We start from the raw sequence: 57,293 nt of genomic DNA, 5'->3' as shown, positions 1-57,293 counted from the left end.
GATCGGTCCCACCGCCGCAGCGGGGCACCACGTAGCCAAGACCGCTACCGCCCCCTCGGCCGCCCGGAGGTCCTGCGCGTGCTCCAAAGCCAGGACATGCTGCCTGCTATTACTTTCATTTTCTCGCGTGCGGGCTGCGACGGAGCTTTGTACCAGTGTTTGCGTTCTCGTATGGTTCTGACGTCTCAAGAGGAATCTGAACTCATCAAGCAGATCATCGACGACGGCGTCGCCGGGATCCCCGAAGAAGACCTCGAGGTACTGAACTTCAAGCAGTGGCGCGAGGCACTCTCGCGGGGCTTCGCGGCACACCATGCAGGCATGCTGCCAGCATTTCGCCACATCGTCGAAGAACTTTTTGTCAAGGGTCTGGTTCGCGCAGTTTTTGCCACCGAGACCCTAGCGTTGGGCATCAACATGCCAGCGCGCACCGTCGTGCTGGAGAAGCTCGTCAAATTCAATGGCGAGGCCCACGTGGATTTGACGCCGGGGCAATACACCCAGTTAACCGGCCGCGCCGGTCGCCGAGGCATCGACACCATCGGCAATGCGGTGGTCCTGTGGGCACCGGCCATGAACCCCGCTGAGGTTGCGGGCCTCGCGTCCACCCGTACTTATCCACTTATTTCCACCTTCACGCCGGGATATAATATGGCCATTAACCTGCTGGGTATGCTGGGCTTCCAGCAGTCACTGCGGCTGTTGGAAAAATCCTTTGCGCAGTACCAAGCTGATGGCTCGGTGGTGGAAGAGACCCGGGAAATCGAGCGCGCGGAAGATCGCGTGGCGGCGCTGCGCGAACAGCTGGCTGACGCGATCGCGTCATTGGCGCCGCCTGCTATGGATGACGCCGAGCCCGTCGACTTACTGATGGATTACGTGGCACTCCGAGCGCGGCTCACGGACGAGGAACGGTCCGCCGAGAGAGCGAAGACAACGGAGCGAGCCAAAGAAGTTGTGGCCGTGTTGTCCAAGCTCCAGCTCGGCGACGTCATCGCGCTGCCGGGGCGCAAACGCCCGCAGCTCGCGGTCGTGGTAACTCCGGCGAATCAAGCACAAGACCCGCGCCCCTGGATCACCACGGAGGATGGCTGGTCTGGACGCATTGATGCCGCGGGCATCGCCATGCCACCTATCGTCACCGGGCACATGCGGATTCCGCGCGCAGTGGCGAAGATGCCACGGAAGCACGTCAAATACGTTAAAGACCAGTTCTCGCGTAATCACTACCCACGGCCAAAGCGCCTCAAGTCTGCGCCACGCGCGCGAACGACGGCACGGGTAGGGGAGCTCCGCGACGCCCTTCGGCAGCACCCAGTCCACCGCTGGCCAGCCACCGACAGGGAACAGTTGTCTAGGTTGGCGCAGAAACTCCATCGGCGCGAGGAAGATCTCAACAAGCTCGAAACGAAGGTCGCCAACGTTTCCGACACCTTGGGCCGAACCTTCGAGCGCATCGTGGCACTGCTCGAGGAGATGGACTACGTGGAATTCGTTGGAGAGGGTGATAATCGACGCCCCATCGTGACTGAGGAGGGCGAGCGCTTGGCGAAGATTCATAACGAATCCGACCTCTTGGTGGCCCAATGCCTCAAACGCGGGATCTGGAACGAACTCGACCCCGCGGAGCTCGCCGGCGTGGTGTCTTTGTGCACGTTTGAAAACCGCAAGACCACCGGCGGGAGCCCGGATGCGGCGACTGACCGGATGGCTGACGCGATGAATAGCACGTGGCGTATTTACACTGAGCTTGTCGCAGATGAGAAGCGACACAAGCTGCCACTGACGAGGGAGCCGGAGGCCGGTTTCGCTCTCGCCGTTCATCAGTGGGCCGCCGGCGCGCCGTTGGGCTACTGTATGAAGGCCGCCGCCGATTGTGGCGCGGAGCTCACTCCCGGCGACTTCGTGCGCTGGTGCCGCCAGGTCGTTGACCTGCTTCAGCAGGTGGCCAAAACGGGATACGAGGACGAAATCCGGGCCAACGCACGGCGCGCCATCGACGCGATCCAACGCGGGGTCGTCGCCATCGGCTCCTAGGACGCTTTGTTGCCGAATTGAGTTTCGAGCAGGACGCAGGCCTGCCGGATGCTCTCGTGGTACGGCGCAACAAGGCTCACCGTCGCGACATGAATATTGTGGCCAAAAGGCTCCGCGATAAGGGCCTGCGTTCCAACAATAGTTCCGCCCACCATGACCGGACCGCCGGAATCCCCGTACACTGCCGCGTTCCGGTTAAAGACAAGCCCGGCCTCCCGAATGCGCGTCGTGAAGTCACGGGTGAAGGCAAACGGTAGGGACGTGACGAAGTACCCTTCGCGCACCTGTGCGGAGCGTGCCTTCCCGCCGAATCCGAAGGTCCGAGTGTGCTCTCCCACTGGCGGAGCATTGTGGGCCAAACCTGCGACCACCATAGGGGAGGTTTCCCTTGCCAGATACACTACAGCGATGTCGGTGCCGTTGATGGCGCGCGCGGCGACCGCCGGAATGTGTGCTCCACGAACGCTGACCGTAAATCGCGATGCTTCGATCTCTTGGAAGTAGTGCGCGCAGGTCAGGACAAACCGCGTCGCTACTCCCTTCCCGGGCTGAAGGTCAGGAGCGATCAATGCGCCAGAACAGTATGCGCGAGGTCCGCGCAGAGCCACGGGAGTGACGACATGTGGAATCACGGGGGAGGCAGAAACGTTCATTCTGCTTAATTTACGCTACCTAGAGCAGGTCTGAATTGGCGTCGAAGATGAATCCCCGCGGAGCCAGAACGCGAAGGATAACGTCCGCATCAGCTTCCGGGAGATCGTGGATAAGGACGTCCCCGTGCGGGGTGACAGATGTTGGCAGCCCCACGACCCCCAAAAGTTCGGCGTGCTCCGCAGCCAGGATTCCGCGATGCACCCCTGCGCCAAGCGTGACCGTTCCCGGGCTATGGTGCTCCGCTATCCAGCCAATCGGGCGATCAGCTCCGATGGTAGTGGTCAGCGCTCGACCTGCGGGTTGCAGGGACCTGGCTGCCTCGACGGCGAGGTCGAGAGCGCTTTCGTCGTCGACGGCGGTGCCCGTCTCACGGTCGTCGACAAGCACCCTGGCTGTGGGTTGGGGACCGGAACAGTCCAGCACCACCGCGACGTCTACAGCGTCAGTGTCCATGCCCCGGGAGAACTCCGGGTTTGCAGGGAGTACGCCGAAAACGACGTCAGGAGCGACCAGGCCCTGCCCCGTAGACTCCAGACGGAGGGAAAGGCGGTGTGCCAACGATCGCGCAGGCTCGAAAAGCGGCGCCGCCAAAACCAGATGCTCACGAATAAGTTCCGTTTGACGGAACGTTGCTTCCACATCCTCCTCGCTGCCGGAAGCAATGCCGTGAATTTCCAGGCAGCTATGTCCAACGAGGTGTACGTCTCCATCGCCATACCGGCGGGCTACCTCCGACACGATGGACCAATCCTCGGGAGCCATGACACCGCCAGGGGCGTGGACGCACACGGAAATCTTGTCCGCTTCCTGAGCCGGAGACGACAGGCTGGTCACGGAGGAGCCCTCACCCGGCTGACGAATAAAAACAGGAGCCATAAACACCAAGTATAGAAACGGGGTTGCCCCGCAACCAAACCCCTCGTTAGGTAGCATGGGTTGCCATGCCAGCAGTACTGTTCTTCCTCTACCTCATTTGTGAGGCCCTCGCCTTCTGGCTCGTCTCCGCATGGATAGGGACTGGGTGGGCGCTCGTCGCGTTTTTCGCCACCATGTTTATGGGCATGGTGTGGGCCGGCTTTGAGATTCGCAGACTCATGTCCTCTCAGGTGGTCCGCGGCCCTTCCGGCCATCTCCAGGTGGCTCCGAACCATCCGGGCCGGACCGCTTCTAACCTTGGCCTCACTGTCGCCGGCGGCGCGTTAGTGTCGGCACCCGGTTTCGTCAGCTTCGTCCTGGGAGCATTGCTTATTTTCCCGCCAACCCGCGCGCTGATCCGTCGCGGCCTCGCACGTGGGATGTTTCGCTCTCTCGAGAACATGGGCGTGCGCCTCTACGAGGCCTCGCCAATGTCCCAGCACCACGACTTCTATGGCAGCTTCGCGGACGGCGAAGAACAAGCCCGTTCTCGCTCCGGAAACCCAGGGTGGCACCCTTCCCAAGCGCCCGTCCCACAGCCGGGCGAGCAGTCTAACGGCCGCCGGTTTGTTAAGGGTAACGGCGGGGTTGATGATGACCTCGTTATCGAGGAGGAAGAAATCCGAAAGTGGTCAGAAAACGCCCGGCCCGAAGATTTCGGCGATGATGGAAAGCGTGACAACAACTAGCACAGGGGACTTTTCATGAAAGAAGCTTTGCTGCGCATCCTCCTCGGTGCAGTTTCAGGCGCGGGCGTTTACGCATCCTTCCAGCCGCTCGGCCTGTGGTGGGCAGGGATTATCGGCATCGTCGGTCTCTATGTCGCGTTAAGTCCTTGGGCGCCCACTGAAGCGGATAGCCCCGCACCACGACGCCCGATCCCCATCGGTGTCGGCATGGCTGTGGCATGGATGCACACCATGACCGCCTACTTGCTGTTATTGCCATGGATCGGCGAGCTCGTCGGAACCTTCCCTTACGTGGCGTTGGCATTCACGCTGTCCTTGTGGTCCCTGCTATTGGGCTGGTGGGGCAGCCGCGTCGCCGTCTGGCGCTATGGTTTCGCCCTTTTTCCCTTCCTCTTCCTGCTTATCGAGTTTGCGCGATCAATGTGGCCGTTCGGCGGCTTCGCCTGGGTTCGTGTGGCCTGGGGACAGGTAGGGGGGCCTTTCGAAACCCTGGCGCGGCTCGGCGGCCCGGCGCTGGTGAGCTTCGCCGTCGTCTGTATAGCGTGCGGCTTCGTGGGGCTGTTCCACTCGCGCCGTCATGTGAAGTCTAACGTCGCAGCGATGGCAATGATCTCTGTACCCGCCGTGCTGTGCACCAGTGTGACTGGGCAGGAGGGACACGAACCAGCGTTTCAAGACACGGTGAAAGTCGCTGCGATCCAAGGCAACGTGCCGCGCTTGGGCCTGGACTTCAACGCCCAGCGTCGCGCTGTATTGTCCAACCACGTTAAACAAACCCACGCGGTCGTTACCCACAACCCCGACCTTGACCTGGTTATTTGGCCGGAGAATTCCTCTGACGTGAATCCCTTGACAGATTCCGCGGCGCGCGGACTCATCGACGGCGCGGTAACCGCGGCTGGGGTGCCCATCGTCGTTGGCACGATTACTAAAGATTCAGTGGGTGATCGCAATACCATGCAAGTTTTTGCCCCCGGCGGGGAAGTGGGGGAGCACCACCACAAGAAATTCCTTCAGCCTTTTGGCGAAACTATGCCGTTCCGAGATGTGCTGCGCCACGTTTCTGAGTATGTAGATCTTGCTGGTGACTTCAAACCAGGGACGGGCAACGGAGTGGTCCACGCGAACGGCATCGCGCTGGGCATCGCTACGTGCTACGAGGTGCAATACGACGCCGCCTACCGTGAAGCGGTTAAGGCCGGAGCACAGCTACTGGCCACGCCAACTAACAACGCCACCTTTGGCTTTTCTGACATGACCTACCAGCAGTTGGCGATGAGCCGGATGCGCGCGGTTGAGACCGACCGCGCCGTCGTCGTACCGGCTACCTCGGGGGTCTCCGCCATCATCGCCCCAGACGGGACTGTGGCACAGCGCACGGAAGTCTTTACGGCCGCAAGTCTCGTGGAGGACCTGCCGCTGCGGGACGGCCTTACCCCAGCGGTGCGATGGGGAACCTGGTTGGAATGGCTCCTCGCTGGCATCGGCGTTGGGGTGGCGTTGTGCGCCATGTTCCCGTCGCTGCGGCGTCGCTGTGCTTGGCGACGCCCCGTAGACAGCACTGCGGCGCAGCACAGCTCAGCACCCCTGACCGCCGCCGCGTCCGAGTAGGTGCAGAGAGTACAATGAATAGAGCTCAACAACTAAGGAGATATTAAATATGACGTCCACGCCGACCGCGTACGCCCCTTCGTCGAAGACATTGGTCATCATCCCGACATATAACGAGATCGAGAACCTGCCACTCATCACCAAGCGCGTGCGTGAGGCTATCCCGGCCGTAGACATTCTGGTCGTGGACGACAACTCCCCGGACGGCACTGGCGACGCCGCCGACAAGATGGCCGCAGAGGATTCCCAGATTTCGGTATTGCACCGCGAGGGCAAGGGGGGCTTGTGCGGTGCATACATGGCCGGTTTCGCGTGGGGCTTGGATAAGGGCTACGAGGTCCTCTGCGAAATGGATGCTGACGGCTCGCACGCTCCGGAGCAGTTGCACCGGCTGCTAGAAGAAGTGGACAAGGGCGGTGACCTCGTCATCGGATCCCGCTACATTCCGGGGGGCGAAGTGGTCAACTGGCCAGCGCAACGTGAATACCTGTCCCGCATGGGCAACCTGTACATTTCCCTCGCGCTGGGCACGGATATCAAGGACATGACCGCGGGCTACCGCGCGTTCCGCCGTGAAGTGCTCGAAGTCATGGATCTGGATGAGCTTTCGAACGCCGGCTACATCTTCCAGGTTGATTTAGCTTTCCGCGTTGACCAAGCGGGCTTCGACGTCCGGGAGGTCCCCATCACCTTCACCGAGCGCGAGCTCGGCGAGTCGAAGCTGGACGGCAGCTTTGTGAAGGATTCTCTGTTCGAAGTCACTAAGTGGGGCATCGCTCACCGCGCTGAACAGGCCCAAGAGCTCGGCGGCGTGATGGTAGGCATGGCAACGCGCGCCTTCCAGGAAACCAAAGAGGAATGGGCTAAAAAGCGCCGTTAAAGCCACGTCGGGAACCAATTGAGAACTTTGAGAAATTAGGTTCCCTGCACCATAACATAGCCAAAGGCCGGTCCGAGTAAAACCCCGGACCGGCCTTTGTGGTGCGTACACCGCAGCTTAATTAGTTGCTGTTGGCTTCCTGCTGCTCCTTAAGCAGGCGGGCGGCGGTGCGACGGCGCTTACGCAACGCGTCGATACGCTCCTCGAGCAGCTCATCCAATTCCTCGATGCTGCGACGCTCGCGCAGCATGTCCCAATGGGTACGCGGCGGCTTCTGCGGCTTGGACTCCACGCCTTCGCCTTCCATGAGCGTTCCCCACTGACCGTTCTTACACAGCCATTCCTCCGGGATTTCCGCGTCATCAGCGAAGGGGACCTCAAAAATCTCTCCGTCGGCGGTCTTGTACTTGACCATCTGGCGGGGAGCCAAGTCGTGGTCACGGTCAGTTTCGTAACTGACTGCTCCCATTCGGCTGCCTCGTAGCACGCGGTCTGCCATAGTAGACATCATCCTTTGGTTGGTTCATACGTTGTGTGTATTGCAGAGCAATCAGTATAACGTACGAGCAATCCCCCTTGTTCCCAGACCACCATCTTTCACTGCTCGCTTTTCGACGGCACTAACAGGCGCCCCAACAACGTAACCGCTGCGCGTCCCCTGAAGCGCGGTTTGACCCATGGACTAAGCTTTGAATGCGTGACGTCTCCAACTCCTTCTTCGCCGCGTTCTCAGTCCGTGGGCTCCTCGGGCCGGAACACTACTAGCCATTGCGAGTGGTGCGGCGTGGAAATCACGGTCAACAGGGGAAGGGGGCGCCGCAGGAAGTTCTGTTCACCCTCCTGCAAGCAACGGGCATACGAACAGCGACACAATGTCATGGGCACCGGCATTCCCGCCGACGCCGTCATTATGACGAAGGACAAAGTCACCCAGCTTCACGACGGCCTATTCGAGCTGCGCTGCGCCGCCGAGGACGTCGCCACAGCGTCCGCAGAAGGTGCGAACGCGAATGACCTGAAGGAGCTTTGCGCGGAATTGGTTGCACTGGCTCGCGATCTAGAGAAAATAAGGTAGATACCAATGCTGAAGAAGCTTTTTTACAACCGCAAGCTGATGATCACCGTGTTCGTGGTCCTCATCATTGCCAGTTCACTAGTCGCGTTGGGCCCAATGCTGTACTCCGCATACATGGGCCGTGGCGTAGCTACCAAGCCAGTGTCTGGCCAGGGGGCCGAAGCGGCGTCGACAGAACTGGCAGGGCAGTGGCAGGTCACCACGGGCAATGCCCGCAACTTTACGTCTGCCGGCTTTACCATCGACGAGGTTCTCCCGTCCGAGCGACGTTCAACGTCTGGCTCGACGAAGTCCGTCACGGGTGAGGCCACCGTAGAAGGAACCGAACTAAAAGATGCCCAGGTGGCAGTGGATATCACCACTCTCACCACGGATAATGATGTTCGTGACAATAATATGAAGACAAAGCTTTTTGAGGTGGAGAGACACCCGGAGGCGACGTTCTCACTGACTAAGCCTGCGGATGTTTCAACGGTGCCCGACAGCGGCACGAAGGCGACGATTACGGTCACGGGCGATCTCACGATCAAGGGCAAGACTAATGAAGTGACAGCGACCTTGGACGCGCTACGGGACGGAGACAAATTCATCGTTGGCGGAAACATCCCAGTCAACCGTCTAGATTATGACATTAAGTCGCCGGAGTTCATCGCTGCCAAGATCGCCGACGAAGGAACCATCGATCTACGCCTGACGTTTGAGAAGAAGTAGTCACGACGACGCACAAGGAGACTCGCCAATGCTGCAACAGCAACAGATTCCATTCCTGTGGCTCCGACTCTTAGCGATCATTGTCTTCTGCATCGCCATGTGGATCGTGGAGCCGCGCTGGATGGCGGGCCTGGGCGCGGTATTCGGTGTCATCACCGCCATTCAGCTTGTGACTGCATACCGTCAACGCCGGGATTAATCACGCCATTAACGTCACACTGACTTTAATAGCGCAGTCACGAGATGGCCTGCAACCATGGGCGCATGGCCTCCCACCTTCACAATTGTCCGATAATGTACATTATGTCAATTTAGATGGACGGGCTTCTACCCCACGCCACTGTGCAAAGACACGGTATCCAGCTTGCTATCGGCGCCCGCCGCGATTGCGATGCGTCGCGGTGAAATGCACGTAGTCCACCAGCCCCGCGGCCAGCAAGGCTTCACGGATAGCGAACTGGAATACCCACAGGCGTCGGAACACCGGATCGAAACCGGCTGCGGCAGCCTCCCGGAGCCTGCCCTCAAAGATCTCACGCTGCAGGCGCAGTGACGCCTGCGCGTGTGCGCCCAGATGCGCCTGGGCGATAATCCTCAGCCCGCTCGAGCGGTCGCAGACCTTGTGTACGTCCGTTGCCTCATCAAGGTGCAGCCCCGGCCAGACGTAGGCCCGCAACGCGGACAGGCTCGCGTCGGCAAGCTGCTTGCCCGTCGCGCCACCGGTCGCGGCCACCAGCCCAGACAGCACTGCACGCCCGCCGGGCATGAGGAGCCGGTCCAGTGCTGCAAAATAGTCGCGCCGCTGCCGTGGGCCCAACGTAGTGAGGAAATCGACGCTGACAATCGCCTCGTACCGCCCGCGCCAGTCCTTCGCATGCGGAATGGCCTCCGGGATATCTTGCACGTGAATCCCATCGTCCACCCCGGCGAGGACAAAGTACTCCCGCAATGCCTCTAATTGTGCGGTGTCCGCGCCGAGCACATCGATGATTCCACGGCGGCCCACGGCGTTGACGGCGGCACGCGCGCCAGAACCGGGATAGACAAGCACGTGGGTGCCGGCACCCACGTGTGCGGAGTCTAGCATCCAGTCCGCGTTGCGGCCCTGCGCATCCGGAAGGTCTTCCCGTTCGGTCACCGAGGGTTCGCTCACATAGGTTATGTCAACAAAGTGCTCCTTCGGCTCGCGCCCCCGGCCGGCGCCCGGGGCGAAACTGGAAACGGATTCCCGCACGGTCGTCGGCACGCCGGTGGCAAAAATCCCAGGCCCCGGGCTTATTCCGTCGCCGGAAAATAACGCCACCAGCTCAGGTGGCACTTCCCCGCCTTCATGCGGTTCCGCCGGGACCTTGGCGGATACCGGACTATAGCCGTGGCGCAGCAGCTTAGTCAGCACCTCCACCAGTTTGTCGGAAGACGGCGTTAACCACTCACCCGCCATGTACGCCTCCGCCATGCCGAGCCACCCCGAATCGGCAATGCGAGCAAACAGCGCGTCGTGCTCGACCAAGATATCCGGTCCGGACGCGGCCGTAATGTCTAGTTCCACCCCGGCGTCCTCGCAGGCCTTGGCAAACGCCTTCTCCGCGCGTTGCGCTTTGACGCTGACCCGAATGCCGCGCGGCACCTTCGCCACCCGCGGCCACGCAGCGGCATCGATGCTAGCCAAGTGTTCCATGAGTGGACATCGTAGCGCGCACGGAGTTGTCTCCCCTGCTGCCATGCCGAATTACGACCACACGACTCAGAAACTCGCAGGAACTACTACACTGGTTGCAGTATTTGGATTAACCGAATTTTTCTTAAGCAACCTAAGGAGCTCATTTCACAATGACCGCTACTCCGTACCGTCCGCAGGGCAATCGCCACCACGTCGTTGTTATCGGCGCCGGCCTGGGCGGCATCAAGGCAGTTCAGAAGCTGAAGAACGAAAACGTCGACGTCACCCTCATTGACCGCACCAACCACCACCTCTTCCAGCCACTGCTGTACCAGGTAGCTACCGGTATTCTGTCGACGGGTGAGGTCGCACCGTCCACTCGCCAGATCCTGCGCGGCCAGGACAACGCTTCCTTCTTCCAGGGCGACGTCACCGACATCAACTTGGAATCCCGGACCGTGTCTGCGGAGTTCGAAGGCGCGACCCGCGTCTTCGAGTACGATTCCCTCGTGGTTGCTGCGGGCGCCGGCCAGTCCTACTTCGGCAACGATCACTTTGCCAAGTTCGCACCGGGTATGAAGACGCTTGACGACGCCCTGGAGCTGCGTTCCCGCTTCCTTGGCGCCTTCGAGAAGGCCGCGATGACCGATGACGCCGAAGAGCGCAAACGTCTGCTCACCTTCGTTATTGTCGGAGCCGGCCCCACCGGTGTCGAGCTGGCCGGACAGGTTGCGGAGCTGGCAAAGCGCACCCTGGACAACGAGTTCACCACTATCAACCCAGCCGAGGCCACCATCTACCTGCTCGACGGCGCACCACAGGTACTGCCGCCGTTCGGCAAGCGCCTGGGCAAAAAGGCGCAGCGCGTTCTTGAAAAGGCCGGCGTCGACGTCCGTCTCAACGCCATGGTGACTAATGTTGATGAGGACGCCGTGACCTACAAGGACATGAAGACCGAGGAGGAGACCACCCTGGTTGCCGAGACCAAGATTTGGTCCGCAGGTGTGTCCGCTTCCCCGCTGGGCAAGATGGTCGCCGACCAGGCCGGCGTTGAAGTGGACCGCGCAGGTCGCGTCTCCGTCAACGCTGACCTGACCGTGGGCGAGTACACCAACGTCTACGTCATCGGCGACATGATCAACCTCAACAAGCTTCCGGGCGTGGCCCAGGTGGCAATGCAGGGCGGCACCCACGTGGGCAAGCTCATCGCTGCCAAGCTCGACGAGGAGTCCACCGCTAACGAGCGTGAGCCTTTCGATTACTTCGATAAGGGCTCCATGGCCATCGTCTCCCGCTTCAACGCTGTGGTGAAGATGGGTAAGAAGGTCGAGCTCTCTGGGTTTATCGGTTGGGCTGCATGGCTGTTCATCCACGTCCTGTACCTGGTGACCAACCGCAACCGCTTCATCACCTTGCTGAACTGGGGCCTGAACGTAGTGTCCGCAGACCGCGGCAACCTGGCGTTTACCCGTAACCAGCGCCACGCCCGCAACGCGATCGAGGACTAGGCTCCACGATGACGACCGCGCAGCCGCATACCACGCTGGGATCCATTCCGCGAGTGCTCAGCATCGCCGGAACGGATCCGACAGGCGGCGCGGGCGTCCAAGCCGACCTCAAGGCCATCCTGGCCGCCGACGGATTCGGTATGTCCGTGATCACTGCGCTGGTCGCGCAAAACACCCACGGCGTGCGGGAGATCCACACTCCTCCCCTAGAGTTTCTCGACGCCCAATTTCGTGCCGTCGCGGACGACGTAACGGTGGACGCTATCAAGATAGGCATGCTTGGCGACGCCCCTATCACCGACGCGGTCACCGCGTGGCTGCCACGGCTAGGCGCGCAGCATGTAGTGCTCGACCCAGTCATGGTGGCCACGAGCGGTCACCGCCTACTCACGGCTGATGCCGAAAACAAGGTCCGGGAGCTCGCGCGACTCGCGGACGTCATCACCCCCAACCTGCCGGAGCTCGCAGTACTCACCAATACTCCAGTGGCGGACACGTTGGAACAAGCTACCGAAACCGCAAAGCACTTTGTTGACGAGTACGGCACGGCCGTCGTCGTCAAGGGTGGACACCTGACTAGCCGCGACCACGCGGACAACGTCGCAGTCACCGCCACCCGCACCCACCGCGTCTCCACCCCACGCATCGACACGAAGAATACCCACGGGACGGGGTGTTCCCTATCGTCCGCACTTGCCACCCGCCTCGGCCACGGTGACAGCCTGCCAGAAGCGCTAGAGTGGTCCACCTCGTGGCTGCGCGAGGCCATCGCCGCGGCAGACGCGCTCAACATAGGCACGGGGCGAGGCCCCGTTGACCATGGGGCACGAGCGCGGCGCCTACTCCGGCTTAGCCAGGACGGCCACCAGGAATCCTGAGTCTTCCGCGAAGGGTTGGATATCCCACGCGGACGACAGGAACTGCTGGTCGAAGCCCACCTTCGCGGCGAGCTTAAGGAAGTCCGTAAAAGCCCAGCCGCGGCCCGCACCATAACCGACCACAAAGCGGCCGCCTGGGCGCAGGGATTCGAAGATGTGGCGCAGCGCCGGTTCCCGGCCCGCGGGATCCAAGAACCCCATCACGTTGCCCGCGGACACCGCGATATCAAAACCGCCGTGCGGAATGGGATCCGTGCTCAAATCACCGACCACCCAGGTGCTTTCCGGGAAATCGTGTTGGGCGTGCTCAATAAGGATGGGATCGATGTCAACGCCTACGACCTCGTGGCCGCGCGCGGCCAGTTCGCCGCCCACGCGCCCCGTGCCACAGCCGGCGTCGAGGATCTTGGCGCCGCGGGGCACCATGGCGTCGATAAGCCGGGCCTCGCCATCAATATCCTTGCCCTGGGACTGCATCATCTTCCAACGCTGGGCGTAATTGTGGGAGTGTTGGGGGTTCGCTGCTGTTACTTCTTTCCAGGTGGGCATGGTTTAGAGTATAACCATGGCTTCCATCCCGCAGAAGATTCTGGGGCGCAAGAACCCCAAGGACAACGGCGACAACGCCCCGCGGCTCCGCGTCCCCGCCGAGCGCGCAATCGACAACTGCCGGGTCTTCATTGATGGTGCTCCCCTTCCGGGCGAGTACACCCCGTCCGCTGCCATCAAGGCCGTCGCCGATCACGGTCGGGGCTTCGTGTGGGTTGGCCTCAACGAACCGGACGACCACCAAATGGAGAAGGTCTCTTCTGAGTTCGGGATCCACGAGCTGATCGTGGAAGACGCCGTCGTCGCCCACCAGCGCCCCAAACTCGAGCGCTATGACGACCAGCTGTTCGTCGTCGCCCGCTCGGTGAACTTTCGCGACCACGATGAGGTGACTGATACCCACGACGTTGTCTCCACAGGTGAGGTCCAGATGCTCATCGGCCACAACTTCATCATCACTGTGCGCCACCGCGCCAAGTACATCGACCTGCCCGCGCTCCTGCGTAACGAGCAGGAACTCTCCGAACTCGGCCCCATCGCGGCCGCATGGAAGGTGCTCGACGTTCTGGTAGACAGCTATTTCGACATCGCTCGTCTGCTCTCTGTTGAGGTGGACGAGGTCGAGGAAGAAGTCTTCACCCCGGACAATACTCTCAACATCGACCGAATCTACTTGTACAAGCGTGAGATCCTCGAGATGAAGCACGCCATCGATCCGTTGGCGCCTGCCTTGAAATCCATGGTCAGCGACAACAAGGACCTCATCCCGAAACAAATCCGTTCCTACCTGCGCGACGTCTACGACCACGAGATGACGGTGCGGGACCAGGTGTCGGCGTTCGACGAGCGCCTGACGTCGCTTATCGACGCCTCGGTGGCCAAGGTCACCATGCAGCAGAACTCGGATATGCGCACCATCTCCGCGGTCGTCGGCATGGCCGCCGTGCCCACGTTGGTCGCCGGTATCTACGGCATGAACTTCGACCATATGCCGGAGTTGCATGCCGAATTTGGCTACCCCATTGCCCTCCTCGCCATGGCGATCGCGGTGGGAGCCATGTGGTGGTGGTTCCGCCGAAACAATTGGCTGTAAACTCAGTGACTATGACCGAGAATTCTTCGCTTGCACAGATCGGTGTCGTCGGCCTGGCCGTCATGGGTTCCAACTTGGCCCGCAACTTCGCCCGCAACGGCAACACGGTTGCGGTGTACAACCGCAGCCCTGAGCGCACCCGCGCGCTCATCGCAGAGCACGGCGAGGAGGGCAACTTCATCCCGTCAGAGAGCATCGAAGAATTCGTCGCCAGCCTGGAGCGCCCCCGCAAGGCCATCATCATGGTGCAGGCGGGCAAGGCCACTGACGCCGTTATCGCGCAGCTTGCCGACGCCATGGAAGACGGCGACATCATTATCGACGGCGGCAACGCCCTCTACACCGACACCATCCGCCGCGAAAAGGAGATGGCCGAGCGCAACCGCCACTTCGTCGGCGCTGGCATCTCCGGCGGCGAGGAAGGCGCGCTTAACGGTCCGTCCATCATGCCGGGCGGTCCCGCTGAGTCCTGGGAGACCCTGGGCCCGCTGCTGGAATCCATCGCTGCTGAGGTCGATGGCGCTCCCTGCGTGACCCATATCGGCCCGGACGGCGCCGGCCATTTTGTCAAGATGGTGCACAACGGCATCGAATACGCCGACATGCAGGTCATTGGCGAGGCCTACCAGCTGCTCCGCTTTGGCGCGGGCATGGAGCCACAGGAGATCGCGGAAACCTTCAAGGAGTGGAACTCCGGCGACCTGGATTCCTACCTCATCGAAATCACCGCCGAGGTTCTCTCCCAGACCGATCCGGACACCGGCGCCCCGCTTATCGACGTCATCGTGGATGCCGCGGGCCAGAAGGGCACCGGCCGCTGGACCGCTAAGGCGGCTCTGGACCTGGGTACTCCGGTCACCGCCATCGGCGAGGCTGTGTTCGCCCGCGCATTGTCTTCTTCCCTGGACCAACGCGCCGCGGCGCAGGGCCAGCTACCCGCCGGTGAGATCGCCGACTTTTCCGCCCTGGGCGTCGATAAGCAAGACTTCATCGAGGACGTTCGCCGCGCACTGTATGCCTCCAAGCTCGTGGCCTACGCCCAGGGATTTGACGAGATCAAGGCCGGCTCCGCGGAATACGGTTGGGACATCGATCCCCGCGATTTGGCCACCATCTGGCGCGGCGGCTGCATCATTCGCGCGAAGTTCCTCGACCGCATCCGCGAGGCCTACGATGCCAACGCTCAGCTGCCGTCCCTGTTGTTGGACCCGTACTTCTCCGATGAGCTAACCACACTGATGGACTCCTGGCGCCGCGTGGTCATTTACGCCACCCAGCTGGGCCAGCCGGCCCCTGTCTTTGCGTCCTCGCTCTCCTACTACGACTCCCTGCGCGCCAAGCGCCTGCCCGCCGCCCTCATCCAGGGCCAGCGCGACTACTTCGGCGCCCACACCTACAAGCGCACCGACAAGGACGGCTCCTTCCACATTGAGTGGTCTGGCGACCGTTCCCAGACCGCGATGTAGCCGAAATGTAGGCGCAGTGCAGCTTCGTTCCGACCATACAAGAAAGACCCGCCACGGCGGGTCTTTTGCTATGTCAGTGCCTTACACCAGGCCCATCCACTTCCAGTAGGTCGCGGACAGCAGGAGGATGAGGAGGTAGCCCACGATGGTGAGCGGGATACCGGCCTTGAGGAACTGCTTGGTGGTGAAAGCTCCGGTGCCGTAGGCCAGCATGTTCTGCGGGGCGGAGACCGGGAGCAGGAAGCCGAAGCTGATGACGAACTGCTGAATGATCACAAATCCAATACCGCCGCCGGGCAGATCAAGGGTGGAGGCCAGCGCGATAAAGACGGGGATGAGCGCGGAGGCCAGCGACGTCGCCGAGGCGAAGCCCAGGTGGATGAGGATGTTGAACAGCGACACCAGCGCGATGGTGGCCAGGATCGGGAGCCCGCCAAGGCCGAGGACACCAAAGGTCTTTTCAGACAACCACTCCGCGGCACCGGTATCTAGCAGGAAACTGCCCAGGGAGATGCCCACGGCGAAGACAATAAGGGTTCCCCAGCTCACGAGTTTCTGCGCGGTCTTCCAGTCAAAGACGCCGATTCCCGGGAGCAACATGATGGCCACAGCTGCCAAGGTGATGGTGGCGGAGGAAATCGGGTGCAGGATGTCTTCCGTTGCCCAGAATCCCAGCAGCACGATAGAGATGGCCACGAGGCGCTTCTCTGCGCCGGACATCGGCCCCAGTTCAGCCAACTGTCGCTCGACCAGCTCCTTGCCTCCAGCAATGGAGTCTGCCTCTGGTTTGATGACCGCACGCATGATGAAATACAACGCGATGGACATCAGGACCGACCATGGAGCTGCCCACAGGAACCATTGTCCCCACGAGACCGACTGCTCCATCTGGGACTCGATGAAACCGATGGCCACGAGGTTCTGCGCCGCGGCGGTCTTGATACCGACGTTCCAAATCGACACTGCCTGAGCCGCCGTGATGACAAGGAGCGCACCGAGGCGAGATTCCTGCGCAAGGCCGAAGGCCGCGACCATACCCAGCAGGATGGGGACCACAGCACCGGCGCGGGCGGTGGCCGAGGGCACGAAGAACGCCAGGATGACCGCAATGACAATAGCACCGGCAACAATGTTGGAGGTCTTCTCCCCCGCCACTTTCAGCACCATCAGCGCGATACGCTTGTGCAGCCCGGTGGCCTGCATCGCGCCCGCCAAGATCAGTGCCGCAGCGACAAGAGCGACCGCCGAAGATGAGAAGCCGCTCAGCGCGACCTTGAGCGACGCGGAGGTACCGATGATTTCACCCGGCTTCTCCGGGTCGGGTGACACGCCGAGCAAGATGGCAATGAGGCTGGTGATAAGCAATGCACTCACCGGGTAGCTCACGGCTTCGGTGACCCACATGATGACGGCGAAGGCGAGCATCGCCAAGGCGATTTGCGCGTCCCAACCAATGGAATCGATGGGCAGCAGCAACACAACGATCAGCGCGGCAAAGGCGCCGAGGAAACCAGCAACGTCACTCCACGGGATACCACATGGTGCGGTATGGCCACTCTTGCCATCAGGGGCCGGGGTGGGTACAACGCTAGGGGCGGCGGAACGTGCCATGAGCACTCCTTAGAACATGAACGAAACATTTCATACAGTCGCGCCGAACGAAGCCTGTCGCGTGGGGCGCTCGGCGCCCAACGCCTCCCAGTCTAATCGTTATAACCAGTTGGCCCCACGTGATGTTGAGGTTATAACATGTGTGGTTCCACACATACTAGCTCCTGACCCACAAATGCCAGGAAATGGCACAGCTAAGGGTAGACTCGGTGGACAATGACTACTTTTGCCGATCTCGGCCTCCCCCGCCCCATCGTGAACACCCTGGCCCAGCAAGGCATTATCGAACCTTTTCCCATCCAAGCCGCAGCGCTTCCCGACGCCCTGGCGGGCAAGGACGTCCTGGGCCGCGGCCCCACTGGCTCTGGTAAGACTTTCACCTTCGGCCTGCCGATGCTCACCCGCCTTTCTGAATCCGGCGCCTCGAAGCCCGCGCGCCCGCGCGGTCTAGTGTTGGCTCCCACCCGCGAGCTTGCCACGCAAATCGCAGATCGCCTTGCCGACCCTGCCGCCGCGGTGGGGCTGCGGGTGCTGTCCGTTGTCGGCGGCGTCAACATCAACACTCAGATTCGCTCGCTGGCACGCCCAGTCGACGTCCTCATCGCTACCCCTGGCCGCGCGCAGGACCTGGTGAACCAGCGGAAGCTTCACCTCGACGACGTCGTCATCACCGCGTTGGACGAAGCCGACCACATGGCCGACATGGGCTTCTTGCCACAGGTAAAAAAGCTCTTGGACCTGACCCCCAAAGAAGGACAGCGCCTGCTGTTTTCCGCCACGCTGGACGGCGACATCCAAAAACTTGTCGATCGCTACATGGATTCCCCCGTCACGCATTCCACCGCCGCGGTGGAGGCCTCCGTGGACACCATGGCTCACTTCCTCGTACACGCGGGCTCGCGGGAAAACCGCAATGAGCTCGTTCCCTTCATCGCCGCGCGCGATGGCAAAACCATCATGTTCATGCGCACCAAACACGGCGTGGACCGCCAGACGAAGAAGCTGCGCCGCGTGGGCATTAACGCCGAGCCTCTGCACGGCGACAAGGGCCAAGGCGCCCGAACCCGCGCCCTCGAAGGCTTCTCCGACGGCAGCGTGCCAGTGTTAGTAGCCACGGACATCGCGGCCCGCGGCATCGACATTAACGACGTTTCCCTGGTCGTGCACGTGGATCCTCCCGCCGAACACAAGGCGTACCTGCACCGGGCCGGCCGCACAGCCCGCGCCGGCACCTCCGGAACTGTCGTCACGCTGGTCATGGACACCCAGACCGACGAAGTGACCAAACTCATGCGCAAGGCGAAGGTGGACGCCGAGGAAATCAGCGTCACAGACATCAACGATTCGCGTGCGATGAATCAGCTCGCGTCCATTACCGGCGGACGGACGCCTTCAGGCGCACCGCTTCCCCCACCCGGCGCACCGGCAGGTGGACAGCAGAAACCAGACACCGCTAAAAATAAGACCGTGGGCAAAGACAACAAGGGAGGAAAGCCACGTGGCGGAGGCAGAAGGCGCAGCTCCGGAAACAGCGGACGAGCAGAAGGCGGCCGAGCACAAGGCCGCGGCCGCTCTGGCGATAGCTCACGTAGCAGCAACCGCGGCGGAAGCACCCGGAGTGGCGGCAATCGCGGTGGGCGACGCTCCGGAAGCTAACCAGCTTCGCCCACAGACTCTGTCGGAACCGCGCTGGCGCGAGCTCCAGAAGGCTCATCTCACGCGGGCGGAAGATAGGCTTGCGCGCTTCCGCCATCCCGGTGACTATCACCCTGTGTACGACTTCCTTTTCGAGTACTACCCGGTCCGCCCGAGCCACCTCAAGCGTTGGCACCCCGGCCTTGGTGTTGCCTTGGCAGGGCAACCGCCCCACTCTGGGTACCGGGATTATCACGTCACGGACGCCGGCGTGACGCTGGACCTTCGTTCCTGGTGGGAGCGCCGAGGAAACTCCGCGCAGTTCATGGGCGATCTCATGTCCGCGACGCAGACGAACCCAGCACACTTTGATTGCTTCGGTTTACACGAATGGGCAATGGTGTATCGCACCAATAATCCCCGCCATGACCTGCCACTTCGACTGGGGCCTGACGGCACCAACGCGGTGGTTGATTCCCACCAGATTCGGTGCACTCACTACGACGCCTTCCGTTTCTTCACTGCGCCGGCTCGCCCGCTCAACCTGACGGTTCTGAGCAGAGAAACCCAGCCAGAAACAGACCAGCGCGGCTGCGTGCACGCCACGATGGATCTATATAAGTGGGCGTGGAAACTTGGGCCCTTGGTGCCCGGAGATCTCTTCCTGGACTGCCTCGACCTCGCCATTGAAGCTCGGACACTGGATATGGAGGCGTCTCCCTACGACTGCCGTAGCCTGGGGCTTGGTGTAGTCCCCATTGAGACCGCCGAGGGGAAAGCAGAGTACGTGGCGCGCCAACGAACTTTGGCTCACAAGGCAGAACCTTTGCGAACCCGGCTGGTGCAACTCGTTTCTCATGCCCAGGCCGCTATTATGTAGAGGCAGATTAAGAAGTTCTCATCACCGAAAGGGCGCGAAACCGTGGGTCGTCACTCTAGTCCTCGTTCCTCCTCTTCCAGCAACCTGGGCGTGTGGCTTATAGTCGCCGGCGCGGTCATTCTCGCAGCACTCGCGGCATACCTCTTCTGGCCGACCGGCGGAGATGATTCGGCACCCGCGGACGTATCCCAATCCGCATTCGGCAATACCGCGGCGCAGACCGCGTCCGAAAGCGCGAACGCAGCTCCCACCACGTCGGATGCTGCTACCGAGGCCACAGCCTCTTCGACATCTGCGACGTCGTCGGCCGCGGCGACCAGCAAATCCCGGTCGGCGACCACGTCGTCGCAACGCGCTGACACAGGTTCAGACAAGGCTGACAAGGCTGACAAGGCTGAGGTGAGCGCTGCCGATACCCTCCTGTTGATGGACACCTCGGATGCAGTGGGTCCCATTTTCGCTCCGGTTTCTCATTCTGTCGCTGATACCGCTCGCGCACTGGGCGCAGACGGGCACCAGGTGGCACTGTGGAACTTCTCGTCCCCGCTCACGCCTGGCGTGACCCAGGGCTGGCGCAGCAACACCGGCTTCGGCGGTGCAGAGGAGGCCGCCAACACGGCGGTAAGCTTCGGAACCGGCGGCGATCCGCAGTCACGCAGTGCGGTTCTCGCGGCGTCGCGGAGCGCGGCGGAGCAGGCCGCAACCTCCGGAGCCGCCCGCGTAGTGGTGGTGACCACAGGAACCGCAGCGGACATGGATGAGCAGCGCTTCAGCTCCCGGCTGAAAGAGCTGCAAGGAGACGCCACTTTGTCCGTCGTCCACGTTGGACAGGGCGAAGTTGACCCCGCGCTGAAGGAGGTCGCAGACTATCACACCGTGGTCAAGGACGGCACGGACGCCGAGGCCCTGAAGAAATCACTGGCTAAAGCTTCGGGGATGTAACTGTGGGTGTCCCGAAGGGCGCAGTCACCTATCGAGGAAACTTACCGCGTACCTGGTGAGAAAACAGGGTCCCGAGTTGCGGCGACACAGCTGCTAATACGGCTCCGACCGCCGCCAGCACACCTACGGCCAGGACGTAAGATCCCATTGAAGAGGACTGATGAGCCACCTTGGGTGAAGCTCCAGCGACATTTTTAATTCTGCCCGAATCGTAGGTCCGTCCCTCCGAGCACGCTTTCATGCCCTCGTTAAACTCAGTCCACGTATCTCGCCCTTGCTTGGCCAGCCGGTATTCTCTTGACCTCACTGGATGGGAATGCATCTTTTCTTCGAACTCGGCAATGATCATTGGATAATGGTCCACCACCTCGAAGGCCTCCTCAGGACTGATGGGATCTGATACCAGGTGATCGGCACCGAGGCTATCCCGCTCAGCCGGTGTAAGAGTGACGATGCACTGCTTGCTCGTAGTGGTGCTCACCGTCAACGCCTGTGACGGTACCTTAGTTCCAGAGATAACAAGAAGAGTTGCTAGGGAGACAACACTTAAGCGCTTGAACATGGAAATCCTCTCAGTGGTGTGCGCCATGGGTACAAAAATTTTCTCCACGATAAATCTCACCTCACCAGCTCCGTGAGCATGAGCCGGCGAGGTGAACTTTACTCAGTCTATTGCGTATGAGACGCGATGCCTCTTGCGCTAGGAAGTCTTGCGTCTGCGGAGGCGAGCAAGCTCGTCGATACCGACGACCTCGGCGTTGTCGTCCTGATCCACGCGCTCAGCGGGGAACGAGGCGATGGTGCCGGTGAGTTCCTTCATGATGCCGGGCACGGCGATACCGAAGACACCCTGGCCGCCACCAAGCAGGTCGATGACCTCATCGGCGGAACGGCATTCGTACACGGTCGTGCCGTCGGACACGAGGGTGATTTCCGCGATGTCGTTGACGCCGCGATCCCGAAGCGCCTCAACGGCCTGGCGGATGTTCTGGAGTGAGATGCCGGTATCAAGCAGACGCTTGACAATCTTCAGCACGAGGACGTCCTTGAAGGAGTACAGGCGCTGGGAACCAGAGCCGCGTGCGTTGCGGATGGACGGCTTGACCAGATCGGTGCGCGCCCAGTAGTCGAGCTGGCGGTACGAGATGCCAGCTACTTGGCAGGCAATGGGCACGCGGTAGCCCACTTCCTCGTCGGGACCGACGTCGAAGAGAGATTCCTGAACGTAGCCGTCCATGGGATCGGTGTCATTGTTGATGCTCACGTAATTACTCCGTTGATGTTTAGAAGAGTGCCTTAATAAGCCATTTAAAGCTAAGGATAACCGTGCGTCAAGCCCACCGTCGGGCAACACGCCGCAACTTAAGCCCCAACTTTACATTTAGACCTATTTTTCCCCATCTTCATCACGAGTAACATCAGCATCATCAACCCCTGTTTCCGAGCCGTCCACTACCTCGTGCGTCCCCGGAAAGAAGTCGGCCTCACTAACACCCAAACTATTCATAAACTGGGCAAACTCCACGTCTTTGGCGCGTGCATCCGCATCCAGTGAGACTGTCTGTTCGCCCTCGTCCGCTTCTGGTCCTTCTACACCAAAGTATTCGTGCATCGAATCAGGGGAGATAAAGACGGCGGCGCTCAACACGTCATCAGCGACGGTTACGGGGGTGTCGGTAAGTTCCGCGATCACAAGCGCGTCAGATAGCCGACAGTCCAACACGGTGCCCTGCCGGGTAAGCACGTCGGCCATAAATACGCCCTCGTGCTGCGCGACAATCTCCACGCTTTCCACGCCCCCCGCCAGCTCGAGCGCTTCGCACAAAATTTCGTGGGTATCAGGACGGGAGGTACTCAACCCATTCGCATGTCGCGACAATGCTTCTGCGGCCTCCCACCCCAGCCAGGCCACAAGGAAATGCTGGGAGCTATCAATACGCAGCAGCGCACACGGGAAGGACTCTGGGCCCACATCGTGCACGCCCCACAGGGTTACGGATGCCATCAGGGCCTAGGACGAATACTCGTTGCGCAGGTCATTCTTGACCAGCGTCGCGTGCAGGGACACCACGAGAGCGGTGAGCTGCTGAGACAGCTCCTCCGCCTGCTGCTTTGCGGTGTCTCCCTTGCCCTGTGCTACTGGCGCTGCTACCTGTGAGATGAGGTCTGCCTGGCGACGAGCGTTGTTACGCAGCGTCTTAAGCTTGGAAGCATCAAAGCCAAAGGCCTGCAATGCCGCAGCATTGCTCACGACGCGGACATCGTCATTCGTGAAGAAGCCCGAGGCATCCGGGGCAATAAGACCAGCCTGGACCATCTCCGCAACGAGTTCCATGGTGGTTCCGGACTGCTCGGCGAGATCCGCGTCCGTCAGTCGCGTCATCACCGGGGCGCGGAAGCTGTCAGGGCTGACAATCTGCTCGCTGGCCGCGGCGCCTACAATCGCAGAAACCTGACCAGAATCAAGGGCATCCAGCTGCTCCTTGATGACCTTGAGCGGCAGGTAATTATCTCGCTGCGCGGTGAGAATGTACCGCAGACGCTCGAGATCATCGGCAGAAAAACGGCGGTATCCAGACGCAGTGCGCTGCGGCGCCACCAGCCCCTCAGATTCCAGGAAGCGGATCTTCGACACGGTCACGTCAGGGAACTGTTGCTGGAGGGTCTTCAAAACGACGCCGATGGACATGCTCTTCGGCGTCTTCTTGCCCGTGCGTACAGCCTTGGCCGTGCTTTTTTGGATCGCGCTCACAGAAATCTTCTCACTACCACTCGAGAATTGGACTATTGACAGTTGCTACCGTGCGGTGGTCACGCCCGGCCCTTCATTAAACCATGCGAACCACCCGCGCCCCACCCGCGCATAGAGATAAGCGGTTTAGCGTCAGGTTATTAATCTACCGCTCGCCAGCAATGAACACCAAGCGGAACTTGCCAATCTGGATCTCATCTCCCACCGCAAGCACCTGGGCATTGCGGGGCTCCCGGTTGACGTACGTGCCGTTGAGCGAGCCAACGTCCACGACCTCAAACTCGCCCTCACTGTTCTTGCGGAACTCCGCGTGACGACGAGACACGGTGACGTCATCGAGGAAGATGTCGGCTTCCTGGTGGCGGCCCGCGGTGGTCGTGTCCTGGTCGAGCAAGAAGCGAGCGCCGGCATTGGGGCCCCGCTTCACCACAAGCAACGCCTGGCCTTCCGGCAGATTGTCAGCGGTGGGCGCGGACTCTCCGGAGGCCGCTGCGCCGGACTCCATTTCCTTCAAAAGGTCGGCGCGGAAGACCGAGGTGGTCTCGACCTGGGGGCCGTTGTTCGTGGTGTTGTCGCTCATGCTCGTACCTTTCGATATTCGGCAATGTCGCCCCACTAGTTTCGAGGGGCGACACTATTTAACTACTCCTCATAATAGCGAGTTTTCACTCAGGTGTGGGCAGAAAGCACCCCTGGATCGGCTTATCTAAAGATATTGCCTATCCCGCTGACTACCGAGTTGCCCTGGCCAGACAACGGATTATCGGAGACCATGTAGGTCCACGTAGCGGAAGGACGTGCCAGGCCCGCATCATCCATGTGGACGCCGTTAGCATCGATGAGCACTGAATTAAATGCCTCCAGCGACTCGTCGACCGCGCGTTGCGCCACATCTTTGAACTCCCGTACCGCGATCCGGTGGTATTCAGTCAGTGGAGTCTCACGCGCCACGGCGCGCAGGTGAATGGACTCCCTCACCTCATCCATGAGTTCCAGGTGATCAGCCCAACTCAGGTCAAGGTGGAAGAGCATAATGTCGCGCGCGGCCTGTTCCAGGACCCCTTGCGGTACCGCCGCCTCCTGGAGTTCCGCGGCCCTCTCCGGCGCACGAACCGACAGCTCCTTCCACGCCTTCGGGGTATCCAATAACTGTGCCCGCCGCTCGTCGATGATGGTGCGCTGGTCGGCGAGCAGCTTGTTGTACTTCCAGGTCTGGGCATGGATCTCAAGAAGTTGCCCCTCGGTGACGCGCTGGCAGTGCTGCACGAAATCGCGCACCTTCTTGGACGTGATGAGACCGTGCTCGTCCGCGGAGTACTCCAGGGGCTCCCCGGCGCCGCCTGTGGTCACGACGTCATCTTCTAAAGACACGAAAGTTAGACTGCGTCCCGGGTCGCCCTGGCGGCCCGCGCGGCCCCGCAACTGGTTATCGAGGCGAGACGTGCGGTGCAGCGACGTGCCGATAACAGCCAGTCCCCCGCATGCGACGACACGCTCGCGGTCCGCCTCGTCCACCCCGCCGAGCTTGATGTCCGTGCCGCGGCCGGCCATCTGGGTGGAGACGGTGACGCGGCCGTACTCGCCCGCCTCTGCCACGATGCGTGCCTCCTCCGCGTCATTCTTCGCGTTGAGGACGTTGGACTCCACGCCCTTAGCCTGCAGCGCCGCGGCGAGTGCCTCAGACTCCGCCACGTCATGCGTACCCACGAGGACGGGTTGGCCGGTGTGGTGAAGCTCCAGCACGGTGTCCACGATGGCGCGGTTCTTGCGCTCCGCAGTGTCGTAAATAAATTCGGGATCGTCTTCCCTGATGAGTGGCTTGTTCCGGTCGATGACCGAGACGTGCAGGTCATAGAACTGACGGAGCTGGTCGGTGGCCTCGACCGCCGTGCCGGTCATGCCGCAGACCTCTGGATAGCGCCGCATCAGTTCTTGCAGGGTAATAGTGTCCAGGATGCGCCCGCCCTCCGACACTTCGAGGCCTTCCTTGGCCTCCACTGCCGCCTGCAAACCATCTGGCCAGCGCTGGAGGTCCGCTACGCGGCCCTTCGCGGCGTCGATAAGCTGCAGTTCTCCATCGGTGACGATGTAGTGAATATCCCGTATGAGTAGAGCCTTGGCGTGCAGAGCTAGGTTCACCTTCACCAGCACCGTGCCGATGTTGTCGTCGCTGTAGAGTGAATCCAGCCCCAACGCCTCTTCGACGTAAGCCGCGCCTGCGTCGGTCAGGAAGGCGTTTCGCCGGTCGTCGTCGATGGTGTAGTGCTGGCCTTCCACCAAGCGAGACACGACGTCAGTAATCAGGCCTGTGGGTTCTTCGTCAACGCGGGTTCCGGCGAGCACGAGCGGCACCAAAGCCTCGTCTACCAGGACGGAATCCGCTTCGTCCACCAACGCGACGTCGGCAGGCGCCTGGACGGCGTCCTTCCGCGAGGTCACCTGATTGTCGCGCAGGACATCGAAACCTAGCTCGTTTACTGGGGCATAGACGATGTCGCCGGCGTATGCTTCTCGACGCTCGTGGGCCGTCATCTTTTCAGCCACGCTTGCGACCGAAAGACCAAAGAACTCCACCAGCGGACGCATCCATTCGGCGTCGCGGGCCGCAAGGTAGTTGTTGACTGTCACCACGTGGACACGTTTGCCGGCGAGCGCAAAACCAGTCGCGGCCATGGCACCGACGAGGGTCTTGCCTTCGCCTGTGGCCATCTGAATAACGTCGCCTTCCAACAACCGCAACACCGCTTGGGACTGAACCTTGAAGGGGTGCATCCCCAACCGGCGCTCACTGGCGACGGCGAGGGCGGCGACGAAGATGTGCTTGTCGACGATCGTGCCATCCCGCACTGCCCCACGAGCTGTCGCGGCCACCGCCGCGTCATCTGCGCCGGACAGCTCTTCGGCGCGGCTCATTGATTCCACCACGACCGCTTTGGACTTTTTATTGTTGCGCTCTGATTGCGCGCCCATCGCCTTCCAGAACCACTTAAATCCAGCCATGCGGACTAACAGTCAACTCCCTCGCGCCTCGCTGCGCCTTGTCGCCCCTCGGCCACGTTGGCGTCGGGTTTCCCGTCCACGCTACTGCTGCAGCGCTTCTGTACATCGTAGCGGCTTGGCAGTGTGGTTGACTACGAACTGCGTAGTGCCGTCAATATATGACCCTGTAGTCGCACCACCCTGCGGCCATCGTTACACTTTAAAACTATGCGGTCTGTAAAAGTGACTCTCCCCTCCAGCACGGGAACCACGATGGTTGGCACCATCGATTTCCCGGACTCTCCGCCCAAGGCCTTCGCAGTTTTCGCGCACTGCTTCGCGGGCTCTCACCACACCCCTGGCGCTGCCCGGACATGCAAGCAACTTACCGACTTTGGCATCGCGTCGTTGCGCTTCGATTTCCCTGGTCTGGGCCAGTCTGAGGGAGAGTTCGCGGATACAAGCTTTAGCCACAACGTTGCTGACCTTGTCGCCGCGGCGCAGTGGCTCGAGGAGAACTACAGCGCCCCACAGCTCATTATGGGCCACTCCCTCGGTGGCGCCGCTGCACTCGCGGCCGCGACCAAGATTGACTCCATCGCCGCAGTGGCGACTATCGGTGCACCCTTTGATCCGGCGCACTCGGTTCTCCACTACGCCGACAAGATCGACGACATCGATCAAAACGGCTTCGCCGCCGTCACTCTCGGCGGACGAGACCTCGTCATCTCCCGCGGGTTCCTGGAGGACCTGGCGGACACCAACCCTGAGGCGTACCTGTCCAAGTTGCGCAAGCCTCTCCTGCTGCTGCACTCGCCTATTGATCAGACGGTGGGCATCAACAACGCGCAGACCATCTTCTCGGCTACCCGCTACCCGAAGTCTCTCGTCTCCTTGGAGAAGGCGGACCACCTGCTTACTCGCCAAGGTACCGCGCAACGAGCCGCTAACCTTATTGGCGCGTGGGCGGACCAGTTCATCGAGCCGGAGAACGTCCCCGAGCCCGCCGCCCCCAATGAGGCAATTTCCCACCAAGCAGTCGGCACGAAGTTTGGTGTCGTGGTCCGGCACAACTCCCGCAGCGTGACCGCTGACCGTTCCAAGGCCCGTGGCGGCCGCGGCCAGGGTTTCTCCGCCTACGGTCTATTGATGTCTGCGCTTGCCACCAGTACTACCCAGGCGGCGCGCGCGAAAGTCAAGGACCTGTCCGCGGAGGTCGACGACATCCGGGTTCATATCACGCAGATTGACGACACAACCTTCGAGCGGCGCATCAGCTTCATTGGTGACCTCACCTCCGAAGATCGCGCCAAACTCTGGGCCGCTGCAAAGACTGGTGCTGTGCAAGAACTCATCGCCGGCGCCAACATCGTCGACATCCTCGACGAATGATGCGGTATGCACAACCCATTTCGTCCCTCTGTTACCCGGATAGCACCACATCGAAAGAACTGAAACCATGACGCAGCCCCAGGACAGTCAGCTCAGCGATCTCGCGGGTCGTCGCTGTCCGTGCGGCTCCGGCTTTAACTTCGCGGAATGCTGCGGGCAATACCATGCAGGCAAACCTGCGCCAACTGCTGAAAAACTAATGCGTTCACGCTTTAGCGCCTTCGCGCTAGGCGATAGCGACTACCTGCTACGGACGTGGGATCCCGAAACCCGGCCGGCGACACTGGTTTTGGATGTCGATCAAGCCGGTGTGCCAGCCATCCGCTTTTATCGCTTGGACATCATTGACACCTCCGCGGGCGGCCCGCTCGACGACACCGGAGTGGTCGAGTTTGAAGCGTTCTATAAAGGAGTTGCGGTCGGGTCACAGCGTGAGCGTTCAACGTTTGTGCGTCGCGATGGGCAGTGGCTCTACAGCACTGGAACCGAGGGGGCCTAACACGCAAAATTCACTAGTCTAGCTGCCAAGCTCACCTCTAGCTTGGGGCGATTATGAGTTGGAAATACAGTGTTGTAATCTAGAGGAACCACGGGCTATGGCGCAGTTTGGTAGCGCACTACACTGGGGGTGTAGGGGTCGCAGGTTCAAATCCTGTTAGCCCGACAGAAAACCCGCCTGCATGCAGGCGGGTTTTGGCTTTTCGTCGAACACTACCAGGCGGCCGTTACTTACCGCACTGGTCGGCCATAATGCCGGCCCATACACTGTTGATGATGGTGTCCTCCATCACCTGCACCATCAGTAGCTTCCATTCTTCCGGGAAGTTGCAGATCATGCCCTTGGCGCACAGATCTGCAAAGCCGTGCATGGCAGACCAGACGACGGCGCCGGAAAGATAGAGCTTCCACACGTCTTGCTCGAAGCCTTGGGCAACAACGCAACTGCGCATCGCGTCCAGGAACTTGGCGTAGGTCGGGCTCATACGTTGTACACCGCCTTCGCCGTTATTTTCAAAACTGGCCGGGACGATGGACGACGTGGAGCTTCGGCTCAAGGAGACGAAGGCGTTGATGTCATCCTGGCCCAAAACGAAGTAGCCGATGCCATAGGCTCGCATCCGTTCCTCAGGGGTTACCTCGCCCCCTTTGCCTAGTGCTTCGACTGCGAGATCCATGTGCTCAATGGCAATATCGTTGAGCCGTTCAATGAGCTTCTCGCGCAGCTCCTCCGAGTTGGCAAAGGCCCGCAACGCGGAGCCCAGCGGCACATTCGCTATGCGCGCGGCCTCCTCAGTAGTCAGCGACTCCACTCCAAAAATGGCGACGAAATCTTTAGCCCCTTCAATGACACGACCGCGAATATCGTCCGCACGAGGGGGCTCCAACTGTGTCCGGTGGCGACGGATATGATCCACAACCGGACGAACAGTGGAGTAGTCATAGTCAAAGTCGCCGTTGTTGTAACGCTCCAGGTTAGCTAGCATCCCGCAGTACAGCGATTCGAAGCTGGCGTCCCAAATTCTATTCCGGGCTGCGGACGGCTGGAAACGCAGAAGCCCCTTAAGGCCGAGCTGGGTGACGCCGTGCGTACCCGTCCAAAATACGATGGTTTGGGCCTCGACGAACTTGGCATCGCCCTCGTATCCGAGATCCTGAAGGGCGTCATTTGTGCAATCAAACATCCGCTCCGTAGCGGCGCAGTTACCGAAGTAGAGGTTCTCGGCCTCGGCAGCCTCCCCCGGTGTGCTGGCAGCCTGACTGATCAGACACTCGAAGTCACGGCTGTTAGCCATAGCGTGATCGAAGTATGACTTGAAGACTGCTTTCATAAACTCGGCTTTGGAAGCGTCCGGCGCCAACTTCTCCAGAGATTGGCGGTTGAATTTCTCCAATTCATCGACATGATATTGGCCCAGGATCTGACGCAGCCCCAAGGTGTCGCCGAACACCTCTCGCGCGTCACCAAGATCGACTCCGGCGGCAGTAGCAATCTCATCAAGATTGAGAGCTCCCTCGCCGAAGCGACCGACGATGAGCGTCGCCTCCTCAATAATCGCATCGCGGGCGGAGGGTTCGGCGTGTGGGGATTGCAGAGAGTTTTGGTTTCGCACGACCTCAGTCTACCAATCGTGTTGTATAGATAAAACAGCGAAACACACAAGTTGATCCAACTGTTGCATACCCAACAGGGAATTGCGTCAGCTTCACTACACTGTCCAGTGTATCCCCGATGACAAAAGGGTACGTATCCTCGACTTCCGCTTGTTTTACCAGCGTGACAGTGTCGCGAAAACAGTGCTTTAACCCGGAAACACACAAGGCGCCACAGCCTCTTTGGCCGTAGCGCCCTGCGGCAGTGCGGGTATCGCCCGCAACTAAATGATTTTACTCGTTGCCGAGCTTGCCGTCTGCAGCCTCGCGAGCCTTGTCAATCTTGTCTGCGTGCTGATCACCGAACTTCTGGTTAGCAGCATCGACGCCCTTGTCCAGAGCGGAATCCGAAATCTGCTCCCCCTTGTCGGAGTTCATTGCATCCTTAGCCTTATCAAAAATACCCATCGTCGTGAATCCCTTCTCGTTGTAAAAACGTTTTCGTCAGCTCTTTCTCAACACTCGGACCTCAAGCTCCGACATCCTGGCCCGTATCCTTACGGCTATCTCGGACGCCATCGCCGTTGCTTCCGTGTGTGCCACCGACGGTACCGGAGCTTCGAGAACTCATGGGATATGAGCAAGAGACGTTATTTATTCGTTAGTTTCCTATACGCTGAAAACCAGGTACGTCGCCAATCGATAGAGCCGTAATAGTGTGGTTTACTCTGCGTACTAGACGCCTCAACTGGTCTCGCGCCCCGGGATGGCGAAAAAGTCGAGAACCCTGTCTGTAGCGAAGCCTGAAGCAATGTCTTGCTGCCGCCGGTTGGGACGTCCGGGCCAAATATGGCCACCTCCTGTGATGCGCACGTGTTGCAGCGGGGCCCTACAGCCTTGATATGTCTCCTGAATGGCGAACTTCTCAAGCTTCTCAACACGTACGGCCGATGTGCATCCATTTCGCTGAGCATCCATCGCAACCACGTCGGGCACCGACTGATAGCGTTGGTCATGACGATCGCCGCCGAAATAGTCCATCACCTCATCGTGCGTACCGTGAATACTCAACCGCGGTATGTCCGAGGCGGCGCAACCGCTAAAAACAGGGTCATAGTTCGCCGCGGCAACCGCTGCAACACCGGCAACCAAGTCCGGCTCTTGACAAGCCAGGTACTGAGCGAATCCGCCACCATTGGACATCCCGGCAGCGTAGATGCGCTGGCGGTCCACAGGATAGGTGGCCCGCAAGCTATCGACTATGTCATGTACGAAGTCGATGTCTTCTTCCCCCGAGGTCGAGGCATAAGGCGCCGGGGCCCACGCATTGTCAACGCCTTGGGGAAACACCACTATGGCCTCGGCGTCGGACATTTGCGTGTAATGCTGGAGTTCCGCGGCGGTTTCCTTCCAGCCGTGGAATACGAAGACCACAGGCCACTCACGCCGCGACTTCCCAGCCGCGCGGGTTTCCTCTGCGGTGTGGTCGAGTGCCGCGGGGAGCTGCACCAGGAATGACCGGCCGCTGGGGAGATTGATGGGCTCCAGGCTCCCAGGCTGCGGCCCCAGAAGCGGAGCCATGCGGGGTATCGCGGCGCTGCGTGAATCAGTCGCAGGCCCATCGCTCAACGTGTCCTCTGTTCGCTGGCACCCAGACGCGACAAGGGTTACCGCTAGCAAGAAACATAAGGTAAGGCGGCCACGGTGAGCACCATCGTGGTTTGATGCTCTCACACCTGGTCTCCTTTACTTCATTGAGCTATTCGCCCCTACCGCGCTGCCACGCGTCCCAAAGCTGGGCATAGCGCTCCCCTAACGCTAGCAACTGCTCGTGAGTACCCCGCTCAACAACGCGGCCCGAATCCATCACAACGATCACATTCGCGTGGCGCGCCTGGTTCAAGCGGTGTGCAATGACCACTGCGGTGCGGCCGCTTGTCACGGCCGCAGCGGCGGCCTCCAGGGCGCCGGCGTTGGAGGACCCCGCCTCCGCCGTTGCCTCATCCATGATGATCACCTTTGGGTTCACCAGGAGGATGCGAGCCAGAGCCAGCTGCTGCGCCGCCACAGGGTCCAGAGTCATTCCTTGAGCGCCGACTTCCGTATCGAGACCGTCGATAAGCTCGTCGAACCAGTCCGCCTGCACGGCTTCGAGCGCGGCCAACAGCTCTTCGTCCGCGGCCCCCGGCTTCGCCAGCGTGAGATCCTCGCGCAACGTGCCGGAAAACACGTGGACTTCCTGCGACACCAGTGCCAAGCGCGCAACCCTCTGGGCGTCGGGAAGCGCCGTCACTTCGACACCATCAATGCGCACGGACCCTGAATCCGGGATGCGCAGTCCCGCAAGCAAAGCCGCCACGGTCGTCTTGCCAGCACCCGAAGCACCCACGATAGCCACGGTCTCTCCGGGCGCGATGTGAAGATCGATGTCCTCGACAGCCCAGCGCTGGCCTTGGGCGTCGGCGCCAGGGTACGCAAAGCTGACGCCATCCATGTCCACTTGCCCTCGCCGCGGCGGCGCTTCAATCGGCGGCAGAGGTTGGGGCGGATCGATAACTACTCCCACGATGCGTGCCAACGAGGCATAACCGGACTGCACCGTATCCAGCACCCGCATAAGGCCCAGCAGCGGACCCCGCAGTCGAATAAGCATGAGCATCGCGCCGGTGACGGCGCCGACGGTTAGGTCGCCGGTGGCCACCGCGTGATAGCCCACAACAAGTCCCACGACGAGCATCGTCAATTCAGCACCAGTCATCCACAATTGCAGGACCATCATCGTTCGGCGCGCACGATAACCTAAGGCGGCGACGGCACGGCTCGAAGAGTGGATGCGGTCGTGCATGGTCTGTTCCAGCGCATAGGCGCGTACAGTGTCCCGGCCGCGAATGGCTTCGAGTACCCGGTCCGCGCGCTCGGCACGAGCCTGTCGCTCTGCGCTGTAACGGTCCGGCGCCACGGAGAGGTAGCGGCGCGCGGCCACATAGTAGATGGGCGAGACTACCGCGATGACCGCCAGGTATTGCCAGTCCAGGCTGATCAAGGCTACGCCGGTCGCAAGTACGGAAAATACTGACGTGGTGAGCACCGGCACCGTCTCTGTGACTGCCGCGGACAGCTCTGCGACGTCGTCGGTGGAACGGGAGACCAGATCGCCGCTGCCGGCGTCCTCAACGCGGTGCACCGGTAGGCCCAGGGCGGTGGTCACCATGGACTCTCGGAGGTTGGCAATGATGCGCTCGGTAATCCGCGACAGGATGTAGAAACCCAAGGCTGACAGCCCGGCTGCAGCGATCGCGGCACACACCAGCGTGATGGCTATCCCCTGGAGGCTTCTGGTGCTCTCCCCTGTGATGAGGTCCACGATGTGCCCCAATTGGATGGGCACCATGATGTTGGCCGCAGAGCCCAAGACCAGGTACACGATGGCCACCATTGCCCAGCGGCGCGCGCCGGGCACCTGAGAGATTTGTGCAGCGACCTCGCGGCGCACCTGTGGGAAACGTGCTGTAGGAAACCTCATGGTTCGAGCACCTCCTGCCATGTGCTGACTCGGCGTCGCGCTACCGCTGCCCACGCCGGAGATTGGCTAAACACCAGGGTCGGTGCGCTACCCCGCTCAGCAGCCACCCTGTGGGCAATATCTTGTTCCGTCACTGAATCAACCGCAGTGGTGGGATCGCTCAGAATAAGAACCTCGGGTTTCGTCGCGATGGCGCGAGCCAGCGCCACGCGCTGCCGCTGGCCACCCGAGAGGTTTGCAGCGCCTTCACCGAGCTCGCGATCCGTAATATCCCCACCGGCAGCCACCCACAACGCATGGCTAGACAGCTCCTCCGCAGCTGCATCTGTGTCAGATGCCTGAACTGCTGCCTGGTCCGCCAACCGGGCTCGGGAGGCGGCAAGAATATTGTCGGTCACGCTGCCTTGGAAGAGGTCTGCGCTATGTGGAGCGACGAGAGCTCGGGAGCGCGGCCAGCTACGCAGGACCTCCATGTCCTCCTCGCTCGGCGGTGTCGTCACCACGCTCATGCCTGGCAGGAGCGCAGGCACGTCGGGCTCAAAGTCCCCATGCTCCGCTGGCGCCCTAAGAACGTCTTGCACGCGGCGGCCAGAGGCCTGGGCGGTTGCCCACCGCGACGCAATATTCTTACCGAGCATAGTCATCGGCGTGATGATGAACTGGGTCAGACCGACGACAGTAATCAGCTCGCCGACGGTCATCACGTCACGCAGTGCCAACCAGCCCGCGGTCAGACCCACCGCCACCACGTACAGCGCACCGATCGATTCCGTGACCGCGTTGAGAACTGCGCGGGATCCATTGGCGGCAAGGGTCTTTGCGTAGGCATCATCGGAGCTCACCTTGTACCGCGCTCCCACGGTTTCCACCGCACCGATACCTTTGAGGATCCGGAGTCCCGCTACTACGTCGGTGGCCATCGCCGATGTCGCCGCAAGCGCCTTTTGGCGAGCGCCTGATTTCTTACGCAGCGGCGCGGCCGTCTTAATTGAGGTAAACACCACCAATGGCCCGCCGAGAAGCACCGCCACGCCCAGCGGAAGGTGAATAAACGACACCATGACCGCGACGTAAAGGATGGAGACGATCTCTGCCACGGGGAACACCGTCATAATCACGGCTTCAGCCACTCTTTGGGTATCGGCGGAGGCTGTGGAGAGGAGTTCTCCTGCCGTACGCCGTCGCCCGCCGACGCCGCGTGGGTCAGAGATCCTATCCGTCGTGGCCATTCGCAGTTCGTGAGCCACCTCCTGCTGCGCAGTGATGAAAAGTTTTCGCGCGTTCCATGAGGCCGACGCGTTGAGCACAAACACAGCAACCAGGACTCCGAGCCACACGAGCAATCGGTCGGAGTCACTCACCCCGATGGCCTCATCAATCGCCCGCCCCACAATCACAGGGGTGATGCCGTTGCACACGAAGGTGAATGCCATGAGCAGGCCTGACGGTATGGTCTTATGCTTGTAGGAGAAGACGACCTTCAGCAGCCAGTGCTCGTCGTCGGGGGCGGGGAAGTTGACCATAGCCAGCCATTCTATTTGACCGCGGCCCGGAAACGGTAGATTCATACACCATCATGACTTTCCCGGATCCCGCCCACTTCCCTAGCTACCGCGCCCCCAGCGAAAAAGAGGCGCCCACGTTCAGTGATACGGCTCACCGCCAGCGTTCCGCGGGCGCCTTCGCTCAAGGGGCGGCGACCTATAACGAGGTTCGTCCTGACTACCCCACGGAGGTGTACGCGCTCTTAGAAGATTCCTACCCCGGCCCGGTATTGGACTGCGGGGCGGGAACCGGGAAGTTCACCGCCGGGTTGGTAACCCGCGGCTTGTCGACGCTCGCGTGCGACCCTTCAGCGGATATGTTGCGGCAGTTCGCGGCCTTGCATGACGTGCCGGCCTGGCGCGCGACCGCGGAAGCCACTGCCCTGGGGGCCGATACGTGTGCGGCAGTAACGTGCGCCCAAACCTGGCATTGGGTGGACGTCGCTCAGGCGAGCGCAGAGATGGATCGCGTTATCGTGCCACGGGGCCGCTTGGTGCTGGCGTGGAACACCATAGATGTCGGCGCGGACCCGTGGATCTTGCGCCTCGCTCGCATCATGCATTCCGGAGATATTCAACGCCCTGGCTTCTTCCCCGAGGTCGCCTCACCATGGGAGCTTGGCGACGTCGTGCGCACCACCTGGTCCCACCGGCTCACGGTCGAACAGCTTCACCTTTTGATGCACACGCGGGCGTATTGGCTTCGCAACGGAGCGAAAATCCGCGAGCGCATGACAGGGAACCTCAACTGGTATCTGTTCGAGCACATGGGCTTTAGCCCGGGTCAGGAAGTGGACATCCCCTACCGCACCGATGCGTTTTCGTATCGGCGCGGAGGGGAAGAATAGCTACTAGAGCAGCACCTGGGCCAGCAGCGAACCGACCACGCAGGACGTGATCACGCTAATGAAGCCCGGGATAATGAACGAGTGGTTAATAACGAATTTGCCGATGTGGGTGGTACCGGTCCGGTCAAAGCCGATACAGGCGAGGTCAGACGGGTAGGTCGGCAGGATGAAGTAACCGTAGGCGGCGCCGTAGAAGCCGACGATGATGGCGGGGTCGATACCGAGCTGGAGGCCAATCGGGGCGATGGCCACGAGAGCGGCCGCCTGGGAGTTGACCAGCTTGGAGACGATGAGGAGCACCACCGCGTAGGCCCACGGTGCGGCCTGGACGACGCCACCAAGTGCGCCCTCGAGGGCGTCGATGTGCGTCTGGAAGAAGGTATCCGCCATCCAGGCGACACCGAATACGGAAAACACCGCGGTCATGCCGGCCTTAAACACTGGAGTGGAGGCAATTTTCTTCGGGTCGGGGTTGCAGAACAAGAGGATCAACGCGCCGGCCACAAGCATGACCATTTGGATCACCAGGTTCATGGATAACGGTTCCATGCCGCCCTCGCCGTCGCTCACGATGGGGCGCAATGCCTCGAAGGCGCCGAGGACCACCACGCTGGCGATGGCGATGAGGAAGATCCACACCGCGCGGAAGGCAGACGTGGGGAAGACCTTGTCCAAAAGCGACTCGCCGCTGGCTTCCATTGCTGCGCGGAACTCCGGGTCCTGCATGTGTTCCTGGAACACAGGGTCCTTATCCAAGTCCTTACCGCGGCGCAGGGACCACAGGGCGGCCAAGATGACGCCAGCGAGCGAGGCCGGGATGGCCACCATGAGGATCTGTGGGATGGAATAGGCTTTGTCAATGACACCAGCGTTTTCGGCCAGGATCGAGGCTAGGGAGACGGTGGCGACTGACACTGGCGATGCCGTGATGCCCATCTGCGACGAGGTGGAAGCCACGGCCATGGGGCGCTCCGGGCGAATCCCCTTTTTCACAGCGATGTCTTCAATGATGGGGAACATCGTGTACACGACGTGGCCGGTGCCGCACAGCACGGTGAGGAACCATGTGGTGAGTGGAGCGAGGATGGTAATCCGCTCGGGATGGGCGCGGAGCAACTTCTCCGCGAATTGCATCATCACGTCGAGGCCCTTGGCCTGTTGCAGTGTGGAGGCGCAGCCGATCACCGCAATGATGGTGAGCATGACCGACACTGGCGGCTCACCCGGAGTGAGGCCGAAGAGGAAGACCATGAGCATCAAGCCGATGCCGGAGATGAGGCCTAGTCCGATGCCGCCAAAGCGAGTGCCCAGCAGCAGTGCGAAAAGAATGATGAGGATTTGGATGGTGATTGCTAACCCGGAGGTGGGGTCAAGCACAGAGGCAAGCATGGTGCGCCCTTCAAACTCAGGTGGTTATTACCACCTCATTGTAAACGCCACTCCAGATGTAGACATCAACGAAGGGGCTTGAGATTGATCACATCTCAAGCCCCGTGTCACTGCAGGTTAAACGCTGTTTAACGCTTACCGCGACGCTCGCGAACACGCACCGCGATGCGCACCGGTGTGCCGTGGAAACCGAAGCGCTCACGGAACTTCCGCTCGAGGTAACGGCGGTAGCCGGAGTCGAGGAACCCGGTGGTAAACAACACGATGGTCGGTGGCTGGGTGGAGGCCTGGGTCGCGAAGAGGACGCGCGGCAGCCGGTTGTTTTTCATGGGCGGCGGGTTGGCAGCGATTGCCTCGCGCAGCCAATTGTTCAACTGACCGGTGGTCACACGCTGATCCCAGCTCTCCAAAGCCTCAATCATCGCTGGCTCCAAACGCTGGAGGGCGCGGCCGGTCTTGGCCGAAATATTCACCCGCGTGACCCATGGCAGGTGCGCGAGCTGCTGGTCGATTTCCCGATCCAGGTAGTAGCGGCGATCCTCGTCCATCAGGTCCCACTTGTTAAACGCGATGACCAAGGCCTTGCCGGCCTCCAGCACCATGTTGAGCACGCGCTGATCCTGCTCGGAGACCTCCTCCGAGGCGTCGATAAGCATGATGCACACCTCGGCCGCGTCGATGACGCCACGAGTGCGCAAGGAGGCATAGTACTCATGCCCCTGCGCGTTCTTGACCTTCTTACGCAGTCCCGCGGTATCCACGAAGCGCCACAGCTGCTCGTCGAGCTGCACCAGGGAGTCCACCGGATCCACCGTCGTACCCGCGACGTTGTCCACCACGGAGCGCTCCTCGCCCAAGAACTTATTGAGCAAAGAAGACTTGCCCACGTTGGGCTTACCCACCAGGGCCACGCGGCGTGGTCCGGAGGTAATCGACTTCATGCGCGGCTCGTCCGGGAACTTCTCCAAGATGAGGTCCAGGACGTCGGCACCGCCCCGACCGTGCTGCGCGGACACCGGCCACGGATCCCCAAGGCCCAGGCCCCAGAACTCCGCCATGTCGGCGTACTGCTTATCCGAGTCGAATTTGTTGGCCACCACGATGACAGGAACCTGCGACTTCTGGAGGCGGCGCGCCATGATTTCGTCGGTGGCAGTGATGCCAACCTTGGTGTCCACGACGAAGACGATGACGTCTGCGGTCTCCATGGCGTTTTCCGCCTGGCGGGCGATGGCTGCGTGCATGCCCTCAACATTGGGATCCCAACCGCCAGTATCCTGCACCCAGAAGCGTTGGCCGTTCCACTCCGCGAGGTAGGAGATGCGATCGCGCGTCACGCCCGGGAAATCCTCCACGACGGCTTCGCGGCGGCCCAGGAAGCGATTGACGAGCGAGGACTTGCCGACGTTGGGGCGGCCGACGATCGCCACGGTGCACAAGGCCTCTTCGGTGACGTCCGCCCCACCGATCCCGTACTCGGCAGCCAGGGCCTCCCAATCCTCCTCGGATAGGGGCTCGTCGTCGCCGAAGTCCGGCTCCCCAAACTCGGACTCGTCCAGCTCCGACTCGTCAAACTCGTAGTCAAAATCTTCTTCGTCGAAGTCATCCGCGGCCCAGCCACCATGGTTAGCCGCCGCTTCTTCTTCGACCCACACGGAGGAGGCGTCGATCTCGCCACCTCCAGGAGCGTGGTACACAATCTGGGTCTCTTCGTTCTCGTCCGGCAGCTGGCCAGGGTTCTGGGAAGGCTTCTCGGTCATCGTGCGGACTCCTTGGCAATCTGGGTGAGACGATTCAGGACCTCGTCCAAGGTCATTTCAGAGGTATCCACGACCACGGCATCCTCAGCGGGACGCAGCGGCGAGGTGGCGCGGGACGAATCCGCGGCATCACGGCGCTCGACGTCGGCGAGCACGGTATCAAAGTCGGATTCCATGCCCGCGGCCAGGTTCTGATCATGGCGCCGCTGCGCACGGACCGCCGCCGAGGCGGTCAGGTAGGCCTTCGCCGGGGCGTCGGCAAGTACGACTGTGCCGATGTCGCGCCCCTCCACGATGGCGCGGTGGGCATCATTCGCCAGCTTCCGCTGGAGGGTGACCAGGTTGTCACGGACCTCCGGGATCGCGGACACCGCGGAGACGTTACGGGTGACGGCGTCACCGCGAATCTCCGCGGAGACGTCCTCCCCTGCCAGCAACACGGCCTTAGAGTCCGGATCATCGGAGACGTCCATCGGCATGTCCGTCGTTACCTCGATAACCCGCGGCGCATCAGCGGGATCCACTCCGGCGCGCAGCACTGCAAGGGTGGCTACCCGGTACATCGCACCAGTGTCCACGTACTTCGCACCAAGCCGCTTCGCCAGCGCGCGGCAGGTGGTGGACTTGCCGGTACCCGACGGGCCGTCGACAGCGAAAATGAGCCCTTGGTTGGGCATGTTTGAGACGTCGAACAAAGAATGTACCTCCATTTACATCCCCACCACTTTAAACAACGAGGTCAGCTCGGCCGAGTTGAGCGCGCGCAAATGCCCGGGCTTCTGCTCGCCAAGCTGGACGGTGTGAATCTTGGTGCGCACGAGGCGCTGGACCGGGTAACCGGCCTCTTTGAGCATGCGGCGCACGATGTGCTTGCGCCCCTCATGCAACTCAACGCGAATCAAGGAATAACCCTGGTTCTTGTCCACGACCTGGACGAAGTCCGCCTTGGCCATGCCGTCTTCCAGCTCAATACCGTCCTTGAGCTGGCGGACCAGCTTGTTATCTGCTTCGCCGAGCACGGTGGCAAGATACGTCTTTTTCACTTCGTACTTGGGGTGCATGAGACGGTTGGCCAGTTCACCGTCGTTAGTGAGCAACAACAGGCCCTCGGTGTCCGCGTCCAAACGGCCAACGTGAAACAGGCGCTGGCCCGAAGCGGTGCGTTCCGAAAGGACGCCGCCCACGCAGGGGCGGCCCAGCTCATCCTGCATGGTCGACTGCATGCCGCGGGGCTTGTTGAGGATGAAGTATTCCATGTCCTCGTTGACGTTGATACGCACGCCGTCGACGCGGATGACGTCCACCGACGGATCGACGCGCACGCCCTGGCGCTTAATGACTTCGCCGTTGACCTCGACGCGACCGGCGTCGATGAGGATCTCGGCGTGGCGGCGGGACGCGACGCCGGCCTTCGCCAGTACCTTCTGCAGGCGCTCTCCCTGCGACGCGCCATGATGATTCTGGCTGTGTGGTTCATTCTCATACAGCCAATCGGCGCCGAGTTCAGCCGCTACAGATTCGGCGGTGGCCTTCTTGCGGGCGCTGTCACGATCGGACTTGCGCACGTGCTGGCGTTTGGCTGGTTTTGCGTTGGAGATAAGGATGTCAGCGGCGCGGGGCGCGCGCTTGTCTCCTTGGCTGTCCGGTGTGCCTTCGCGGCGAGCGGGTGGGGTCACAGTGTTGTGTCCTTTTCTCAAGAGAATATGAAATTGATGTCTAGCGCCCACCAGACTACCCCACTACTCCCCTCCACCACGATTTCCTCGCCGCGCGAGCTGACGAGGCCTAAAAATCCTCGTCGATGGAGTCGATGTCCGGCAGCAGCGGAGCCAGGTCCGGCAGGCGGTCGAGGGAATCGATCCCTAAAAGTTCAAGGAAGAGCTCCGTAGTCTCGTAGAAATGCGCCCCGCCGGCGGACTGCCCTTCGGGGGCTTCGACCTCGCGCACCAGCCCACGCAACGTGAGGGTGCGCATGACGCCGTCGACGTTCACCCCGCGGACTCCTGCGACCTGAGCCCGGGTGACGGGCTGGCGGTAAGCCACCACCGCGAGCGTTTCCAAGGCAGCGCGCGAAAGTTTGGACTGGGTGCCATCAAGCAGGAACTTCTCGACGACCCCTGCGTTGTCTTGGCGGGTATACAGCCGCCAGCCTTCTGCCGATTCCCGCAGCTCCATTCCGCTTCCGCGGGAGTCGAATTCCGCGGCAATCTCCTTGAGCACGGCGACGACGTCCGCGAGTTCAGCATCAACAGCGTGGGCGATGGCGGCCGCGGACACGGGGGTGTCGACGACCAGGACGATGGACTCTATGTGCGAGCGCAGCGGCGAAATGAGCGGCAAATCCATAACGCCTAGACTAATCCCAGTTGGCGGCGGCGACGACCGCGGGGTCCACGTCCAGACCTGTCCAGGAGACGTTGAGCTCCTCCAGTGCTTCCGGCTGCTCGGCGTCCACGGCCCGCGCCTTGTACAGCTCCAGCAACGCCAAGAACCGCCCGACGACATGCATGGACTCGGTGCAATCCCGGGTGAGCGCCGCAAAACTCATCCACTGTTCGGGCCCCAAGAGCTTGAGCGTGCTCATGATCTTGCCCGCCTGCTCCGGAACAGAGACAGCCACCTGGTGCACATGACCAGTTGCGACTTCCTCGGGAGGTTTCGGGCGAAACACACTGGCCGCGAGCTCGGCGAAGCTGGCTGGACTGTGTCCAAGGGCAACCGGCGGCAGCAGCTGCGCGAACTGCTCCTCCAGGCCCACCACGCGCGGGTAGCGCCGCTGCGCCTCGCGCTGCCACTGCGCGAACTGGTCCGCGACCTTCTTGTAGGCGCGGTACTGGAGCAAGCGCGCGAATAACAGATCGCGGGATTCCAACAGTTCAAGGTCGTCCAGGTCATCGACCTCACCGCGCGGCAGTAGGCGTGCCGCCTTGAGGTCAAGCAGCGTAGAAGCGACGACCAGGAACTCGGTGACCTCGTCCAAGTCGGCGGTATCACCAAGGGCCCGGACGTAGGCCACGAACTCGTCGGTCACCTCCGCCAGCGCCACATCGGTTACCTCGAGTTTCTTCGCGGAAATAAGCTGCAACAGCAGGTCGAACGGCCCCTCGAAGTTAGCCAGGGCGATGCGGAACCCCGTGATTTCCGGCTGCTCCGCCCTGCCCGCGGGAGGGGCGGCGTCGCCGCGCCGAGTCCCCTCCACGTTAACGGCGGTGGCGCTCGGTGCGTTCGATGACCTCGCGCGCCAAGTTGCGGTATTGTTCAGCGCCCTGCGAGCTCGGGGCCCAGCTGGTGATGGGTTCGCCCGCGACGGAGGTTTCTGGGAACCGGACGGTGCGGGTAATCACGGTGTCAAAGACCTTGTCGTCAAAGTAATCAACCACGCGTGACATGACCTCACGGGCATGCTTGGTGCGCCGGTCGAACATGGTCACCAGGATGCCCAACACCTCAAGATCAAAGTTGATACGCTCGGAGACCTTCTCCACGGTGTCAGTCAACAACGCCAGACCACGAAGCGAGAAGAACTCGCACTCCATAGGGATAATCACGCCCGCGGAGCACGCCAAGGCGTTGACCGTGAGCAGGCCCAGCGAAGGCTGGCAGTCGATGATAATGAAGTCGTAGTCGCGGGACACTGGGCGCAGGGCACGGGCAAGGGTGTGCTCGCGGCCCACCTCGTTGACCAACTGGATCTCCGCGGCGGACAGGTCGATATTCGCGGGTACGACGTCCAGTCCCGGGGTCGCGGTGTGGAGGATCGCGGAGTGGATCGACGTCTGGTTGTCCAGCATGACGTCGTAGATCGTGTCTTCGATATCGTTGTGATTGATGCCCAACCCTGCGGACAGTGCGCCCTGTGGGTCAAGGTCCACGAGCAGGACACGGCGGCCGAACTCGGCTAGGCACGCACCCATGTTGATCGTGGTGGTGGTCTTACCCACGCCGCCCTTCTGGTTGCACATGGACAAAATGGTCGCGGGCCCATGGGAATCGAGGGGCTTCGGTTCCGGAAGCTCCCGCACGGGGCGTCCGGTCAACCCCAGCTGTTCACCTTGGGCCTCGAACAACCCTTCGTCACTCACAGTCACACCTGCTCCCTTGACCTATAGCCATTGACGGTTCTTGCACGCACCGTGATGCGCTCTTCACGTTCCTTACAGAGTACCTTGTCCGCCTCTACCCGCACGGACTGGCCGAATGTAAAGCGTATTTACTTGACTTTGACGCTATTTCTTACGCTTGGAACTGGCCCGAATGAGCCCGATGACGGTGGCAATGATCGCCAACAAGGCAACGCCTGCGATGACAAGCACCCACAGTGGTGCGTCAAGGACGCGGTCCACGGCGGACTGCTCCTCTCCTGCGCCCACCTTTTCTCCCTTGGCTTCCACAGTATTGCCTTCAGAATCGGTGGCTTGCTTATAATTCGGGTCCCGCAGAGTCACCACTAACGCCATGCCTGAGCCGTCCTTGTTGACCGCCTGCATGATGAAGGGATTATCCGGCGCTTCACCTTCAGGGTAAGTAAGCGTGAGCGTCCGGTTCGCGGCGTCGATGTCACGTTTCACTCCAGAGATGATGTTGCCCTTGGCGTCCACGTAACGCAGCTTCAGACCCTCGTCCTCCAGTCCCTTGAAGCGGTTGTAGAGCTCGAGCGCCTCGCGTATGCCGAGCTTTGCGGTAATCGCACCATCGGCGATCTCCGCCTCCAACTCGATATACTCCGCGCCTTCCTCGCTGACCTTGGCAGCGGGCTTGCGTTCCGGAGTCTTTCCCGGCACCTCTGGTAGCTTCTCGTTCTCCTCCGGGCTCACCGCGCCAGCGCCACTCCCAGCACCGCCGTTCGCGCCACCGCCGGTCGTACTGTCATTGCCAGCAGAACTGCCAGACCCCGAGCCCTTATCAGAACCGCCCTTACTAGAACCGTCCTTGCCGGAACTTCCCGCGCCGTTGTCGCGATAGCGACCGGCATCGGTGTCCCCGAAGGTGACGCCGGATCCGCCGCCATGCTCGTCGCCGTCATCGCCGGCCCCAGGCGCGGACGCACCTGAATCAGCCACGAGGGTAACGGTGGCAGAGCGGCCGCCGGCGCTCACCGGCACGGAGACCTGTCCACCATCAGCCGGCGCAGTCACGCTCACGCCACTGCCTGTGGAGGAGACGCTCCAGCCGCCACCGGAATAGTTCGCAGATACCGGAACGCCGAGGTCAACCACTGTGGTTTGCCCAGCCGGAACGGCAATCGGCCCGCCCAGAAGCGCAGAGATGTCCGACTCGCTCATCCCCTCAGGTATTTGAGCGGACGCAACTGGCATGACCTCGCCCGGCAGCATGCCCGGGGCGGTGACCACAAGCAGGCCGGCGGCCAGCGCGGCGATAGAAGTCCCGGAGATAATACGCGACATTTTCATTCGTCCTATTTTAGCGATTCACCGCGCGGGTGTGAACACACCCCGCGCGTGCCGCCCATATCCGTCGGCGGCGTCAGGCGCGGGGATGCGCGGTACGCCACACTTCCTTGAGGCTTTCGGGGCTCACATGGGTATAAATCTGCGTCGTCGTCACTGACGAATGCCCCAGCAATTCTTGGACCGTGCGCACGTCTGCACCGCCAGCCAGCAAGTGCGTGGCATATGAATGCCGCAGGGTATGCGGAGAGATCTTCTGCTTGATCCCCGCGCGTTGCGCAGCGCCGCGGACGATACCCCAGGCGCTTTGCCGTGACAGGGCACCGCCGCGGGTGTTGAGGAACAAGGCCGCGGTCTTTCCTTGGGACAGCACGGGCCGGGCGCGGACGAGGTACGCCTCTAGCGCAGCGAGCGCCACGCTGCCCACAGGGACGAGCCGCTGCTTATTTCCCTTACCCACCAGGCGCAGCACACCATCTACATCCGTGACATCGTCGACTGCCAGGTCCAGCGCTTCCGTGATTCGGGCACCGGTGCCATAGAGCAGTTCCAGGAGCGCCTTGTCCCGCAGGTCCACCGGCGTGGCGACGTCCCCGCTGGGTACCGCGTCAAGGAGGGCCGCGACCTCGTCCACGCTCAAGGTATCCGGGAGGTGTTCGGCCTTGGCCGGCGGCGCGACCTCGGCGGCCACGTCGAGATCCACGATTCCTTCCGCCGCGGCGAAGCGGTGCAAGCCCCGTGCTACCACCAGTGCCCGCCCCGCCGACGACGCCGCCAGCGGCGTTCCTCCGTGCGCGCCCGTGCGCAGGTCAGACACGTAGGCCTCGAGATGGGTGGCCATCACGTCCCGGAGATCCTTTAACCCCGCGTCCTCCAACCACGAGACGTAACGGCGCGCGTCGCGGCGGTAGTTAGACAGCGTATTCGTGGACACGCCGCGTTCGACGGCAAGGTGGTTGAGCCAGGTGTTCATCACCTGCTCAGGAGAGTGACGGCTCATCGCATTCCGGAAGAGTCAGAAGCAACCACCTTCAGATCCGGGCCCGGGCGCCGCGCTGCGATAGATGTCGGCCGCAGGTCAAACGGGGCGTCGGCAGGCCGTGCCTCCGCCCGCCCGGCGAGCACCTCACTGGCTGCGAAAATGCCGGCAATAGCAATCGAATTGACCACGTCGCCGCGGAAGATCATGTCACGGGCCTGGTCCAGCGACACCCACTCGACGTCCATGTCTGCTTCCTCGTCGCCGGTGTCCTGCAGGCGCTCCGCGGAACCGAGATCCTGGGCCAGGAACACCCGCACAGTCTCCTCGCAGAACCCGGGGGAAGTGACCAAATCCGTCAGCAGTCCCCACTTTTGCGCGCTGACCCCGGCCTCCTCGGCCAACTCGCGGCGCGCGCCCGTGACGGGATCCTCCCCCTTCACATCCAACAATCCTGCGGGCAGCTCCCACAGGCGCTGCCCCACAGAGTGCCGGTATTGGCGCACCATGGCGATGTTGCCATCAGCGTTGACAGCAACCACGGCAACCGCGCCCATGTGCTCTACTACCTCACGATAAGCAGTGTTGCCGCCGGGCATGACCACCTCGTCCCGGCGCACAGCCAGGATCGGGGCGTCCATGAGGAGTTCGGAACCAACGGTGGTGAATTCGTGATGAGCCATGACGTCAACCATAGTTGAGGGCTTAGTCGAGCGACGGAAGCACCGCGGTGGCGGAATCCGCGCTGCCGTAATGGCCAGACTTGCCTGCCAGCTGCTCGCTCACAGCCAACACTGCCGCCACACGACCGGCTGCGCGTTCGCTGCCGTCAACGGTGCTGACTCCGGACTTTTTGTCCTTACGCACGGTGGCGAGCACGCCACCAATTTCTGTTGCAGATTCCGGCGCGAGGAGGACGGTCTGGATCCCGGATGAGTCCAAGCCCTCCGCGAAGGCGGCCTGGTTGTTCGCCACCACGCCGCCGCCAGGGTTGCCACCTGCCGCGGAATCGCCCGTCACGAGCACGACCGCGCGTGCTGGCTGCAACGCATCATTTCCCCGTGGTGCCTTCATGCTCACAAAGTCCTGGCCCTCAAGCGCCCCCAGCAAGGCCGCCCTGTCGGTCTCGGAAGCCATGGGTTTCGCAGAATCCTTCTTCACCCCCAACGCCGCCGCGAGGGCCTGACCGGAGTGGGTTCCGGAATCAATCTTTTCCGTTGACAGCTTGGCACCGGCCGGCAGGGCGTTGGCCACCAAGGTCTTCAGCGAATCTGCGCCTTCCTGTGCGAAGAAGCTCTCTTTCAGCTGCAAGAATCCTGCGTCCTTCGCACCTGCCTGCTTCAACAGGGTCTGAACTGCGGACACGTCGGCCTCGGTCGCGTCAGCGGTCGCCATCACCAGTATTGGCTGATCCTTGAGCTGTCCCGCCACCGCCTTGGGCGCGGTGGCAGCGACCACGGAGTCGCTGGCGCTCAGCCGTTGTTCTACCTGTTTCAAGTCCTCCTCGCTCGGCCCACCTTCCATAGTCCAGCCGTACTCGAGGGTCGCCATGTTCATCGCGGGTGCCAGCACCATGCTTCCCAAGGCCACGCCCAGCGCAGTGCCGAAGCCTGCACCGGCGAGTAACAGCGGCAAGGTCCTGCCGCCCTTCTTGCGCTTGTCCCGCTTCTTTCGGCTTGCTTTCGTCGTGCTCATCTACTTGAACCACCCCTGGACCTTTTGCGCGAGCACGTTCCAGGTGTCCACGAGGTTGTCCACAAAGGCGCCGTCCCCACCGAATCCAACGATGGCGATCAGCACCGCGATCGCCACCAGCAGGCCGAGGATCGCCCACATCCAGGCGAGGCCCGAACCCGAAGAGGGCATGGTGTAGAGGTTGATGACGGTGTCCGCGTCCACCAGTCGGGACCCTGCTTTGAGCCGGGTGAGCATGGCGGACGGCGCGGCGTGATCCGCGCCCGCGAAGATGGCGTCCAAGTCGGTGGCGTCGGCTACCTGCACGATGAGTGAGGCTTCGTGGTAGTCAGCCAGCAACACGGCCAGGTCCGCCGAGGACTCCACGGCGGCTGGGAAGGTCATCGCGCCGACACCGAGGTCCTGAATGCGCTCCAGTCCGGGCGCGTGGCCGTCGGGATCGGCAGGCAAGATGACCCGGGCGCCAGAGCGCAGCGTCTCCGAACTGATGTGGGTCGGGTCGCCCACAATGAAGTCCACGCGGTACCCCACCTCCTGGAGCGTATCCGCAGCCTCGTCCACGCCGATGACTACTGGGTCGTATTCCCGAATAAAGTTGCGCAAGAGCTTGATTTTGTTGCGGTGATCCGGCTGAGGGGCAACCACGAGCACCTTACGGCCCTTGATCTCATCGCCGAGCTCAGGGATCCCCAGGCCGTCGATAAGCAATGGGCCTTCGGAGTGGATGAATTGGGTAGCGTTACCAAAGTAGGCGTCCATGTTCTCCACCAGGTTGCGCTGCGCGCCGGAGAAATTCTGGTCGGCCTCGCCACGGTTAATCACTGTCGCGGTCCCGGCCGCTTTATCCCCAAAGAACAGGTCGCCGGAATCCATCAGCCGGATCTTCTTGCCGTCTTTGAAGGTATCCACAAACTCACCGCTGGGTTCCTCCACAAGAGCCACGCCGGCGTCGAGCAACATATGCGGACCGTAGTTCGGAATAATGCCTGTACTAAAGCGCGCGAGGTTAATCACCGCGGAGGGCTTCATGTCAATTAGCGTCTGCGCCTCCTGGCGGGAGATATCGGCAGCGTCGATCACCGCGACGTCGCCGGAGTTGAACTTCTTAAATCCCTTGCCTCCAGGAGTGCAGTCGCGCACCACCGCGACGTCGCCGGGGCCATCACTATTTCGGGAAAACAGACTCATGGACATCATTGTCTGCTTTTTGGCCCCTCAAGTGGGAAAGGCGCGCGGTCAGGACAGTGAAGAATTCCCGGCGGCCTCGGCTTGGGCACGCTCGAACAAGTCCTTCGCGTGCGCCCGTCCGGATTCGGTGTCGTCCAAGCCGGCGAGCATACGTGCCAATTCCTCCACGCGCTCCTCGTTGCTGAGGATGTTCACACCGGAGGTCACGGCGGTATCGGTAACGTCCTTGGCCACGTGCAGGTGGGTGTTGGCATACGCCGCTACCTGAGGCAAGTGGGTGACCACCAAGACTTGGTTGCGCTGGGCAAGGCGAGCTAGCCGACGCCCGATTTCTACCGCGGCGCGGCCACCCACACCGGCGTCCACTTCGTCGAAGACCATGGTCGTTCCCTGGGAGCCGGCGCTCATGATCACCTCAAGCGCCAGCATGACGCGGGACAGCTCACCGCCGGAGGCTGCCTTGGATAATGGCTTAGGCTCCATCGAATCGTTGGGAGCGAGCTGGAACTCGACTTCGTCGGCGCCGGTCACGGAATACTTCGTCGGTTGTATCGACACCACGAGCCGAGCCTTCGGCATCGCCAGGCCGTGCAGCTCCCCTGTCACAGCCTTTTCCAGTGCACGCGCGGCCTTCGTGCGAGCCGTGGTCAACCTCTTCGCTGCGGCAATCATCTCCTTTTCCGCAGCGTCCACCTCTGCCTTCAGCTTTTCCAGCGTCTCGGTCGAGGTATCCATGCTGGCCAGCTTGGCCTCGGCCTCCTCAGCCCAGGCCAGCACCCCGTCGACGTCAGGGGCGTATTTGCGGGTCAACAGCTTGATTTCCTGTTGCCGCTGAAGCGAGGTTTCCAGCAAGTCTGGGTCCGAGGGCAAGCCGGAGAGATAGCTGCCCAATTCCGCGGAGATGTCGCTGAGCTGCGAAGTAATTCCAGAAAGCTGTTCAGCCAATGATGTCAGTTGGGGGTCCTCAGAATTGTTGAGCGCCGCCAGAGCCTGGCCCAGCAGTTCGGCCGCCGCCCGCTCCTCCGCAACCCCACCCACGGCATCCGCGCCGTCGATGGCGCCCAACGCCGTCGTGGCGTCCTCGCGCAACGTGTCGACGTCCTGGAGCCTCCGGATGAGAGTGACCAGCTCCTGATCTTCGCCCGGCTGCAGCTGCGCCGCGGCAATTTCATCAACCGCAAACTGCAGGCGATCCACCTCTTGGGCCATTTCACGCCGCGATTCCACGCGACGTTTCAAGTCCTTGGCCAGCCGGCGCCAGGCGCGAAACTTCTCAGAATAGCCCTCGCGCAGGCCCGGTAGGGTGTCCTCTGAGCGATCCAAGGCGGCGAGCTGCTCGGTGGCCCCCAAGAGGCGGAGCTGATCGTTTTGCCCGTGAATGGTGATGAGCTCACGGGAGAATTCGCCCAGCGTGGCCGCGGGAACTCCCCGGCCCCCGAGATGCGCCTTCGACCGTCCTGTGGCCAGAACTGTGCGCGAAGCAAGGTACTCGCCATTTTCGTCCGCTTCACCCCCGGCCTCATCCACCACTTCGCGCACCGCCTCCCGGGCCGACGCTTCCAACCCGTCGACGACAAACGTCCCTTCCACGACGGCCTTGTCAGCGCCGACGCGGACCCGCGAGGCGTCGGCACGCGCGCCAGCGAGCAAATGCAGGCTGGTGACCACCATGGTCTTACCTGCGCCGGTCTCGCCGGTGAGCACGGTGAGCCCTGGGGAAAGTTCGACGGTAGCGTTGCCGATGACTCCGAGGTTAGAGATGGTGAGATCAGCTAGCACTCGAATCCTTCCTTGGGTTCTCGGAGGGACGCGGGCCTCGCCAGCCATGAACCGGCAGCTGCAGCTTGGTCACCAGGCGATCCGTGAAAGGCTTATTGTCCAGGCGTACCCAACGCACCGGACGCTTGCCACGGCGGACCTCCACTCGCGCTCCGGGCGGCATCGGGATCTCGCGGAAACCATCGAGCGCCACCACCGCCGGGGTGGTCTGGGACGCCGACTCCACGGCCACCGTCGAGGACGGTGAGACCACAAGCGGCTTGGTAAACAGCGCGTGGGCGTTGTTGGGCACCACGACGATGGCGTCCAGCTCCGGCCACAGGACGGGCCCTCCGGCGGAAAACGCGTACGCGGTAGAGCCCGTAGGTGTGGACACAAGTACCCCGTCGCAGCCGAAGGCGGTTACTGGCCGCGCGTCCACTTCCAGGATGGCGTCCAGCACGCCCCGGCGATCCAGGTTCTCCAAGCTGGCCTCGTTCAGCGCCCACGAATTGGCCACGAGGCTGCCCGAGGCGTCGTACACGCTGATATCCAGGGTCATGCGATCTTCGACCCGATAGGTGCGGTCAATGACCCGGCCAATGGCCGCGTCCAAAGACTCGGCCTCCGATTCCGCGAGGAAGCCGACGTGGCCGAGGTTAATGCCGATGACCGGCAAATCGACGGCGTGAGCCAGATCCGCCGCGCGGAGGAAGGTGCCGTCGCCGCCGAGCACCACTACTAACTCGCAGCCTTGCGCTGCCGATGGAGTGTGGTCCACTCGGCGCAGTGCACGCAGCGAGTCGTGCGCATCGAGCGCTGACTCGTCCTCGCCCGCCACCACGCGGACGACGATCCCGGCCTCGTAGAGGAGCTCCGCCGCGCGTGCCGCCGCCTCGACGTTATCGGCGCGGCCGGTATGCGGAACCAGCAAAATCTCCCGCGCCACGGACTGTGCCGAAGGCCCTGTGGTCGTCATTGCGGTCCCCTTTCTACTGCTCGTTGCACCATTGCTTCTAGCTCCGCGTCGGTCACGGCTGTCTCCAGGTCCGCCGATCCGGCGGCCGGTGCCGAACCCTGGCGCTCGCCGTTACGAAGCCACAAGAAATACTCTACGTTGCCCGACGGACCCGGCAGCGGCGAGGCCACAACGCCGTGGCAGCTCAGCCCGAGTTCGCGGGCAAACTGCGCGACCTTCACCGTCACCTCTGCTCGCAATTCAGGGCGGCGCACCACGCCTCCGCTACCGAGGCGGTCTTTCCCCACCTCGAACTGTGGCTTGACCATAGGCAGCAGATCCGCGCCCGGCGCCAAACATTTCACAATGGCGGGCAAGGTGAGCTCCAGCGAAATGAACGACAGATCGCCCACCATGGCGTCACACGGGCCGTCGGTCAGCTCCACCGTAAGGTGCCGAATGTTGGTCCGGTCGAGCACCCGCACGCGGGCGTCGTTTTGCAGGCGCCAAATGAGCTGTCCGTAACCGACGTCCACAGCCACCACTTCGCGAGCCCCGCGATCCAGGCAGACGTCGGTGAAACCACCGGTCGACGCGCCGGCATCCAAGACTTTCTTCCCCTCCAGGCTCAAACCCGCGGGTTCAAAGGCCTCCAACGCCCCCAAGAGCTTGTGCGCGCCCCGCGACGCCCAACGGTCGTCCTCGGATTCCTCCACACGTATCGACGCCTCGGGCTCGACTACCGTGGCAGGCTTGAGCGCCGGAAACCCGCCCACGTGCACGCGGCCAGCCTTGATCATCTCCACCGCCTGCTCACGGGAACGCGCGATCTTGCGCCGCACGAGCTCCGCGTCCAAGCGCCGCCTCTTCGGGGGCATCGCCCATCCTTTCCGCTTAGTTATCTTGCAGCGCGCGCCGCAGCACCTCATGCGCGCGCTCCAGCTGCTCTACTTCCCCGGCCAAGTCATCAGGCTCCTCCCTCAAGATGCCCGCGAGAGACTCCTCAAGCTGTTCCGGAGTCGTCTGCAGCTGCCTCGGGTCATGCGGTTTCGGTGCCGTCATGGCTGCCTACCACCAAGCCTTAGCAGCCTTATCCGCGGCGTCGGAACGCGGGTGAATATAACGCGGCGGCTCCTCCATGGCCCACACCACCTCTAGCACCGTGCGCAAAGCCTCAACTGGGCCGGCACCCTCATCTCCGCTTTCCAGTAGAAGATCCATGCCATCGACACGCGCTGTAAACCCTCCCTGGGCGTGGGGCACAACCTCACTCGCGGGCCGGGCTAAATCAGTCATGTTCGCTCCGATAAAGGTGGGGCGCTCGTCGACGTCCGCGTGGATCAAGTCCATCGCTCCGGATACACCGGTCAGCACTAGAAAGGTATCCATGGCGGCCGAATTGCCACCCTTAATATCGGTGTTCAACCGGTCACCGACTACCAAGGGTCGCTTCGCCCCCACCAAAGCTGCTGCCTGGGTGAACATGTCTGGCCCTGGCTTGCCGGATGACTCTGGTTCCACGCCAGTCGCGGACACCACCGCAGCCACCATAGAACCATTTCCCACTGCCAATCCGCGCTCCGTGGGCAGCGAGGTGTCCAGGTTGGTCGCAAAGTAACGGGCACCGTTTCCAATCGCGAGAGCTGCTTCAGTCAGCTGCTCCCAATTCAGCTTCCGGTCCATACCTTGGACTACTGCTTCTGGGTTATCGTCGGCGCTAGCGACCACCTCATAGCCAGCATCACGGACATAGGTCTTCAGCGAATCAGAGCCGATCACCAACACCTTCTCGCCCTTGTGGATCTGGGCGGTCGCCAGCGTCACGACGGATTGTGCGGACGTCAGCACGTGCTCCGGGTTAACGTCCTCGATGCCGATCTGTTCCAGCTTTTTAGCCACGACCTCAGGCCCACGGGTGGAGTTATTGGTCACGTACACGACCGGTAGACCTGCCGAATTAATCACGTCAACTGCAGTATGGATCGGCGTTCCGCCACTCCAGACGGTGCCATCAAGGTCCAAGATTAGTGCGTCATGCGAACTCAGCACACTCACGGCTACTCCTCACCTTCCGCTGCGCGGTCTTGCGCCCCAGCACCAGTGAGCTCGGCTACGCGTTCAGCTGCATCGGTCACCTCATCCATGTCGATCTCGGTGACATGCTCAAACCATTCAAGGCCTTCCTCAGTGCGACCGCCCTCAACCAAAGCATTGCCATAGGCATACGCCAAACGCAGCCCGGTCAGCGAGGTATCTTCCTTGCTCGGGTCCAAACGCTGCAGGGTGATAATTGCCGATTCCGGTTGGTCCATGTCTTGGCGCGCACCAGCGACGACGATACCGAGTTCCACCGCCGTCTCACGATCCAAGCCCTTCGCTTCTTCACTTCGGCTGAGCTCAACCGCTTTTTCCGGACGTCCCAGACCGCGTTCACAATCCGCCATCACGGCAATGAGGCCCGGCCCACCGGAAATTCGCCGTGCCGCGCGCAGCTCCGCTAGTGCTTCCTTCCACTCGCCGGCGCGGTACGCCGCGATGCCGTTGACCTCACGCGCAACCGCCACGCGGCCCGCGCGATCCTTCGCCGCCCGCGCGTGGCGCAACGCCAGCTTGGGGTCATCTTCCATCAGGGTTGCGGACATAATCATGTGCTTGGCGACGGCGTCTGCGTTGTCCTTGGACAGCACCCTCAGGTCCTGCAACACGAGCGGGTCCAGGTCCTTCACATCGATGTCGTCGGGCAAATCCGGGTCGACCATGCGCTTGTTCAACCGCTCCTCGCGGAATCCGGAGCGCTGCGGCGCAAAGCTCTTGCGGTCCTCACGGCCGGCCCCACCACGCTGCGCATGCCCGCGGCCATCACGGCCTCCGTGCCCTCCGCGGTTGTCACGGCGGTCTCCACGTCGCTCGTCTCGACGCTCCCCGCGTCGCTCGTCACGGTCTCCGTACCGGCGTTCGCCGCGCGACGACCCGCTTCGACCAGAACCTCCCGGCCGTTCGCCACGGCGTCCGTCGGGGCGTTCACCACGCTGCCGGTCTCCGTAACCGCGACCACGTGATCCTTGTTCTGCCATTAGAAACTTCTCTTTCTTACGGTCTTGCCCGTGATGGGGCGTGCGGGTCTAGTTCAGTATCCGTATCATTCTACCTACTTTCCTGTCCATCACCCATCCGCAACCCCGCACCCACACGCCTCACCAAACACTCGAACAGAAATCGCCACCAAGTACCACATCAGTCACACTTGGGGAGACAAAGCGCACAGCCTCATGCATGATGTGAGGGACGGTGCCTTTTGGGGAAAGACACCGGCAACACTTCGGGGGTCTCGGGCTCCCGCCTATTCATGACAGAACGACTTGGGGAGCTGCCATGCGCCTATCGACGACCATCAGGCCCACCGCCGCCGCAACCCTCACTGCCGCCTGCCTCGCCCTGGTCGGCTGCGTGAGCCTCGGCGACGCCCAGCAACGGCCCTCCAGCAACCGACCCAAATCTCAACCAACCACCAACGCCAACAGCACGGCGTCCGCCCCGTACCCCCTTGCCCACTACTTCCCACCCCTGGGCACGCCCAACCCAGAGGATCCCAACTTCACCAAGTTCGACCCCTGCACCGAAATTCCCGCCGAAGTTTTTGAACGCGCGGGTATCGGTGACATTGGGGACGTCCAGTCAATTGGGGATCATCGGGGCTGTGGGGTAAGCCTCGGTTCTTCGTCTGAAATCTATGTATTTGTTTCTGCTTCCTCACCCGGCCGAGAAGCTATTGACTCAAGGTTCAAAACCTTTGATCTGTACTTTGACGACGCGTTGCCGGGGATCTATTACCTAATGTTTCGGAACGACGACTTCGATGGGTGCAACGCAATGCTGGATACGGAAAGGGGATCGATAAAAATACTGATCGAAAAATCAAATACTAACCAATTGTTCAAAGAAAAGTGCCATGTTGCAGCAAAGACACTCACCACTCTGGCAACAAATTCGGGGGAAATTCAATGGGACTCAGTACTGAATTAGAGTCACTCATAGGACACTACAAGACACTTTCTAGACTGAAAACTTCCGTGAAAAATATCGGAAGTTTAGCTGATACAGCTAGCATCGACAGCACAATATCCGAGGTCTCGGGAATCGATACGCTCGGCCGGGTGCACGGCGGCGCGCTCTCTTCCGGAACGGGGTCCGCAACAGAGACGCTCAAGAGCTTTTCCGAACAACTCGAATGGTTAGCCAATGGCATCCAGTCGGACGGCCGGGCTATCGGTTTTCAGGAGATGTTCAATGCTGCGATGCTTTTTAATACCGACAAGGTTGGCTACGACCGAAGCAGCTACCTACTAAAGGAATCGCAGCCGGATCCGGGCTACAAAGCATTTGAAATAAGCCAACCGTTCCCAAGTGCGCCGTCGTCAGTAGATGAATTGGCGCGCCAATTCGGGGGAACCAAAACATCGATGATTACTTCAGCCGTCGATGCGTGGACGGATCTGGCGCAAGACGTCGGAGACATCGCAAAGGACCTCAACAAGGCGGCGCGTGACTTCGTTGAAAACAACCAAGGGTATATGTTCGACAGCGCTGCAAAGAAAATCCGTGAAATTGGCTTGTCGGCAGATGTATTCGCAGGCAATGCCAAAATCATGTCGGCAACGGTTGGTGCGTTGGGCGCGGCCAATACACAGGGCGCGATGTTTACGTCGCTTGCGCAACTAGCGATGGCGTTTGCACCGACGCCACTTGAGAAAGAAGCAATCGAAAAGGCATTCTTAAGCTCATTCCCTGGAATTTTCCGGCCGATGCTAATTCCCGCTGTTCCACTCAACTCCAATCTAATGGAAGCACCCGACTTAGCCTCCGGGGCACTCGCAAGCATCAAAGCCCAGACCAGTGGGGCCAATGCCGACTTGTCGAAGGTCGCGTTGCCGTCACCGATCCAGGAGCTTGTTGATAAGGGAACCATCGGCCCCGGGGCATTTGAAGGTGCGCGAGAACAGTTTGAAGAGCTCGAAGGAATTAGCGAGATTCACCCTTCAAACGCCAAATTGGCGAAAGCGCTAGGGGTGCCAATTGAAAACAACGCAGGTAAATCGGTCGATGCTCTCGCTAACGTCGAAAAGCTAAAGAACCTGCTTGAGGGTCAGGGCGGTGAGCTCCTGGCTGGCCTCGGGGAACATGGTACGGGGTTGAAGAACTACGTTAACGACTTGGCAAAGGGCGTGGGGGCGCCCTATTCCCTTGACGCTAACGGATTGCCCATCAGCTCAGGAACGCAAACGGTTCCTAACGGCGCCAAAGCCTTAGACGCGCTACAGAATGCTGGTTCGATGGAAGCCGCATCCGTGTCAGCCATTAGTCCAAGTGCCGGGCATCTGCCCGCGGGGCTTGGCATGGGAAGTACAGTTCCAGGAGCCGGCGTTACCGCAAACGCTGCTTCGATGCTGCCGCAGGGCGGAATCTCTGCCTCCATGTCTCAAAGCACACCAGGGTTGAATGGCATGGGGGCCATGGGCAGTGTTCCACCGACCACTGCTCCACAGCCCGGCGGCCGTAGTTTCACCGGTGCGCCTTCAGCCGGCCGACCGCCGACTGGTTTGCATACCGGGACCTCCAATGCTCAACACAGCCAGTTTGGACGCGCAGGCCTGTCCTCAGGCTTAACGCACGTGGGGCCGGGCACGGCGCTGCGTCCAGGGTATGCTCCGGCCGGGGTGACTGGACCTGCCGCAGGTGTTGCAGCTGGCAATTCCTCGTCAGGTCAAGCAAATAGTGGCCGCTCCCCGATGTATATGGGCGGCGGTGCCGGAGCGCCTGGGGCTGGTGGTATGCATAACGGTAAGCGGGGTCGTGGTACGGCGGTGAAAACAGTGGTCAACCGCGTGGAGCGCAGCCGTAACAAACGTGACCTACTAGGTGAACCGCAACCGGTTGTCCCCGGTGTCATTGGGGCCTGGGTACGCGACTAACCGATATTCGGCCGGCTAGCGGGGGCTGGTTCGGCCTGGCGGGGTGTGGGTAGGAGAAAAAAAGGGGGAAGAGGCCCAGGGCACGCTGTGTGGTGTGCCGTGGGCCTCTTTTGGGTTTATTGAGTTGTTTTATGTTGTAGTGTCGGCGGTTACTTACTCTCCCACACCCTCCCGGGTGCAGTACCATCAGCGTGAGCAGGCTTAGCTTCCGGGTTCGGAATGGGGCCGGGCGTTTCCCTGCTACTATTGCCACCGACAAACCTTCA

53 protein-coding genes, 1 tRNA gene, 1 rRNA gene and 1 pseudogene (1 of these 56 running past the window's edge) are annotated in these 57,293 nt (G+C 61.5%); 20 read left to right on the top strand and 36 right to left on the bottom strand.

Features of this window, described 5'->3' with window-relative positions:
- Positions 1-2,037: the 3' portion of a DEAD/DEAH box helicase gene (locus tag H0194_RS00280; protein ID WP_185175927.1), read on the top strand. It extends 783 nt beyond the left edge of the window; 2,037 of the gene's 2,820 nt are visible here — the last part of the coding sequence; its start codon lies beyond the left edge, outside the window; the stop codon is at positions 2,035-2,037.
- On the opposite strand, the gene H0194_RS00275 is transcribed toward H0194_RS00280, so the two are convergent.
- Together H0194_RS00275 and H0194_RS00270 are read right to left on the bottom strand one after the other, a co-directional pair.
- The gene (locus tag H0194_RS00275; protein ID WP_185175926.1) at positions 2,034-2,690 is read right to left on the bottom strand and encodes a trypsin-like peptidase domain-containing protein; all 657 of its coding nucleotides are present in this window, start codon (positions 2,688-2,690) and stop codon (positions 2,034-2,036) included. The genes H0194_RS00280 and H0194_RS00275 overlap by 4 nt on opposite strands.
- Before the next feature lie 19 nt (positions 2,691-2,709).
- Positions 2,710-3,567 (bottom strand): hypothetical protein, encoded by an 858-nt coding sequence (locus H0194_RS00270; protein ID WP_185175925.1) that lies wholly within the window; start codon positions 3,565-3,567, stop codon positions 2,710-2,712.
- Between the two features lie 65 nt (positions 3,568-3,632).
- Between H0194_RS00270 and H0194_RS00265 the strand changes: the two genes are divergently transcribed.
- Genes H0194_RS00265 through H0194_RS00255 form a run of 3 tightly spaced genes read left to right on the top strand, consistent with a single transcriptional unit; the run spans position 3,633 to position 6,786 of the window.
- Positions 3,633-4,295 carry an FxsA family protein gene (locus tag H0194_RS00265; protein ID WP_185175924.1) on the top strand — a complete coding sequence of 221 codons (663 nt, stop codon included), beginning with the start codon at positions 3,633-3,635 and terminating at the stop codon, positions 4,293-4,295.
- Between the two features lie 15 nt (positions 4,296-4,310).
- Positions 4,311-5,906 (top strand): apolipoprotein N-acyltransferase, encoded by a 1,596-nt coding sequence (gene lnt, locus H0194_RS00260; protein ID WP_185175923.1) that lies wholly within the window; start codon positions 4,311-4,313, stop codon positions 5,904-5,906.
- Positions 5,907-5,955: 49 nt separating this feature from the next.
- Positions 5,956-6,786 carry a polyprenol monophosphomannose synthase gene (locus H0194_RS00255; protein ID WP_185175922.1) on the top strand — a complete coding sequence of 277 codons (831 nt, stop codon included), beginning with the start codon at positions 5,956-5,958 and terminating at the stop codon, positions 6,784-6,786.
- A 121-nt stretch (positions 6,787-6,907) separates the two neighbouring features.
- Here the strand turns inward: H0194_RS00255 and H0194_RS00250 are convergent, their stop codons facing one another.
- Complete coding sequence (locus H0194_RS00250) at positions 6,908-7,285, bottom strand: RNA polymerase-binding protein RbpA (RefSeq protein WP_185175921.1); 378 nt, start codon at positions 7,283-7,285, stop codon at positions 6,908-6,910.
- Between the two features lie 378 nt (positions 7,286-7,663).
- On the opposite strand from H0194_RS00250, the gene H0194_RS11095 reads away from it, so the two are divergent.
- Genes H0194_RS11095 through H0194_RS00235 form a run of 3 tightly spaced genes read left to right on the top strand, consistent with a single transcriptional unit; the run spans position 7,664 to position 8,771 of the window.
- On the top strand, positions 7,664-7,861 hold the full coding sequence (locus H0194_RS11095; RefSeq protein ID WP_343061305.1) for a hypothetical protein: 198 nt from the start codon (positions 7,664-7,666) through the stop codon (positions 7,859-7,861).
- A gap of 6 nt (positions 7,862-7,867) precedes the next feature.
- Positions 7,868-8,572 carry a YceI family protein gene (locus H0194_RS00240; protein WP_343061304.1) on the top strand — a complete coding sequence of 235 codons (705 nt, stop codon included), beginning with the start codon at positions 7,868-7,870 and terminating at the stop codon, positions 8,570-8,572.
- Positions 8,573-8,600: 28 nt separating this feature from the next.
- On the top strand, positions 8,601-8,771 hold the full coding sequence (locus H0194_RS00235; RefSeq protein ID WP_185175920.1) for a hypothetical protein: 171 nt from the start codon (positions 8,601-8,603) through the stop codon (positions 8,769-8,771).
- A 168-nt stretch (positions 8,772-8,939) separates the two neighbouring features.
- Here H0194_RS00235 and H0194_RS00230 read toward each other — a convergent pair whose 3' ends face one another.
- Positions 8,940-10,250, bottom strand: a complete 1,311-nt coding sequence (locus H0194_RS00230) for an SAM-dependent methyltransferase (RefSeq protein ID WP_185175919.1) — start codon at positions 10,248-10,250, stop codon at positions 8,940-8,942.
- A 152-nt stretch (positions 10,251-10,402) separates the two neighbouring features.
- On the opposite strand from H0194_RS00230, the gene H0194_RS00225 reads away from it, so the two are divergent.
- Together H0194_RS00225 and thiD are read left to right on the top strand one after the other, a co-directional pair.
- Positions 10,403-11,740: an NAD(P)/FAD-dependent oxidoreductase gene (locus H0194_RS00225; protein ID WP_185175918.1), complete on the top strand. Its 1,338-nt coding sequence runs from the start codon at positions 10,403-10,405 to the stop codon at positions 11,738-11,740.
- A gap of 8 nt (positions 11,741-11,748) precedes the next feature.
- A pseudogene (gene thiD / locus H0194_RS00220) lies at positions 11,749-12,588 on the top strand (bifunctional hydroxymethylpyrimidine kinase/phosphomethylpyrimidine kinase); the annotation flags it as partial.
- On the opposite strand, the gene H0194_RS00215 reads toward thiD, so the two are convergent.
- Positions 12,580-13,167, bottom strand: coding sequence for a class I SAM-dependent methyltransferase (locus tag H0194_RS00215; protein WP_185175916.1), 588 nt, complete (start codon positions 13,165-13,167; stop codon positions 12,580-12,582). The pseudogene thiD and the gene H0194_RS00215 overlap by 9 nt on opposite strands.
- 16 nt (positions 13,168-13,183) lie before the next feature.
- On the opposite strand from H0194_RS00215, the gene corA reads away from it, so the two are divergent.
- Together corA and gndA are read left to right on the top strand one after the other, a co-directional pair.
- Entirely contained in the window at positions 13,184-14,260 is a 1,077-nt protein-coding gene (corA, locus tag H0194_RS00210) for a magnesium/cobalt transporter CorA (protein WP_185175915.1), read from the top strand.
- Between the two features lie 11 nt (positions 14,261-14,271).
- Positions 14,272-15,726 carry an NADP-dependent phosphogluconate dehydrogenase gene (gene gndA, locus H0194_RS00205; RefSeq protein WP_185175914.1) on the top strand — a complete coding sequence of 485 codons (1,455 nt, stop codon included), beginning with the start codon at positions 14,272-14,274 and terminating at the stop codon, positions 15,724-15,726.
- Positions 15,727-15,807: 81 nt separating this feature from the next.
- Here the strand turns inward: gndA and H0194_RS00200 are convergent, their stop codons facing one another.
- Positions 15,808-17,337, bottom strand: a complete 1,530-nt coding sequence (locus H0194_RS00200; RefSeq protein WP_185175913.1) for an SLC13 family permease — start codon at positions 17,335-17,337, stop codon at positions 15,808-15,810.
- Between the two features lie 216 nt (positions 17,338-17,553).
- Between H0194_RS00200 and H0194_RS00195 the strand changes: the two genes are divergently transcribed.
- The 3 genes from H0194_RS00195 to H0194_RS00185 are packed head-to-tail and all read left to right on the top strand — an operon-like array spanning position 17,554 to position 20,794.
- A complete protein-coding gene (locus tag H0194_RS00195; RefSeq protein WP_185175912.1) occupies positions 17,554-18,993 on the top strand; it encodes a DEAD/DEAH box helicase in 1,440 nt (479 codons plus the stop codon).
- A 19-nt stretch (positions 18,994-19,012) separates the two neighbouring features.
- The gene (locus H0194_RS00190) at positions 19,013-19,852 is read left to right on the top strand and encodes a 3-methyladenine DNA glycosylase (RefSeq protein WP_185176775.1); all 840 of its coding nucleotides are present in this window, start codon (positions 19,013-19,015) and stop codon (positions 19,850-19,852) included.
- A gap of 42 nt (positions 19,853-19,894) precedes the next feature.
- Positions 19,895-20,794, top strand: a complete 900-nt coding sequence (locus H0194_RS00185) for a hypothetical protein (RefSeq protein WP_185175911.1) — start codon at positions 19,895-19,897, stop codon at positions 20,792-20,794.
- A 28-nt stretch (positions 20,795-20,822) separates the two neighbouring features.
- Here H0194_RS00185 and H0194_RS00180 read toward each other — a convergent pair whose 3' ends face one another.
- The 6 genes from H0194_RS00180 to secA2 form a co-directional block, all read right to left on the bottom strand.
- The gene (locus H0194_RS00180) at positions 20,823-21,404 is read right to left on the bottom strand and encodes a hypothetical protein (RefSeq protein ID WP_185175910.1); all 582 of its coding nucleotides are present in this window, start codon (positions 21,402-21,404) and stop codon (positions 20,823-20,825) included.
- A 90-nt stretch (positions 21,405-21,494) separates the two neighbouring features.
- The gene (locus H0194_RS00175; protein ID WP_185176774.1) at positions 21,495-22,031 is read right to left on the bottom strand and encodes a MerR family transcriptional regulator; all 537 of its coding nucleotides are present in this window, start codon (positions 22,029-22,031) and stop codon (positions 21,495-21,497) included.
- A 150-nt stretch (positions 22,032-22,181) separates the two neighbouring features.
- On the bottom strand, positions 22,182-22,799 hold the full coding sequence (locus H0194_RS00170; RefSeq protein WP_185175909.1) for a bifunctional nuclease family protein: 618 nt from the start codon (positions 22,797-22,799) through the stop codon (positions 22,182-22,184).
- Between the two features lie 6 nt (positions 22,800-22,805).
- Entirely contained in the window at positions 22,806-23,546 is a 741-nt protein-coding gene (gene ftsR / locus H0194_RS00165; protein ID WP_185175908.1) for a transcriptional regulator FtsR, read from the bottom strand.
- Positions 23,547-23,691: 145 nt separating this feature from the next.
- Positions 23,692-24,126: an oxoglutarate dehydrogenase inhibitor Odhl gene (odhI, locus tag H0194_RS00160; RefSeq protein ID WP_185175907.1), complete on the bottom strand. Its 435-nt coding sequence runs from the start codon at positions 24,124-24,126 to the stop codon at positions 23,692-23,694.
- Positions 24,127-24,248: 122 nt separating this feature from the next.
- Positions 24,249-26,546, bottom strand: a complete 2,298-nt coding sequence (gene secA2, locus H0194_RS00155; RefSeq protein ID WP_185175906.1) for an accessory Sec system translocase SecA2 — start codon at positions 26,544-26,546, stop codon at positions 24,249-24,251.
- Positions 26,547-26,753: 207 nt separating this feature from the next.
- Here secA2 and H0194_RS00150 point away from each other — a divergent pair, with 207 nt between their 5' ends.
- From H0194_RS00150 to H0194_RS00140, 3 genes are all read left to right on the top strand, one after another.
- Positions 26,754-27,917 carry a bifunctional alpha/beta hydrolase/OsmC family protein gene (locus tag H0194_RS00150; protein WP_185175905.1) on the top strand — a complete coding sequence of 388 codons (1,164 nt, stop codon included), beginning with the start codon at positions 26,754-26,756 and terminating at the stop codon, positions 27,915-27,917.
- Between the two features lie 67 nt (positions 27,918-27,984).
- The gene (locus H0194_RS00145) at positions 27,985-28,416 is read left to right on the top strand and encodes a YchJ family protein (RefSeq protein ID WP_185175904.1); all 432 of its coding nucleotides are present in this window, start codon (positions 27,985-27,987) and stop codon (positions 28,414-28,416) included.
- A gap of 91 nt (positions 28,417-28,507) precedes the next feature.
- Positions 28,508-28,581 (top strand) — tRNA-Pro (locus tag H0194_RS00140).
- A gap of 61 nt (positions 28,582-28,642) precedes the next feature.
- Here the strand turns inward: H0194_RS00140 and H0194_RS00135 are convergent.
- The 5 genes from H0194_RS00135 to H0194_RS00115 all read right to left on the bottom strand — a co-directional run bounded on the left by H0194_RS00135 (position 28,643) and on the right by H0194_RS00115 (position 35,054).
- Positions 28,643-30,028, bottom strand: a complete 1,386-nt coding sequence (locus H0194_RS00135; RefSeq protein WP_185175903.1) for a TetR/AcrR family transcriptional regulator — start codon at positions 30,026-30,028, stop codon at positions 28,643-28,645.
- 274 nt (positions 30,029-30,302) lie between these two features.
- Positions 30,303-30,476 carry an antitoxin gene (locus H0194_RS00130; RefSeq protein WP_185175902.1) on the bottom strand — a complete coding sequence of 58 codons (174 nt, stop codon included), beginning with the start codon at positions 30,474-30,476 and terminating at the stop codon, positions 30,303-30,305.
- Between the two features lie 276 nt (positions 30,477-30,752).
- On the bottom strand, positions 30,753-31,688 hold the full coding sequence (locus H0194_RS00125; RefSeq protein WP_246388941.1) for a CE1 family esterase: 936 nt from the start codon (positions 31,686-31,688) through the stop codon (positions 30,753-30,755).
- Positions 31,689-31,767: 79 nt separating this feature from the next.
- A complete protein-coding gene (locus H0194_RS00120) occupies positions 31,768-33,531 on the bottom strand; it encodes an ABC transporter ATP-binding protein (protein ID WP_185175901.1) in 1,764 nt (587 codons plus the stop codon).
- On the bottom strand, positions 33,528-35,054 hold the full coding sequence (locus H0194_RS00115) for an ABC transporter transmembrane domain-containing protein (protein ID WP_185175900.1): 1,527 nt from the start codon (positions 35,052-35,054) through the stop codon (positions 33,528-33,530). Before H0194_RS00115 ends, H0194_RS00120 begins: the two co-directional genes overlap by 4 nt.
- 53 nt (positions 35,055-35,107) lie before the next feature.
- On the opposite strand from H0194_RS00115, the gene H0194_RS00110 reads away from it, so the two are divergent.
- Positions 35,108-35,923: a class I SAM-dependent methyltransferase gene (locus tag H0194_RS00110; protein ID WP_185175899.1), complete on the top strand. Its 816-nt coding sequence runs from the start codon at positions 35,108-35,110 to the stop codon at positions 35,921-35,923.
- A 3-nt stretch (positions 35,924-35,926) separates the two neighbouring features.
- On the opposite strand, the gene H0194_RS00105 is transcribed toward H0194_RS00110, so the two are convergent.
- From H0194_RS00105 to H0194_RS00020, 18 genes are all read right to left on the bottom strand, one after another.
- Complete coding sequence (locus H0194_RS00105; protein ID WP_185175898.1) at positions 35,927-37,312, bottom strand: anaerobic C4-dicarboxylate transporter; 1,386 nt, start codon at positions 37,310-37,312, stop codon at positions 35,927-35,929.
- 128 nt (positions 37,313-37,440) lie between these two features.
- Positions 37,441-39,072 (bottom strand): ribosome biogenesis GTPase Der, encoded by a 1,632-nt coding sequence (gene der, locus H0194_RS00100; RefSeq protein ID WP_185175897.1) that lies wholly within the window; start codon positions 39,070-39,072, stop codon positions 37,441-37,443.
- The gene (cmk, locus tag H0194_RS00095) at positions 39,069-39,782 is read right to left on the bottom strand and encodes a (d)CMP kinase (protein WP_185175896.1); all 714 of its coding nucleotides are present in this window, start codon (positions 39,780-39,782) and stop codon (positions 39,069-39,071) included. Before cmk ends, der begins: the two co-directional genes overlap by 4 nt.
- Positions 39,783-40,748, bottom strand: coding sequence for a pseudouridine synthase (locus H0194_RS00090; protein ID WP_185175895.1), 966 nt, complete (start codon positions 40,746-40,748; stop codon positions 39,783-39,785). It lies immediately after the preceding gene.
- A gap of 109 nt (positions 40,749-40,857) precedes the next feature.
- Positions 40,858-41,418: an SMC-Scp complex subunit ScpB gene (gene scpB, locus H0194_RS00085; protein ID WP_185175894.1), complete on the bottom strand. Its 561-nt coding sequence runs from the start codon at positions 41,416-41,418 to the stop codon at positions 40,858-40,860.
- Between the two features lie 10 nt (positions 41,419-41,428).
- The gene (locus H0194_RS00080) at positions 41,429-42,271 is read right to left on the bottom strand and encodes a segregation and condensation protein A (protein WP_185175893.1); all 843 of its coding nucleotides are present in this window, start codon (positions 42,269-42,271) and stop codon (positions 41,429-41,431) included.
- A 1-nt stretch (position 42,272) separates the two neighbouring features.
- Positions 42,273-43,154 (bottom strand): ParA family protein, encoded by an 882-nt coding sequence (locus H0194_RS00075; RefSeq protein ID WP_185176772.1) that lies wholly within the window; start codon positions 43,152-43,154, stop codon positions 42,273-42,275.
- 144 nt (positions 43,155-43,298) lie between these two features.
- Complete coding sequence (locus H0194_RS00070) at positions 43,299-44,483, bottom strand: hypothetical protein (protein WP_185175892.1); 1,185 nt, start codon at positions 44,481-44,483, stop codon at positions 43,299-43,301.
- A gap of 73 nt (positions 44,484-44,556) precedes the next feature.
- Positions 44,557-45,480: a site-specific tyrosine recombinase XerD gene (gene xerD, locus H0194_RS00065; protein WP_185175891.1), complete on the bottom strand. Its 924-nt coding sequence runs from the start codon at positions 45,478-45,480 to the stop codon at positions 44,557-44,559.
- The gene (locus H0194_RS00060) at positions 45,477-46,142 is read right to left on the bottom strand and encodes an NUDIX domain-containing protein (RefSeq protein ID WP_185175890.1); all 666 of its coding nucleotides are present in this window, start codon (positions 46,140-46,142) and stop codon (positions 45,477-45,479) included. Before H0194_RS00060 ends, xerD begins: the two co-directional genes overlap by 4 nt.
- A 22-nt stretch (positions 46,143-46,164) precedes the next feature.
- Complete coding sequence (locus H0194_RS00055) at positions 46,165-47,154, bottom strand: copper transporter (RefSeq protein ID WP_185175889.1); 990 nt, start codon at positions 47,152-47,154, stop codon at positions 46,165-46,167.
- Positions 47,155-48,351 carry a putative cytokinetic ring protein SteA gene (steA, locus tag H0194_RS00050; RefSeq protein ID WP_185175888.1) on the bottom strand — a complete coding sequence of 399 codons (1,197 nt, stop codon included), beginning with the start codon at positions 48,349-48,351 and terminating at the stop codon, positions 47,155-47,157. It abuts the gene before it with no gap.
- A 39-nt stretch (positions 48,352-48,390) separates the two neighbouring features.
- Positions 48,391-50,121, bottom strand: coding sequence for a DNA repair protein RecN (gene recN / locus H0194_RS00045; protein ID WP_185175887.1), 1,731 nt, complete (start codon positions 50,119-50,121; stop codon positions 48,391-48,393).
- A complete protein-coding gene (locus H0194_RS00040; protein WP_185175886.1) occupies positions 50,111-51,079 on the bottom strand; it encodes an NAD kinase in 969 nt (322 codons plus the stop codon). The genes recN and H0194_RS00040 overlap by 11 nt, the downstream gene beginning before the upstream one ends.
- Entirely contained in the window at positions 51,076-51,936 is an 861-nt protein-coding gene (locus H0194_RS00035; RefSeq protein ID WP_185175885.1) for a TlyA family RNA methyltransferase, read from the bottom strand. The genes H0194_RS00040 and H0194_RS00035 overlap by 4 nt, the downstream gene beginning before the upstream one ends.
- Before the next feature lie 16 nt (positions 51,937-51,952).
- A complete protein-coding gene (locus tag H0194_RS00030; RefSeq protein ID WP_185175884.1) occupies positions 51,953-52,120 on the bottom strand; it encodes a hypothetical protein in 168 nt (55 codons plus the stop codon).
- A 6-nt stretch (positions 52,121-52,126) separates the two neighbouring features.
- Positions 52,127-53,113, bottom strand: a complete 987-nt coding sequence (locus H0194_RS00025) for an HAD-IIA family hydrolase (protein ID WP_185175883.1) — start codon at positions 53,111-53,113, stop codon at positions 52,127-52,129.
- 2 nt (positions 53,114-53,115) lie between these two features.
- The gene (locus H0194_RS00020) at positions 53,116-54,132 is read right to left on the bottom strand and encodes a hypothetical protein (RefSeq protein ID WP_185175882.1); all 1,017 of its coding nucleotides are present in this window, start codon (positions 54,130-54,132) and stop codon (positions 53,116-53,118) included.
- A 298-nt stretch (positions 54,133-54,430) separates the two neighbouring features.
- Here H0194_RS00020 and H0194_RS00015 point away from each other — a divergent pair, with 298 nt between their 5' ends.
- Together H0194_RS00015 and H0194_RS00010 are read left to right on the top strand one after the other, a co-directional pair.
- Positions 54,431-55,081 (top strand): DUF3558 family protein, encoded by a 651-nt coding sequence (locus H0194_RS00015; protein ID WP_185175881.1) that lies wholly within the window; start codon positions 54,431-54,433, stop codon positions 55,079-55,081.
- A 47-nt stretch (positions 55,082-55,128) separates the two neighbouring features.
- Positions 55,129-57,027, top strand: coding sequence for a hypothetical protein (locus H0194_RS00010; RefSeq protein WP_185175880.1), 1,899 nt, complete (start codon positions 55,129-55,131; stop codon positions 57,025-57,027).
- A gap of 140 nt (positions 57,028-57,167) precedes the next feature.
- Here H0194_RS00010 and rrf read toward each other — a convergent pair.
- A 5S ribosomal RNA gene (gene rrf / locus H0194_RS00005) occupies positions 57,168-57,284 on the bottom strand.
- Positions 57,285-57,293: the final 9 nt, after the last annotated feature.

It is taken from the genome of Corynebacterium incognita (genome assembly GCF_014217255.1).
GTDB lineage: Bacteria > Actinomycetota > Actinomycetes > Mycobacteriales > Mycobacteriaceae > Corynebacterium > Corynebacterium incognitum.
The sequence above is the reverse complement of the archived record's forward strand: the minus strand, read 5'-3'. Positions and strand labels throughout refer to the sequence as shown.

What these genes read in the sequence shown, in the direction of transcription:
- H0194_RS00275 (WP_185175926.1), bottom strand. Translation starts at nt 2,690, where the DNA reads ATGAACGTTTCTGCCTCCCCCGTGATTCCACATGTCGTCACTCCCGTG.
- H0194_RS00270 (WP_185175925.1), bottom strand. Translation starts at nt 3,567, where the DNA reads ATGGCTCCTGTTTTTATTCGTCAGCCGGGTGAGGGCTCCTCCGTGACC.
- H0194_RS00265 (WP_185175924.1), top strand. Translation starts at nt 3,633, where the DNA reads ATGCCAGCAGTACTGTTCTTCCTCTACCTCATTTGTGAGGCCCTCGCC.
- lnt (WP_185175923.1), top strand. Translation starts at nt 4,311, where the DNA reads ATGAAAGAAGCTTTGCTGCGCATCCTCCTCGGTGCAGTTTCAGGCGCG.
- H0194_RS00255 (WP_185175922.1), top strand. Translation starts at nt 5,956, where the DNA reads ATGACGTCCACGCCGACCGCGTACGCCCCTTCGTCGAAGACATTGGTC.
- H0194_RS00250 (WP_185175921.1), bottom strand. Translation starts at nt 7,285, where the DNA reads ATGGCAGACCGCGTGCTACGAGGCAGCCGAATGGGAGCAGTCAGTTAC.
- H0194_RS11095 (WP_343061305.1), top strand. Translation starts at nt 7,664, where the DNA reads ATGGGCACCGGCATTCCCGCCGACGCCGTCATTATGACGAAGGACAAA.
- H0194_RS00240 (WP_343061304.1), top strand. Translation starts at nt 7,868, where the DNA reads ATGCTGAAGAAGCTTTTTTACAACCGCAAGCTGATGATCACCGTGTTC.
- H0194_RS00235 (WP_185175920.1), top strand. Translation starts at nt 8,601, where the DNA reads ATGCTGCAACAGCAACAGATTCCATTCCTGTGGCTCCGACTCTTAGCG.
- H0194_RS00230 (WP_185175919.1), bottom strand. Translation starts at nt 10,250, where the DNA reads ATGGAACACTTGGCTAGCATCGATGCCGCTGCGTGGCCGCGGGTGGCG.
- H0194_RS00225 (WP_185175918.1), top strand. Translation starts at nt 10,403, where the DNA reads ATGACCGCTACTCCGTACCGTCCGCAGGGCAATCGCCACCACGTCGTT.
- H0194_RS00215 (WP_185175916.1), bottom strand. Translation starts at nt 13,167, where the DNA reads ATGCCCACCTGGAAAGAAGTAACAGCAGCGAACCCCCAACACTCCCAC.
- corA (WP_185175915.1), top strand. Translation starts at nt 13,184, where the DNA reads ATGGCTTCCATCCCGCAGAAGATTCTGGGGCGCAAGAACCCCAAGGAC.
- gndA (WP_185175914.1), top strand. Translation starts at nt 14,272, where the DNA reads ATGACCGAGAATTCTTCGCTTGCACAGATCGGTGTCGTCGGCCTGGCC.
- H0194_RS00200 (WP_185175913.1), bottom strand. Translation starts at nt 17,337, where the DNA reads ATGGCACGTTCCGCCGCCCCTAGCGTTGTACCCACCCCGGCCCCTGAT.
- H0194_RS00195 (WP_185175912.1), top strand. Translation starts at nt 17,554, where the DNA reads ATGACTACTTTTGCCGATCTCGGCCTCCCCCGCCCCATCGTGAACACC.
- H0194_RS00175 (WP_185176774.1), bottom strand. Translation starts at nt 22,031, where the DNA reads ATGGACGGCTACGTTCAGGAATCTCTCTTCGACGTCGGTCCCGACGAG.
- H0194_RS00170 (WP_185175909.1), bottom strand. Translation starts at nt 22,799, where the DNA reads ATGGCATCCGTAACCCTGTGGGGCGTGCACGATGTGGGCCCAGAGTCC.
- odhI (WP_185175907.1), bottom strand. Translation starts at nt 24,126, where the DNA reads ATGAGCGACAACACCACGAACAACGGCCCCCAGGTCGAGACCACCTCG.
- secA2 (WP_185175906.1), bottom strand. Translation starts at nt 26,546, where the DNA reads ATGGCTGGATTTAAGTGGTTCTGGAAGGCGATGGGCGCGCAATCAGAG.
- H0194_RS00150 (WP_185175905.1), top strand. Translation starts at nt 26,754, where the DNA reads ATGCGGTCTGTAAAAGTGACTCTCCCCTCCAGCACGGGAACCACGATG.
- H0194_RS00145 (WP_185175904.1), top strand. Translation starts at nt 27,985, where the DNA reads ATGACGCAGCCCCAGGACAGTCAGCTCAGCGATCTCGCGGGTCGTCGC.
- H0194_RS00130 (WP_185175902.1), bottom strand. Translation starts at nt 30,476, where the DNA reads ATGGGTATTTTTGATAAGGCTAAGGATGCAATGAACTCCGACAAGGGG.
- H0194_RS00120 (WP_185175901.1), bottom strand. Translation starts at nt 33,531, where the DNA reads ATGAGGTTTCCTACAGCACGTTTCCCACAGGTGCGCCGCGAGGTCGCT.
- H0194_RS00115 (WP_185175900.1), bottom strand. Translation starts at nt 35,054, where the DNA reads ATGGTCAACTTCCCCGCCCCCGACGACGAGCACTGGCTGCTGAAGGTC.
- H0194_RS00110 (WP_185175899.1), top strand. Translation starts at nt 35,108, where the DNA reads ATGACTTTCCCGGATCCCGCCCACTTCCCTAGCTACCGCGCCCCCAGC.
- H0194_RS00105 (WP_185175898.1), bottom strand. Translation starts at nt 37,312, where the DNA reads ATGCTTGCCTCTGTGCTTGACCCCACCTCCGGGTTAGCAATCACCATC.
- der (WP_185175897.1), bottom strand. Translation starts at nt 39,072, where the DNA reads ATGACCGAGAAGCCTTCCCAGAACCCTGGCCAGCTGCCGGACGAGAAC.
- cmk (WP_185175896.1), bottom strand. Translation starts at nt 39,782, where the DNA reads ATGGAGGTACATTCTTTGTTCGACGTCTCAAACATGCCCAACCAAGGG.
- scpB (WP_185175894.1), bottom strand. Translation starts at nt 41,418, where the DNA reads ATGGATTTGCCGCTCATTTCGCCGCTGCGCTCGCACATAGAGTCCATC.
- H0194_RS00070 (WP_185175892.1), bottom strand. Translation starts at nt 44,483, where the DNA reads ATGAAAATGTCGCGTATTATCTCCGGGACTTCTATCGCCGCGCTGGCC.
- xerD (WP_185175891.1), bottom strand. Translation starts at nt 45,480, where the DNA reads ATGAGCCGTCACTCTCCTGAGCAGGTGATGAACACCTGGCTCAACCAC.
- H0194_RS00060 (WP_185175890.1), bottom strand. Translation starts at nt 46,142, where the DNA reads ATGGCTCATCACGAATTCACCACCGTTGGTTCCGAACTCCTCATGGAC.
- H0194_RS00055 (WP_185175889.1), bottom strand. Translation starts at nt 47,154, where the DNA reads ATGAGCACGACGAAAGCAAGCCGAAAGAAGCGGGACAAGCGCAAGAAG.
- steA (WP_185175888.1), bottom strand. Translation starts at nt 48,351, where the DNA reads ATGATGTCCATGAGTCTGTTTTCCCGAAATAGTGATGGCCCCGGCGAC.
- H0194_RS00040 (WP_185175886.1), bottom strand. Translation starts at nt 51,079, where the DNA reads ATGACGACCACAGGGCCTTCGGCACAGTCCGTGGCGCGGGAGATTTTG.
- H0194_RS00035 (WP_185175885.1), bottom strand. Translation starts at nt 51,936, where the DNA reads ATGCCCCCGAAGAGGCGGCGCTTGGACGCGGAGCTCGTGCGGCGCAAG.
- H0194_RS00030 (WP_185175884.1), bottom strand. Translation starts at nt 52,120, where the DNA reads ATGACGGCACCGAAACCGCATGACCCGAGGCAGCTGCAGACGACTCCG.
- H0194_RS00020 (WP_185175882.1), bottom strand. Translation starts at nt 54,132, where the DNA reads ATGGCAGAACAAGGATCACGTGGTCGCGGTTACGGAGACCGGCAGCGT.
- H0194_RS00015 (WP_185175881.1), top strand. Translation starts at nt 54,431, where the DNA reads ATGCGCCTATCGACGACCATCAGGCCCACCGCCGCCGCAACCCTCACT.